59 protein-coding genes and 2 tRNA genes (2 of these 61 cut by a window edge) are annotated in these 54,555 nt (G+C 62.1%); 31 read left to right on the top strand and 30 right to left on the bottom strand.

Features of this window, described 5'->3' with window-relative positions; translation table 11 throughout:
- On the bottom strand, positions 1-225 hold the 5' portion of the coding sequence (gene fabA, locus ASD00_RS02205; RefSeq protein WP_025425501.1) for a 3-hydroxyacyl-[acyl-carrier-protein] dehydratase FabA. The gene continues 291 nt to the left of window position 1, outside the view; 225 of the gene's 516 nt are visible here — the first part of the coding sequence; its start codon is at positions 223-225; the stop codon falls past the left edge of the window.
- 321 nt (positions 226-546) lie between these two features.
- Between fabA and irrA the strand changes: the two genes are divergently transcribed.
- Entirely contained in the window at positions 547-972 is a 426-nt protein-coding gene (irrA, locus tag ASD00_RS02200) for an iron response transcriptional regulator IrrA (RefSeq protein WP_025425502.1), read from the top strand.
- Between the two features lie 10 nt (positions 973-982).
- Here the strand turns inward: irrA and ASD00_RS02195 are convergent, their stop codons facing one another.
- The 5 genes from ASD00_RS02195 to ASD00_RS02175 form a co-directional block, all read right to left on the bottom strand.
- Positions 983-1,618, bottom strand: coding sequence for a trimeric intracellular cation channel family protein (locus tag ASD00_RS02195; protein WP_057204361.1), 636 nt, complete (start codon positions 1,616-1,618; stop codon positions 983-985).
- A gap of 70 nt (positions 1,619-1,688) precedes the next feature.
- Positions 1,689-2,504 carry a YdcF family protein gene (locus ASD00_RS02190; protein WP_025425504.1) on the bottom strand — a complete coding sequence of 272 codons (816 nt, stop codon included), beginning with the start codon at positions 2,502-2,504 and terminating at the stop codon, positions 1,689-1,691.
- Between the two features lie 184 nt (positions 2,505-2,688).
- On the bottom strand, positions 2,689-3,864 hold the full coding sequence (locus ASD00_RS02185) for a TMEM43 family protein (protein ID WP_057204437.1): 1,176 nt from the start codon (positions 3,862-3,864) through the stop codon (positions 2,689-2,691).
- A 169-nt stretch (positions 3,865-4,033) separates the two neighbouring features.
- A tRNA-Ala gene (locus ASD00_RS02180) sits at positions 4,034-4,109 on the bottom strand.
- Positions 4,110-4,308: 199 nt separating this feature from the next.
- Positions 4,309-4,698, bottom strand: coding sequence for a TIGR02300 family protein (locus ASD00_RS02175; RefSeq protein WP_025425506.1), 390 nt, complete (start codon positions 4,696-4,698; stop codon positions 4,309-4,311).
- A gap of 284 nt (positions 4,699-4,982) precedes the next feature.
- Between ASD00_RS02175 and aroA the strand changes: the two genes are divergently transcribed.
- The 5 genes from aroA to rpsA all read left to right on the top strand — a co-directional run bounded on the left by aroA (position 4,983) and on the right by rpsA (position 10,646).
- Positions 4,983-6,326 carry a 3-phosphoshikimate 1-carboxyvinyltransferase gene (gene aroA, locus ASD00_RS02170; protein ID WP_057204358.1) on the top strand — a complete coding sequence of 448 codons (1,344 nt, stop codon included), beginning with the start codon at positions 4,983-4,985 and terminating at the stop codon, positions 6,324-6,326.
- A gap of 81 nt (positions 6,327-6,407) precedes the next feature.
- Entirely contained in the window at positions 6,408-6,992 is a 585-nt protein-coding gene (locus ASD00_RS02165; protein WP_057204356.1) for a hypothetical protein, read from the top strand.
- A 113-nt stretch (positions 6,993-7,105) separates the two neighbouring features.
- Positions 7,106-8,059: a hypothetical protein gene (locus ASD00_RS02160; protein ID WP_057204354.1), complete on the top strand. Its 954-nt coding sequence runs from the start codon at positions 7,106-7,108 to the stop codon at positions 8,057-8,059.
- 77 nt (positions 8,060-8,136) lie between these two features.
- On the top strand, positions 8,137-8,772 hold the full coding sequence (gene cmk, locus ASD00_RS02155; protein WP_025425510.1) for a (d)CMP kinase: 636 nt from the start codon (positions 8,137-8,139) through the stop codon (positions 8,770-8,772).
- Positions 8,773-8,939: 167 nt separating this feature from the next.
- The gene (gene rpsA, locus ASD00_RS02150) at positions 8,940-10,646 is read left to right on the top strand and encodes a 30S ribosomal protein S1 (protein ID WP_025425511.1); all 1,707 of its coding nucleotides are present in this window, start codon (positions 8,940-8,942) and stop codon (positions 10,644-10,646) included.
- Between the two features lie 253 nt (positions 10,647-10,899).
- On the opposite strand, the gene ASD00_RS02145 is transcribed toward rpsA, so the two are convergent.
- Positions 10,900-12,531, bottom strand: coding sequence for a hypothetical protein (locus ASD00_RS02145; RefSeq protein WP_057204352.1), 1,632 nt, complete (start codon positions 12,529-12,531; stop codon positions 10,900-10,902).
- A gap of 518 nt (positions 12,532-13,049) precedes the next feature.
- On the opposite strand from ASD00_RS02145, the gene ASD00_RS02140 reads away from it, so the two are divergent.
- Positions 13,050-13,382, top strand: coding sequence for a DUF6665 family protein (locus tag ASD00_RS02140; RefSeq protein WP_025425513.1), 333 nt, complete (start codon positions 13,050-13,052; stop codon positions 13,380-13,382).
- Here the strand turns inward: ASD00_RS02140 and ASD00_RS02135 are convergent, their stop codons facing one another.
- Positions 13,383-14,156 carry a hypothetical protein gene (locus tag ASD00_RS02135; RefSeq protein WP_025425514.1) on the bottom strand — a complete coding sequence of 258 codons (774 nt, stop codon included), beginning with the start codon at positions 14,154-14,156 and terminating at the stop codon, positions 13,383-13,385.
- Between the two features lie 136 nt (positions 14,157-14,292).
- Positions 14,293-14,778, bottom strand: a complete 486-nt coding sequence (locus ASD00_RS02130) for a BA14K family protein (RefSeq protein ID WP_025425515.1) — start codon at positions 14,776-14,778, stop codon at positions 14,293-14,295.
- A gap of 218 nt (positions 14,779-14,996) precedes the next feature.
- Here ASD00_RS02130 and ASD00_RS02125 point away from each other — a divergent pair, with 218 nt between their 5' ends.
- The 3 genes from ASD00_RS02125 to ASD00_RS02115 all read left to right on the top strand — a co-directional run bounded on the left by ASD00_RS02125 (position 14,997) and on the right by ASD00_RS02115 (position 17,889).
- Positions 14,997-16,424, top strand: a complete 1,428-nt coding sequence (locus ASD00_RS02125) for a phosphomannomutase (protein ID WP_057204347.1) — start codon at positions 14,997-14,999, stop codon at positions 16,422-16,424.
- A 78-nt stretch (positions 16,425-16,502) separates the two neighbouring features.
- A tRNA-Leu gene (locus ASD00_RS02120) sits at positions 16,503-16,589 on the top strand.
- Between the two features lie 349 nt (positions 16,590-16,938).
- On the top strand, positions 16,939-17,889 hold the full coding sequence (locus tag ASD00_RS02115) for an adenylate/guanylate cyclase domain-containing protein (protein WP_025425517.1): 951 nt from the start codon (positions 16,939-16,941) through the stop codon (positions 17,887-17,889).
- 20 nt (positions 17,890-17,909) lie between these two features.
- On the opposite strand, the gene ASD00_RS02110 is transcribed toward ASD00_RS02115, so the two are convergent.
- The 3 genes from ASD00_RS02110 to ASD00_RS02100 form a co-directional block, all read right to left on the bottom strand.
- The gene (locus ASD00_RS02110) at positions 17,910-19,886 is read right to left on the bottom strand and encodes an adenylate/guanylate cyclase domain-containing protein (protein WP_025425518.1); all 1,977 of its coding nucleotides are present in this window, start codon (positions 19,884-19,886) and stop codon (positions 17,910-17,912) included.
- A 144-nt stretch (positions 19,887-20,030) separates the two neighbouring features.
- The gene (locus ASD00_RS02105) at positions 20,031-21,062 is read right to left on the bottom strand and encodes a hydroxyacid dehydrogenase (RefSeq protein WP_025425519.1); all 1,032 of its coding nucleotides are present in this window, start codon (positions 21,060-21,062) and stop codon (positions 20,031-20,033) included.
- 99 nt (positions 21,063-21,161) lie between these two features.
- Positions 21,162-21,473: a hypothetical protein gene (locus ASD00_RS02100; protein ID WP_025425520.1), complete on the bottom strand. Its 312-nt coding sequence runs from the start codon at positions 21,471-21,473 to the stop codon at positions 21,162-21,164.
- A 111-nt stretch (positions 21,474-21,584) separates the two neighbouring features.
- Between ASD00_RS02100 and ASD00_RS02095 the strand changes: the two genes are divergently transcribed.
- Positions 21,585-22,211: a ribonuclease D gene (locus ASD00_RS02095; protein ID WP_025425521.1), complete on the top strand. Its 627-nt coding sequence runs from the start codon at positions 21,585-21,587 to the stop codon at positions 22,209-22,211.
- Between the two features lie 275 nt (positions 22,212-22,486).
- Here ASD00_RS02095 and ASD00_RS02090 read toward each other — a convergent pair whose 3' ends face one another.
- Together ASD00_RS02090 and ASD00_RS02085 are read right to left on the bottom strand one after the other, a co-directional pair.
- The gene (locus tag ASD00_RS02090; RefSeq protein ID WP_025425522.1) at positions 22,487-22,831 is read right to left on the bottom strand and encodes a VTT domain-containing protein; all 345 of its coding nucleotides are present in this window, start codon (positions 22,829-22,831) and stop codon (positions 22,487-22,489) included.
- 83 nt (positions 22,832-22,914) lie between these two features.
- On the bottom strand, positions 22,915-23,196 hold the full coding sequence (locus tag ASD00_RS02085; RefSeq protein WP_025425523.1) for a SelT/SelW/SelH family protein: 282 nt from the start codon (positions 23,194-23,196) through the stop codon (positions 22,915-22,917).
- 302 nt (positions 23,197-23,498) lie between these two features.
- Here ASD00_RS02085 and ASD00_RS02080 point away from each other — a divergent pair, with 302 nt between their 5' ends.
- A complete protein-coding gene (locus ASD00_RS02080) occupies positions 23,499-23,954 on the top strand; it encodes a DoxX family protein (RefSeq protein ID WP_025425524.1) in 456 nt (151 codons plus the stop codon).
- Between the two features lie 81 nt (positions 23,955-24,035).
- Here the strand turns inward: ASD00_RS02080 and rnk are convergent, their stop codons facing one another.
- Positions 24,036-24,443, bottom strand: a complete 408-nt coding sequence (rnk, locus tag ASD00_RS02075; RefSeq protein ID WP_038576621.1) for a nucleoside diphosphate kinase regulator — start codon at positions 24,441-24,443, stop codon at positions 24,036-24,038.
- Between the two features lie 362 nt (positions 24,444-24,805).
- Between rnk and ASD00_RS02070 the strand changes: the two genes are divergently transcribed.
- The 4 genes from ASD00_RS02070 to ASD00_RS02055 are packed head-to-tail and all read left to right on the top strand — an operon-like array spanning position 24,806 to position 27,135.
- A complete protein-coding gene (locus ASD00_RS02070; RefSeq protein ID WP_025425526.1) occupies positions 24,806-25,561 on the top strand; it encodes a type 1 glutamine amidotransferase in 756 nt (251 codons plus the stop codon).
- Entirely contained in the window at positions 25,561-26,040 is a 480-nt protein-coding gene (locus tag ASD00_RS02065) for a GFA family protein (RefSeq protein WP_025425527.1), read from the top strand. Before ASD00_RS02070 ends, ASD00_RS02065 begins: the two co-directional genes overlap by 1 nt.
- Positions 26,037-26,603: a sugar O-acetyltransferase gene (locus tag ASD00_RS02060; RefSeq protein ID WP_025425528.1), complete on the top strand. Its 567-nt coding sequence runs from the start codon at positions 26,037-26,039 to the stop codon at positions 26,601-26,603. Before ASD00_RS02065 ends, ASD00_RS02060 begins: the two co-directional genes overlap by 4 nt.
- 31 nt (positions 26,604-26,634) lie before the next feature.
- Positions 26,635-27,135 carry a GNAT family N-acetyltransferase gene (locus tag ASD00_RS02055; RefSeq protein ID WP_025425529.1) on the top strand — a complete coding sequence of 167 codons (501 nt, stop codon included), beginning with the start codon at positions 26,635-26,637 and terminating at the stop codon, positions 27,133-27,135.
- 370 nt (positions 27,136-27,505) lie between these two features.
- Here the strand turns inward: ASD00_RS02055 and lepA are convergent, their stop codons facing one another.
- Entirely contained in the window at positions 27,506-29,341 is a 1,836-nt protein-coding gene (gene lepA, locus ASD00_RS02050) for a translation elongation factor 4 (protein WP_025425530.1), read from the bottom strand.
- A 72-nt stretch (positions 29,342-29,413) separates the two neighbouring features.
- Positions 29,414-30,655 carry an MFS transporter gene (locus ASD00_RS02045; RefSeq protein WP_025425531.1) on the bottom strand — a complete coding sequence of 414 codons (1,242 nt, stop codon included), beginning with the start codon at positions 30,653-30,655 and terminating at the stop codon, positions 29,414-29,416.
- A gap of 208 nt (positions 30,656-30,863) precedes the next feature.
- Between ASD00_RS02045 and ASD00_RS02040 the strand changes: the two genes are divergently transcribed.
- The 4 genes from ASD00_RS02040 (at position 30,864) to ASD00_RS02025 (ending at position 33,731) form a co-directional block, all read left to right on the top strand.
- Positions 30,864-31,442, top strand: coding sequence for an XRE family transcriptional regulator (locus ASD00_RS02040; protein WP_025425532.1), 579 nt, complete (start codon positions 30,864-30,866; stop codon positions 31,440-31,442).
- 2 nt (positions 31,443-31,444) lie between these two features.
- Positions 31,445-31,972: a GNAT family N-acetyltransferase gene (locus ASD00_RS02035; RefSeq protein ID WP_025425533.1), complete on the top strand. Its 528-nt coding sequence runs from the start codon at positions 31,445-31,447 to the stop codon at positions 31,970-31,972.
- A 240-nt stretch (positions 31,973-32,212) separates the two neighbouring features.
- Positions 32,213-33,238 carry a histone deacetylase family protein gene (locus tag ASD00_RS02030; RefSeq protein WP_025425534.1) on the top strand — a complete coding sequence of 342 codons (1,026 nt, stop codon included), beginning with the start codon at positions 32,213-32,215 and terminating at the stop codon, positions 33,236-33,238.
- Between the two features lie 139 nt (positions 33,239-33,377).
- Positions 33,378-33,731: a hypothetical protein gene (locus ASD00_RS02025; RefSeq protein WP_025425535.1), complete on the top strand. Its 354-nt coding sequence runs from the start codon at positions 33,378-33,380 to the stop codon at positions 33,729-33,731.
- A gap of 186 nt (positions 33,732-33,917) precedes the next feature.
- Here the strand turns inward: ASD00_RS02025 and ASD00_RS02020 are convergent, their stop codons facing one another.
- Positions 33,918-34,556, bottom strand: coding sequence for an exopolysaccharide biosynthesis protein (locus tag ASD00_RS02020; RefSeq protein ID WP_025425536.1), 639 nt, complete (start codon positions 34,554-34,556; stop codon positions 33,918-33,920).
- 206 nt (positions 34,557-34,762) lie between these two features.
- Between ASD00_RS02020 and ASD00_RS02015 the strand changes: the two genes are divergently transcribed.
- Positions 34,763-35,428 carry an OmpA family protein gene (locus ASD00_RS02015; RefSeq protein WP_025425537.1) on the top strand — a complete coding sequence of 222 codons (666 nt, stop codon included), beginning with the start codon at positions 34,763-34,765 and terminating at the stop codon, positions 35,426-35,428.
- Positions 35,429-35,513: 85 nt separating this feature from the next.
- On the opposite strand, the gene ASD00_RS02010 is transcribed toward ASD00_RS02015, so the two are convergent.
- The 6 genes from ASD00_RS02010 to epmA form a co-directional block, all read right to left on the bottom strand.
- The gene (locus ASD00_RS02010) at positions 35,514-36,329 is read right to left on the bottom strand and encodes a class I SAM-dependent methyltransferase (protein WP_025425538.1); all 816 of its coding nucleotides are present in this window, start codon (positions 36,327-36,329) and stop codon (positions 35,514-35,516) included.
- 153 nt (positions 36,330-36,482) lie between these two features.
- A complete protein-coding gene (locus ASD00_RS02005) occupies positions 36,483-37,925 on the bottom strand; it encodes an MFS transporter (protein ID WP_081788828.1) in 1,443 nt (480 codons plus the stop codon).
- Between the two features lie 202 nt (positions 37,926-38,127).
- A complete protein-coding gene (gene sigJ, locus ASD00_RS02000; protein WP_025425540.1) occupies positions 38,128-39,021 on the bottom strand; it encodes an RNA polymerase sigma factor SigJ in 894 nt (297 codons plus the stop codon).
- Between the two features lies 1 nt (position 39,022).
- Complete coding sequence (locus ASD00_RS42225) at positions 39,023-39,148, bottom strand: hypothetical protein (RefSeq protein ID WP_255569777.1); 126 nt, start codon at positions 39,146-39,148, stop codon at positions 39,023-39,025.
- Positions 39,149-39,228: 80 nt separating this feature from the next.
- Positions 39,229-40,281, bottom strand: coding sequence for a lysine-2,3-aminomutase-like protein (locus tag ASD00_RS01995; protein ID WP_025425541.1), 1,053 nt, complete (start codon positions 40,279-40,281; stop codon positions 39,229-39,231).
- A complete protein-coding gene (gene epmA / locus ASD00_RS01990) occupies positions 40,278-41,330 on the bottom strand; it encodes an EF-P lysine aminoacylase EpmA (RefSeq protein ID WP_025425542.1) in 1,053 nt (350 codons plus the stop codon). Before epmA ends, ASD00_RS01995 begins: the two co-directional genes overlap by 4 nt.
- Before the next feature lie 177 nt (positions 41,331-41,507).
- Between epmA and efp the strand changes: the two genes are divergently transcribed.
- Together efp and ASD00_RS01980 are read left to right on the top strand one after the other, a co-directional pair.
- Positions 41,508-42,077, top strand: coding sequence for an elongation factor P (gene efp, locus ASD00_RS01985; RefSeq protein WP_025425543.1), 570 nt, complete (start codon positions 41,508-41,510; stop codon positions 42,075-42,077).
- A gap of 297 nt (positions 42,078-42,374) precedes the next feature.
- Complete coding sequence (locus ASD00_RS01980) at positions 42,375-43,616, top strand: cyclopropane-fatty-acyl-phospholipid synthase family protein (protein WP_025425544.1); 1,242 nt, start codon at positions 42,375-42,377, stop codon at positions 43,614-43,616.
- Between the two features lie 29 nt (positions 43,617-43,645).
- Here ASD00_RS01980 and ASD00_RS01975 read toward each other — a convergent pair whose 3' ends face one another.
- Positions 43,646-44,455, bottom strand: coding sequence for a YiiX/YebB-like N1pC/P60 family cysteine hydrolase (locus ASD00_RS01975; RefSeq protein ID WP_038575805.1), 810 nt, complete (start codon positions 44,453-44,455; stop codon positions 43,646-43,648).
- Between the two features lie 162 nt (positions 44,456-44,617).
- Between ASD00_RS01975 and mbfA the strand changes: the two genes are divergently transcribed.
- Positions 44,618-45,601 carry an iron exporter MbfA gene (gene mbfA, locus ASD00_RS01970; protein ID WP_057204345.1) on the top strand — a complete coding sequence of 328 codons (984 nt, stop codon included), beginning with the start codon at positions 44,618-44,620 and terminating at the stop codon, positions 45,599-45,601.
- A gap of 76 nt (positions 45,602-45,677) precedes the next feature.
- Here mbfA and ASD00_RS01965 read toward each other — a convergent pair whose 3' ends face one another.
- A complete protein-coding gene (locus tag ASD00_RS01965; RefSeq protein WP_025425546.1) occupies positions 45,678-46,298 on the bottom strand; it encodes a transglutaminase-like cysteine peptidase in 621 nt (206 codons plus the stop codon).
- 287 nt (positions 46,299-46,585) lie between these two features.
- A complete protein-coding gene (locus ASD00_RS01960) occupies positions 46,586-47,395 on the bottom strand; it encodes an alpha/beta hydrolase (RefSeq protein WP_057204343.1) in 810 nt (269 codons plus the stop codon).
- A gap of 219 nt (positions 47,396-47,614) precedes the next feature.
- Here ASD00_RS01960 and infC point away from each other — a divergent pair, with 219 nt between their 5' ends.
- The 7 genes from infC to pheT all read left to right on the top strand — a co-directional run bounded on the left by infC (position 47,615) and on the right by pheT (position 53,373).
- The gene (gene infC / locus ASD00_RS01955) at positions 47,615-48,151 is read left to right on the top strand and encodes a translation initiation factor IF-3 (RefSeq protein ID WP_038576631.1); all 537 of its coding nucleotides are present in this window, start codon (positions 47,615-47,617) and stop codon (positions 48,149-48,151) included.
- A gap of 65 nt (positions 48,152-48,216) precedes the next feature.
- A complete protein-coding gene (locus ASD00_RS01950) occupies positions 48,217-48,366 on the top strand; it encodes a hypothetical protein (protein ID WP_156407901.1) in 150 nt (49 codons plus the stop codon).
- Between the two features lie 172 nt (positions 48,367-48,538).
- On the top strand, positions 48,539-48,742 hold the full coding sequence (rpmI, locus tag ASD00_RS01945; protein ID WP_025425550.1) for a 50S ribosomal protein L35: 204 nt from the start codon (positions 48,539-48,541) through the stop codon (positions 48,740-48,742).
- A gap of 39 nt (positions 48,743-48,781) precedes the next feature.
- Complete coding sequence (gene rplT / locus ASD00_RS01940) at positions 48,782-49,186, top strand: 50S ribosomal protein L20 (RefSeq protein ID WP_025425551.1); 405 nt, start codon at positions 48,782-48,784, stop codon at positions 49,184-49,186.
- A gap of 91 nt (positions 49,187-49,277) precedes the next feature.
- The gene (locus ASD00_RS01935; RefSeq protein ID WP_025425552.1) at positions 49,278-49,679 is read left to right on the top strand and encodes a hypothetical protein; all 402 of its coding nucleotides are present in this window, start codon (positions 49,278-49,280) and stop codon (positions 49,677-49,679) included.
- A gap of 51 nt (positions 49,680-49,730) precedes the next feature.
- Positions 49,731-50,813 carry a phenylalanine--tRNA ligase subunit alpha gene (pheS, locus tag ASD00_RS01930; RefSeq protein ID WP_057204340.1) on the top strand — a complete coding sequence of 361 codons (1,083 nt, stop codon included), beginning with the start codon at positions 49,731-49,733 and terminating at the stop codon, positions 50,811-50,813.
- A 133-nt stretch (positions 50,814-50,946) separates the two neighbouring features.
- The gene (gene pheT, locus ASD00_RS01925; RefSeq protein ID WP_025425554.1) at positions 50,947-53,373 is read left to right on the top strand and encodes a phenylalanine--tRNA ligase subunit beta; all 2,427 of its coding nucleotides are present in this window, start codon (positions 50,947-50,949) and stop codon (positions 53,371-53,373) included.
- A gap of 60 nt (positions 53,374-53,433) precedes the next feature.
- Here pheT and ASD00_RS01920 read toward each other — a convergent pair whose 3' ends face one another.
- The 3 genes from ASD00_RS01920 to ASD00_RS01910 form a co-directional block, all read right to left on the bottom strand.
- Complete coding sequence (locus ASD00_RS01920) at positions 53,434-53,790, bottom strand: VOC family protein (protein ID WP_234907898.1); 357 nt, start codon at positions 53,788-53,790, stop codon at positions 53,434-53,436.
- 41 nt (positions 53,791-53,831) lie between these two features.
- A complete protein-coding gene (locus ASD00_RS01915) occupies positions 53,832-54,191 on the bottom strand; it encodes a nuclear transport factor 2 family protein (RefSeq protein ID WP_025425556.1) in 360 nt (119 codons plus the stop codon).
- A gap of 105 nt (positions 54,192-54,296) precedes the next feature.
- Positions 54,297-54,555, bottom strand: partial view of an aldo/keto reductase gene (locus tag ASD00_RS01910; RefSeq protein ID WP_025425557.1) — the 3' portion only. The gene runs 737 nt beyond the window's last position; the window shows 259 of its 996 coding nt (coding positions 738-996); its start codon lies off the right edge, out of view; it ends in the stop codon at positions 54,297-54,299.

The raw sequence follows: 54,555 nt of genomic DNA, 5'->3' as shown, positions 1-54,555 counted from the left end.
GTTGCCCTGGAAATGGCAGGGGAAGTACCAGTCATCAGGGCTCACGTCATACTCGGCGCGAATGAAGCCCTTGTCGAAGGCGCCGCCCGTCTCGGAGATTTCCGTGATGCGATGGACCATGAGCATGGGCGGCAGCGGCAGCTGCGCGTTGCCGGGGCCAAACAGTTCACCTCGGCCGCAGGTCAGGATTTCCTCATAGCTGAAGCTGGATTGCCTGGTCGTCATCAATGGTTGTTTCCCCGAGTAACATAAAGTGTTGTCAGACCTGCTTTAGAGCAAGTTCGCTGTGAAATGAAGCGCACCGATGGCCGTTTTCGAAGTTTCCGACGTCGGCGTCGCCCATTTCGATTGCGATATCGTTCCGCCGTCGCTTACAGGATCAATGTGGGTCCGACCAGAGTTAAATACCAGCCTTCCTTGAAATAGGCCGGTTTTTCAGGCATTCCAGCCGTTCTGCACCTTAGAATCTATTGAAAGAGCAGCGTGCAAAAGTTATATCGCAGCGGAAGTATTGTAAATTTTACGGGATCCATGGAACGCTCCTTGATGACGAAAGCAACCGAAGTGAGTTCGGAAGAGAGATTGCGCAGCTCGGGTCTGCGCCCGACGCGTCAGCGTGTCGCGCTTGCCGATCTGATCTTCGCCAAGGGCGACCGTCACCTGACCGTTGAAGAACTACATGAAGAGGCTGTTGTCGCCGGCGTGCCGGTTTCGCTGGCAACCGTCTACAACACGCTGCATCAGTTCACCGAGGCCGGCATGATCCGCGTGCTCGCGGTGGAAAGCGCCAAGACCTACTTCGACACCAACGTCTCCGACCATCACCACTTCTTCATCGAGGGCCAGAACGAAGTCCTCGATATTCCCGTCAGCAATATCGAGATCGGCAATCTGCCGGAACCGCCTGAAGGCATGGAAATTGCCCATGTTGACGTGGTCATTCGTCTCCGCCGCAAGCGCGAACGGTCGTAGCGACCTTTTCCTACATCACATCGTTGGGGTCGCGGCCGGGGCTTGCTTTGCCGATGGGCAGCGTCCAGCCGTGTTTGAGTGCGCCGGCGCGCACGGTGAAGGCCGAGACCACGCCGAGCGCCGATGTTGCGGCCAGCGGCAGTCCGATCATCGTCGCGACGACGAACACGGCGGAGCCGACCAGAGCTGCCGTCACATAGACTTCCGGACGCAGCAGCACTGACGGCTCTCCCGCCAGGAGGTCGCGCAATATGCCGCCGAAGGTCGCCGTCAACATGCCGGTGACAAGCGCGACCCCGGGCGAGCCTGTTGCCGCCAGCCCCTTGGCAGCACCCATGACGCAATAGGCCGACATGCCGATCGCATCGAGCCAGACCAGCACCCGGTAACGCGAGCCGAACAGGTGGGCGGTGAAGAACAGGATGACGCTCACCGAGACGCAAACCAGAAGGTAGGTCGGGTTGAGCACCCAGAACACCGGCGTTGCGCCAAGGATGACGTCGCGCATCGTTCCACCGCCGATACCGGTGACCGAGGCAAGGAACAGATAGCCGATGATATCGAGCTGCTTGCGCGAAGCTGAGAGCGCTCCTGTTGCGGCAAAGACGGCAACACCCGCATAGTCGAGGATTTCCAGGATCGTCATGGCCGCTCCGTTGATAGGCGCATCGCTGTTATCGGTCGCATCGCAAGCTGGAGCATCCAGGCCCGCCGCGTCAACGGGGTGAAGCGTTGGGGGGTGAAACGCCGGGAAGCAGGCTGTCCGTCCGGCCGCCGAAATAATAGGCCGCCAGCCCGATCCATTCGCGCACCGCCGTCGTCGCCAATTGGGCATTGAGCGAGGGTTGGGTGAAATCGAAGCCGGGCGTGACCGTGCCGCTGGTGCGGTAGTCCGTCGGCCAGGGAGTGACCTCCAGCCCGAGCTTGCGGAAAAGCCCGACCGAACGCGGCATATGGAAGGCCGACGTGACCAGGGCGCAGTTGGCAAGGCTGTTTGCCGTCAGCAACGCCTCAGTGTTGCGGGCATTCTCGAATGTCGTTCTCGATTGCTCCTCGCGGATCAGCCGTTCAGGGCCGATGCCGAAGGTGGCAAAGAAGGCTTCCGATGCCTTGGCGTCGCCGTCATAGGCGCCGCTGAACGAACCGTCGCCGCCGGAAATCAGGATGCGCGCTTGTGGGTAGCGCTTCGCCAGCATGGCCGTCTCGATGAAGCGGTCAGCCGCCTGGTTGAACTCGATGCCGCCACGGCTCGCCATCACCTCGTTCTCGAAGGCGCCGCCGAGCACGATGACGCAGGAGAGGGTTGCTGGCGGTACCGTCGGCCGCGGGAAGTGGTCCTCGAGCATCTGCAGGAAATAGGATCCTGAGGTCGTGAACAGGCTGACGAAGAGCACCAGCGCACCGAGCAGGCCGAAGGCGACGCCGCTGCGCCTGAGGCCGGCCGCCGTCATCAGCAGTCCGGCAAGGACGGCGAAGAACGCCAGGGAAAGGGGCTGCGCGACGAGCCAGAATATCTTGGAAAGCAGAAACATCAGGCCCGTGTTCTTCGCTACGATCCCTTAATATTTCGCAAAGCCGATCGGCCGGCCGGCTAAAGCGCTCCCGTACCCAGGCAATCGTGGAGCCGCTCGATCCCGTTATTCTTACGCAAATCCGGACGCAAAACCGCTCCGCATTTTTGCTGGAATTGCTCCAATCAACACCCTGCGCCGCTCATCAGGCCGGCACGCCGCCGGACATCGGCTTTGCCTTGCCGGCACGCAGATAGCCGATGCCAAAAGCAATGAGCGCGCCGACTGCGACGATCGCCAGCGACAACAGCGGGCGATAGGCAAACCAGGCGACGGCGATGACGACAGGGCCGAGGAGCAACGTTAGGATCGCGGCGATGATGCCGGTACCGAAAGCGACCGCAGAACCGAGCACCGGAATGACGTCGGCAATGATGGAGATAAGGGACAGCATCAGCGTGAAGCCGATGAACAGGCCGATCAGTCCGCCCACCCGAACCAGCCAGGAAATCAGCGTGTTCTCGCTCTGGGCGGCGTCAAACATTTCGGCGGCGCTGGTGATGCCGGCTGAGCTCAGGAACAGGTCGCGACCGTTCGTGGTGCGGTAGGGGGCAAGGCTGCCACCTTTCTGTGCGGCGACGAAGCTCGCGGTCTCCGTGTCTTCGCGGGTAAAGCCGATGCGCAGATCGCCGACGGCCGGGTTCTGGCGATCGGCGGAGACGAAGATCGTCTGGCCGTCGGTCTTGACGGGGCGATTGGTGTCGAGCGCGTCGGCGAGGTGCTGCAGGTCAGTGTCCGCCATTTGCACGGGGCTGTCGCGGCCGAGATCGGCAACGGCCCTGCCGTTGACGGAAAACGCACCGAGCATCGCGCGGTCGACGGTGAACCGCTCGCTTGAGATCGGCATTTCCGGGTTCTGATGCCCGTTGCCGTCGCGGAAGTCGGCTGAATCGGCGCGGTCGCTGCGCCACTCCTTGGTGTAGGAATAGGTGGTGACCGTTTCCTCGCCGCCGCCGAGCGTCTTGCGCGTCTCGCTCTTCTTTTCCTCGACCCATTGGTACATCTCGACCGAGCGGCGCAGGCCCGCAGCCCCCTTCGCGGAGATCCCGAGTTGGCTGTCGGCCGGCGTGCCGACGGGCTCGACCCGGCTGGCGATGTGAACCAGCTTGCCCTCGTTGCCAGCCTCGACAGCGCCGCTGTCGATGTCGACCACAGCGCCGGCGCCCTCGACGAGTGCCCGATAGGTCTTGACCGAACGGCCCTCGTTCCAGGCAAGCAGCCAGATCATGCCGAAGACCAGCAGCAGACCGATGAAGATGCCGATGACACCGTTCTTGAGGCGCGCGAACCACGACGTTCTGGTCGTTTCGGTAAAACTCATCTGATCCCCCGGCACTTGCATTCGACCCGGTTGCGCAAGCGAACCGTTCGATTTTCCCGTTGGTACCAGAAAAAAAGCGGAAAGGAATATACCGGCCGACATGCGCAGACGTTTGGCCCAAACATGGTGAAAGGCGGTCAGTTCAAAGGTTTGTATTTCAGGAGAAATTTGGTGGAGCTAAGCGGGATCGAACCGCTGACCTCTTGCATGCCATGCAAGCGCTCTCCCAGCTGAGCTATAGCCCCATATCGGGTCCGGCAAGGCCGGTTCCGGGAAACTTGTCGGGCTGTTGTGCCCGGCGAGTGGCGGCTTATTACTTCTGCTCTTCGCGGATAGCAAGCCGAAAATGTCAGGCCGGTGGAAATAATTTGGCTCCGGCCCGATTTGCTCCCGTCCACGCCATTTGGCAGGGGACGGGAGGCATTCGCGTAATATTTTAAGCGCTTAGACGTCGTCGTCGTCGTCGGACACGCCGATGAGGTCGCTCATGTCGTCGTCGTCGTCTTCGTCGTCGGTCTGCAGGAAGGTATCGTCGTCGTCGCCGTCGATCTCTACCTCGTCGTCGCCCAGATCCGGAATCTCGTCGCCGCCGGCTGCTTCGTCGTCAGCTTCCTCGAGCGATACGAGTTCGACTTCCGTGTTCTCGGTGTCGACTTCAGCGACGTCCTCTTCCTCTTCCTTCTCGAGCACCTTGGCAACCGAGGTTTCTTCGAAGAAGGACAGCGGGTAGGACTTGCCGCTGTAGGGGGAAACGATCGGATCACGGTTCAGATCGTAGAATTTGCGCCCCGTTTCCGGGTCAATGCGCTTTGTTCCGAGTTCCGCTTTTGCCACAGTCAAAGCCTCTTGAATGGCCGGCCGAACCGGCGCTTGCCGGAAAGCCGGCGGGTGGAAAGGATATCAAGCCTATGATGATTAGCCGGTCCCCATAATCATCTTGGCCGCATCTGTCAAAGATAAAACTCGAAAGCCCTGCGCCGCCTGCTTTTTCTTGCGCCCGGGAGGATGATCGCGCAATCGCATTGTGTTAGGCAACGCAACGGAAGGTGGTCGCGCCTCCGTAGCCGTTTCGCCTGTGGCGATGGATGGTTCCGGCCGCAGGTTTGAGGAAGGTTCATATGTCCGCTGGCTTGATCGCAAAGCCTGCCATTGCGCGCAGATCCAAGGCACTCGGCGGCACGGTGCGTATCCGCGGCGACAAGTCGATTTCCCATCGCGCCCTGATGCTCGGCGGGCTTGCGGCCGGCCGGACGCGCATTGCAGGCCTGCTCGAAGGCGAGGATGTCATCAACACCGCACGAGCGATGCGGGCGCTTGGCGCTACGGTGCGCGAGGAAGGCGGCACCTGGATCGTCGACGGTCTCGGCAACGGTGCGCTGCTTGAGCCCGAAGCCCCGCTCGATTTCGGCAATGCCGGTACCAGCTGCCGCCTGACCATGGGGCTCGTCGGCGCTTATGATTTCACCACAACCTTCGTCGGCGATGCCTCGCTTTCCAAACGTCCGATGGGCCGCGTACTCGATCCGCTGCGCCAGATGGGCGTTCAGGTGGCGTCGGCCGAAGGCGGCCGCCTGCCGGTGACGTTGCGCGGACCGAAGACGGCGAACCCGGTGAACTATCGCGTGCCGATGGCCTCGGCCCCGGTGAAATCCGCCGTGCTGCTCGCGGGTCTGAACGCACCCGGCATCACCACGGTGATCGAGCCGGTGATCACCCGCGATCATACCGAGAGAATGCTGCAGGCCTTCGGCGCGAACTTGGCGGTTGAGACTGGCAATGAGGGCGAACGCATCATTCGGCTCGAAGGGCAGGGCAGACTGACCGGCCAGGACATCGATGTTCCCGGCGATCCGTCCTCGGCGGCCTTTCCACTGGTGGCAGCGCTTCTCGTGCCGGGTTCCGACATCACCATTCTCAACGTGCTGATGAACCCCATCCGCACCGGACTGATCGTGACGCTGCTGGAAATGGGCGCTCAGATAGATGTCCTGAACGCGAGGACTGCGGGCGGCGAGGACGTGGCGGACCTGCGCGTCCGTTACTCGGAGTTGAAGGGCATCACGGTGCCGGAAGATCGCGCTCCCTCGATGATCGACGAATACCCGGTGCTGGCCGTTGCGGCGGCTTTCGCCGAGGGCCGCACTATCATGAGCGGTCTTGAGGAGCTGCGCGTCAAGGAATCCGATCGGCTTTCCGCCGTTGCTGCCGGGCTCAAGCTCACCGGCGTCGATTGCGAGGAGGCACCTGCCGCCCTCGTCGTGCACGGTCGCCCCGGCGGCAAGGGTCTCGGCAATGCCGCCGCCGCCGTCGCCACCCATCTCGACCACCGCATCGCCATGAGCTTCCTCGTCATGGGCCTTGCCTCGGAGCACCCCGTCACCGTCGACGACGCGACGATGATCGCCACCAGCTTTCCCGGGTTTCTGGAGCTAATGGCCGGGCTGGGCGCTGCGATCGAATGATGCATCGGTAAAATCCTAAAGGCCGGCGCGACCCGTCGGTAACGACCATCGGCTATGGTTTGACTGGTTGAGGATATGCCTATGTCGGTGGACGATCGATTCAAACTGGTACGCCGCCATGATGACGGCAGGATAAGCTATCGGCAAAATTTGCGAGCGCCCGCGGTTGTCGTTACGGAAGACGAGCTCGATGAGCTGAGCCGGTTGACTGGGAAGTGCTGGGTGGTGCCCATTGCTTTCTTCCTTTTCGCGGCGCCTCTCTTTGGCCTTTGGGCGAAGCAACCTGCAATACCCGTCGTTTTCGTTGTGTTTGCTGTCGTGGTGAGCGCAGGGGTTATTGTCACTGCCCGACAGCGGTTACGAGAAATTTTGGCGAATGCGCCGCGCCATATTGAGAGTGGTCCACTATCGGTGCAGCCATCGACCCTCGAGTACGTTCGGGAACTTTGGTTCGACGACAAAATGACGATGCTATGCGGCATCGTTTTGTCCGGAATGGTTTTTTTCACCTACGCTACTGTTGTCATCGCCAAGATCGTCGGCCATCCGGACTTAGTCGATAAAGGTGGCAGCTCGATAAAAGCCGCCGCACTGGCCATCGTCTCGGGATACGTGCTGCGCGTCCATCTCAAGGCGTGGCGCCGCGGAAAAAAGGAAAGAAATTAGTAATCCTCTAGGTGCATTGAATGGTGATTGCAGCCTGGACGTGCGGCCGAATGGCCTTCTGACGTGTGTCGAGGCGTGGCACCGGCCTATGCGCCGTTTGAGGAGAAGATTTCATGTTTGACCGCGGCTTGAATTGGGAGAAACGAGAGGACGGAACGATCCTCTATCGCCGGTCGCCTTCCGGGCCGACGTTTATCATCGATGAGCAGACACTCGGCCGCATCGTGCGGTTTAGGTTCATGATCCCGCTTGTGTCGTTCCTGACCTTGATTCCAACGGTTGTGCTCGGCGTTTTCGCGGGCCATGGAGAGGTCTCGCTTGCGATACCTGTCGCCGCGCTTCTTTTTGGGGTGGCGGCCTTCTACCTCTATTTCCGCCGCACAGAGCGTCGGATCGAATGGATGCTTGCGGGAGCCAGACGATCATCCCAGGCGCCCGAGCCGTTCAAACCGCCGCGCAATGCCCGGAACTGGAAGACGCTGGATGACGGCTCGGTTTTCTATTGGCCGCGGAACTGGCCGAACCCGGTAATGCTGACCGCGAAACAGTTTGCGTCGATTGGAGTCGACAACGGGTATGGCTTTTGTGCGCTGTTTGTTAGCGTCATTATTGCCGTGTTGGCGGATGGCTACCGTTGGGCCGGCGGACTAAACAATGGCGCCGCAAGCGTCATTGCCGTTGCCCTGATTTCGTTCAATGTGCTTTTCATTGCAAGGATACGCCGAACGCGGCAACGCATGCTGGATCGCGCGCCGCTCGCACCTGTTGTATCGGGATTGAATCCACCGCTGAAGTTACTCGATTTTGCGCGCCTGATCAGAATGAAACTGGTTCGGGGTTCAAGGGGTATGCTCTTGTTCTGGCTTTTGGTTGCCGTGTTCGGGCTTTTCCAAAGCGTGCAAACCTTGTCTGACCTCTTTGGCGGCGTTAGGGTCTATTGGGATAAGGGAAAGTCGTTTCCGGTAGGCCCGGTTCTGCCTTCGCTGGCTTTTGTCGGTAGCCTGTTGCTGGCCATGGTGAATGTATCTGCGATCGTCATGCGCGCGAGGTCTGCCGGCAAAGGGTGACGGAGCATCGGATGAGCATGGATTCGCCTGCGAATTTGATCTAAAGGCCAGCAACAACATCGATTGCAGGACCACCTATGATCATCATCGCCATCGACGGACCCGCAGCGGCAGGCAAGGGCACGCTCTCGCGCCAGATCGCCGAAGAGTACGGCTTTCACCACCTCGATACCGGGTTGACCTACCGCGCCACGGCGAAGGCGCTGCTTGATGCCGGCCTGCCGCTCGACGATGAGGCGGTGGCCGAACGCATGGCGCTGAATGTCGAACTGGCAGGCCTCGATCGCTCTGTGCTGTCGGCACACGCGATCGGCGAGGCGGCGTCGAAGATTGCCGTCATGCCGGCCGTGCGTCGCGCGCTGGTCGAGGCGCAGAGGGCGTTTTCGAGGAAAGAGCCGGGCACCGTGCTCGACGGTCGCGATATCGGCACCGTCGTCTGCCCGGATGCGGCGGTGAAGCTCTATGTCACCGCATCGCCGGAAGTGCGCGCGAAACGCCGCTATGACGAGATCGTCGGCAACGGCGCCGCCGCCGATTACGCGGCGATCTTCGACGATGTGAAGAAGCGCGACGAGCGCGATATGGGTCGGGCCGACAGTCCTTTGCGCCCCGCCGACGACGCGCACTTGCTTGATACGTCTGAAATGAGTATAGAGGCGGCGTTTCAGTCCGCGAAGTCTTTGATCGATGCGGCCCTGATCAAGAAGATCTGAAGAAGAGCCTTTTCGCGACACTGTCAGGATCGCTCTTCTTGCATAAGCCTGAAATTCCGTCCACGCGCCGGATTGTCCCTTTGATGGGGCGGACTGGGTTCAGGCCTGTTCAACACCAACCCCCGGCGCATGTGCGTCTCTCATTTAGAGATGCATCAGGAGATTCCATGTCTGCTACCAACCCAACCCGTGATGATTTCGCAGCGCTTCTCGAAGAATCCTTCGCGAAGACCGATCTTGCCGAAGGCTATGTTGCCAAGGGCATCGTCACGGCCATCGAAAAGGACGTCGCCGTTGTCGACGTCGGTCTGAAGGTCGAAGGCCGCATCGCTCTGAAGGAATTCGGCGCGAAGGCCAAGGACGGCTCGCTCAAGGTCGGCGACGAAGTCGAAGTCTACGTTGAGCGCATCGAAAACGCGCTTGGCGAAGCTGTTCTCTCGCGCGAAAAGGCTCGCCGCGAAGAAAGCTGGATGCGCCTGGAAGTGAAGTTCGAAGCCGGCGAACGCGTCGAAGGCATCATCTTCAACCAGGTCAAGGGTGGCTTCACCGTCGATCTCGACGGCGCCGTCGCCTTCCTGCCGCGTTCGCAGGTCGACATCCGTCCGATCCGCGACGTGACCCCGCTGATGCACAACCCGCAGCCCTTCGAAATCCTCAAGATGGACAAGCGTCGCGGCAACATCGTCGTTTCGCGTCGTACCGTTCTGGAAGAATCCCGTGCTGAACAGCGTTCTGAAATCGTTCAGAACCTTGAAGAAGGCCAGGTTGTCGAAGGCGTCGTCAAGAACATCACCGATTACGGTGCGTTCGTCGACCTCGGCGGCATCGACGGTCTGCTCCATGTCACCGACATGGCATGGCGCCGCGTGAACCATCCGTCGGAGATCCTGAACATCGGCCAGCAGGTCAAGGTTCAGATCATCCGTATCAACCAGGAAACCCACCGCATCTCGCTCGGCATGAAACAGCTCGAGTCGGATCCGTGGGATGGCATCGGTGCGAAGTATCCGGTTGGCAAGAAGATCTCGGGTACCGTCACGAACATCACCGACTACGGTGCGTTCGTCGAGCTGGAGCCGGGCATCGAAGGCCTGATCCACATCTCCGAAATGTCCTGGACCAAGAAGAACGTACACCCCGGCAAGATCCTGTCCACGAGCCAGGAAGTCGACGTTGTCGTTCTCGAAGTCGATCCGACCAAGCGTCGTATCTCGCTCGGCCTCAAGCAGACGCTCGAGAACCCGTGGCAGGCATTCGCGCATAGCCATCCGGCTGGCACCGAAGTTGAAGGCGAAGTCAAGAACAAGACCGAATTCGGCCTGTTCATCGGCCTCGACGGCGACGTTGACGGCATGGTGCACCTTTCCGACCTCGACTGGAACCGTCCGGGCGAGCAGGTCATCGAAGAGTTCAACAAGGGCGACGTCGTTCGCGCCGTTGTTCTCGACGTCGACGTCGACAAGGAGCGCATCTCGCTCGGTATCAAGCAGCTCGGCAAGGATGCAGTTGGCGACGCCGCTGCTTCGGGCGAACTGCGCAAGAACGCTGTTGTTTCGGCCGAGATCATCGCCGTCAACGACGGTGGTATCGAAGTGAAGCTCGTCAACCACGAGGACATCACTGCGTTCATCCGCCGCGCCGATCTGTCGCGTGACCGTGACGAACAGCGTCCGGAGCGTTTCTCGGTTGGCCAGGTTGTCGACGCACGCGTCACCAACTTCTCCAAGAAGGACCGCAAGATCCAGCTGTCGATCAAGGCTCTGGAAATCGCGGAAGAGAAGGAAGCCGTTGCTCAGTTCGGTTCGTCCGACTCGGGCGCTTCGCTTGGCGACATTCTCGGCGCCGCTCTGAAGAACCGCCAGACCAACGAGTAATCGTTCGCTGACGCCTGAAATGAAAAAGGCCCGCGGAGAGCGATCTCCGCGGGCTTTTTGCTTGTGAGCGTTTCGTTCGGCTGCAGTGTCCTTGGTTTTCTGGATCGCTCTTCTGAAGTCGACCCGATCTAACGCGTATCGCGATCTCTAGGATTCGCTTGCGGCACTTTCAGCTCTTGATTTGCGCACGTCGTTCTCGCAGGACCAACTGCACACTTTTGCGCGACATGCTTTCGGCGATCAGTCCGGAGGGTCAGCCAAGACCGCCGAGCTTGCGATAGAGTTCGTAGACATCGGGCTCGGCGTTCCATTCGCCGCCCGTTTCACCCCTGCCGCCTTCGGTCTGCTGCTCATCTTGCGTGGCTTCGTCCCGTGCGGCTCCGCCGTCGCCCTGCGCCGCTTCGTGGTCGCCGTTCGGCTCTTCGCCGCCTTCGCCTCTGCCATCGTCGCGCTCGCTCTTTTCCGCCTCGCTCTTCACGTCCTCAACTGCGATCGGATAGGGGATCATAGCAAAGGGTATCGCTTCGCGCGGCAGCCCGTTTTCGATCAACCGTGCGATCGCCTGTTGCATCGCCGGGTCGACCGTCGGCCTCTGGGCGCGCTGGACGGCGGTGGCGCCCGCCGGGCCTGGTGGCTCCGTCTGGTCTTCCGCAACGCTCAGGGCGGCAAGCTCAGCGCCTGCAGCCGTATCGCGGGGGCGGAGCGGGTTTGCGCGGCCCGGCTCCGTGCCATCCGTCTCTGTATGGCTCGCTGCTGCGTCGGCTTCGGCGCTTTCGAGTTCGGGTGCGATCCCTTCGGGTCGGTCGGCGCCTGCAGGTTCTCCCGGCAGGCCGAGCGTATCGCGCACGATCGTCTTCAGCGCGTCCGAAAGCGCGCGGTCCGTACGGCTCTCGTTGCCGCGCGTCGTTGCCCTGTCGTTCTGCAGCTGATCCTCGCCGTCGCGCAGCGGGCCATAGGTGCCGTCTGGCTCCTCGCCTTCGTCGGCGTGGCCAGCCTCGGTGCCCGCATCCGTCCGGGCGGTGCCGTTGCGCAGCTCTGCTTCCTTGGCCTTTGCGGGCAAATCGGTATCGTCAGCCGCGGCGGCAGGGTGCGGCGACGCATTTTCCTCATCATCGACCGCTGCCTTGCCGGTAACAACCTCCGGATCGACGAGTTCGGGGTCGGTGTCGCCATTGATGATGGCGGCCAGGGCTTCGATCTCGGGGCCATCAAGCGAAGGCAGCCTGCCGGGCATCGCTCTCGGTTCTCCCCGCTCTGGCGAAGTCTGAGGCCGAACCGTTGCTGCGTCTTCAGCAGGTGGTGTCGCGTCCATCTCCTCCGATGCGAGACTCGACGTGTCACTCTCGCTGCCGACGCCAAAAGTTTTTTTCAGCGCGGTCTGCAGCATGGCGACCTCGCTTGCAGCCGGTGCGCTGGCGGCGGCCAGATGCAGCGGGATGGCTGGCTGCAGGGATGGGTTGCTGAGGCCGGGCAATGCGGCGCCCATGGAGGGTGGCGCCGCACCATTTCGGATGGCCGGCAGGTCTGCAAGGATACCGACCCGTAGCGCCAGGCTGCGACCGCCCAGTTGCCGCTCAAGCGCCAGGCGTTCCGGCATCGGCATCGATTCAAGAAAGGTGACGAGCCGTCGCACGAAGTCGCGCCCGCCTTCCTGTGGCAGCGGCGGGAATTTCAGGATGCGGGCAAGGTCCTCCATCAGCCGCACAAGCGCGTCCTTGGATAGGATCTCGCGGCCTGCGAGATGCCGGGTCAGCGCGTCGAGGACCTTCTGGATCGCTTCGCCGCGCTGGGCGGCAGTAAGAGGCGCTGCCGGTTGTTGGGGCCGAGCGCTTGCCTCCTCGGCAAGTCCGGTCGCGGTTTTGACCGTGAGAATGGATGTCAGCATTCTGGTCTCCCTCTCGCTTGACCCTCGCGTTGGCGCGCGGCCGTTGACAGCCGGCATCCGCATTTCACGCCGTTCCACGGATCACCTCGACCGTCCGTCGGGCAGGTTGTCACTTCGGTTCGGGCTGGCGCCTCATGCGCGTCTCGGCCAACCGGCCAGACCTGCCGCAGCTAAGGTGCGGATACGGGAATCGGCATGATGCTTCGATGTTAGGCGAGACAGGTTTATGAAATCTTAACCATGCGATGGGGTGCGACGGAGGTCGCAGTGCCTTGTCGCCTGGGCGCGCAAAGACCCGTTGCCGCACGAACCCTTTGCATCGCGACCGATCCGGCGGCAAGATGCACGCTGCAACCGCAGTTGCGCGTGTTACTGCATGTTTCCTTAAATCCTATTCGATTTAAGGATAAAAACATGCAGCAATTCAAAGTGCTACAGCGACCTTTGCGCGTCCAATAAGACGCGCGGCGCTGTAGTCAACGCGTGGCGCTATCCGTGTTGGAGCCATGGAGTTTCGGATGACCGTTCGCCCTCCAAGATCCCTGAACCCCTCCTATTCGGCTGCGGGTGCCCTCAGCGCTCTCGAATACGAATTGCTTTCGGAGCGTGCCGACGCGCTCGGGCGGCATGGCCTCAAGGTCGAAAAGGCGATCGCGGCATTGCAGGCGCTCGAGCGGAATGAAACGACGCCGGAGCTGCGCGAGCGGTTGCTCGACGATGCGGCTGACGCGGTCTGGGCGTTTTTTATCCAGCGCGAGATCTGCGGCCTGCGCGATAGCCGCGACGCTATCCGGCGCTATGGCATACCCAACCAGGTCATGGCCCGGCTGGGTATCGTCCGTCGGAAATGATCAGGCGGCGATAAACGTCTGGCTGGCGAGGCTGTAGCGACCGATCTCGTCGATCCGAACCGGCAGCGGGCGCTCGGCTTCGGCCTCGCGCGCGTCTTGCACGTCTTCCAGATTGTCCTTGGCCTGAAGCGCTTGTAACTCTTTCTGCTGCTCGGCGAGTGTCTCGGTGTCGGTGACGCGAGTCAGGTCACCAGTCAGGCTGTCCAGTTGCAGTTCGTCCAGCGACTTCGCCTCTGCAGCATCTGCAAGACGCTGTATCGCCTTCGTAGCGCCGTTGCTTTGGCCGGTGTTCGCAGACCCCTTGCTGTCGAGAGCCTCGTCCAGCTTCTTGCCCCGGCTGCCCTCGGGGTCCTTGATCGCCTCGATCAGTTCGTTCAGCGAGACATCGATATCCGTCAGCCCCAGCTTCTTTTCGATGTCACGAACGGTTGCCGGTGGCAGGTCCTCGACGATCTTTGACAGTGCGCTGCCAAAGGCGAAATCGGATTTGAAATCCTCTCGCTTCAGGTCGAAGAACTCGCCGACTTCCCGGATGAGCACCATCCGGTTGTTATTGGCATCGTTTCCTGCCTGATTGAAGAAATGATCGTTGATCTTGGTATTGGCTGCCTTCTGGGCGTCGTCCGACTTCACCTGGGCCTTCAGGATCTTGTCGTCCTTGGTGCCTTTCGCCTTTTCGTCCTCTTCCGCCTGGCGCTTCTCGATATCCTTCAGGATCGAGCCGACCAGGTTGGTCGTCGCGGTGGCGTTGGATTGCTGGGTCGGGAGCAGCATCATTTCATTCCGGCAAAGAGTTGCGAGCGTGATGAAACGGTATGATGGCGAGGTTAATTGCTGCTTAACCAGCCTTTCCAAGAAATTGGAGTTGGTAAAGCGGCGCAACGCCGGCGCTGCGCCGCTTGGGCGTGACCTATCGATAGGGCGAGTAGCAGGCGCGATAGACACCCTGATAGGTGAGGAACCGGTTGGTTGCCGGATTGTAGGAGCGGTAGCGCGAAAGGCACCAGCTCACATGCGCGTTGGTGCCGCCGCGAACATAGTTGTCGCGGTAGTAGTAGCGCTCGCGGTAGTAGCGGCGGGGATAATTGTTGTAGTAGCCTCCATAGCCCGGTCCGAAATAGAGGCTGAAGCCCGAGCCACCATAATACGGGCCGCCCCAGCCTCCGCCGTAGTAGCCGGGGCCCCAGCCACCGCCCCATCCGCCACGCCAGCCGTTGGGATACATAACGCCTCCGTATCGCCTGTACGGGTAATATTGGGCCTTTTGGACATCGCCTTGCGCCCTGATTTGAACGTCGTGGCCTGACAGCGGCATGGCCAGGGCAGGCCCGACCGAGGTCATCAGGGAGGCGGCGGCTAAGGCGCAACCGACAACGAAATTCCGAAATCCCGTCATGCTTTCCTCACTTTCCGAAAGGGTTGCTTTCCGGTTGTGTCCCTGCTTCACATTAGGTGTTTTTTTCTTGGTTTATTCATGGCGAAATGGTGCGGATCCGTTCGGCCGATGGCCGGATTTCCACGCCGTCTGCCGTTCGGTATAGAATGCACCGGCGCGTTTGCCATGTCACTGTTATTCTTGCCTATTGCCGTTCGTTGGCATTCACGGAGTATAAGATGCAATTGAAGTTCGGTACCAGCGGTCTGCGCGGCCTGTCCGAGGAGCTGAAAGGCGAGCCGTCTGCACGCTATGCGAAGGCCTTCGCGCGGCACCTGATCGCCTCCGAGCAGGCGAAGGCCGGGGATCCGATCCTGATCGCTCGCGACTTTCGCGATTCCAGTCCTGAAATTGCGGGGGTTTGCGCCGATGCGCTGAAGAGCGAAGGCTTTCGCGTGTTCGATTGCGGCACTGTTCCGACCCCGGCACTGGCGCTTTATGGCCTCGTCCACAAAGCTGCGGGCCTGATGATCACCGGCTCGCATATTCCCGCTGATCGCAACGGCATCAAATTCTACCGGCCCGACGGTGAGATCGACAAGAACGACGAACTGGCGATCAGTTCCATTGCCGACGCCATTGCCGGCGAGGCCGTGCCTTCGGCCGGCTCCGGTGAAGACCATGCGGCGTCGGCCGCAGATCTGTTCCTCCAGCGCAACAGGGACCTGTTGCCACCCGGTTCGCTTGGCGGCTTGCGCATCGGCGTCTATCAGCACAGCACGGTAGCCCGCGATCTGCTCGTCGAGTTGCTGACGCATCTCGGCGCCGAGACGGTCGCTCTCGGCCGATCCGAGGACTTCGTGCCTGTCGATACCGAGGCGGTTTCGCCTAAAACGCTCGCCAAGCTTACCGCCTGGGCGCCTGAACATCGCCTGGATGCGATCGTCTCGGCCGATGGCGACGGTGACCGGCCGCTGGTTGCCGATGAAAAGGGCGCGCCGCTTCGTGGCGACCTGTTGGGCCTCGTCGCCTGCGAGTTCCTCGGTGCCCAGATCGCCGTGACGCCGGTCACCTCCAATTCGGGTCTCGAACGAGCCGAAGGTCTGTCGGTCATCCGCACCCGGGTCGGTTCGCCCTATGTCATCGCCGGAATGGCGCAGGCAGTTGCGGAAGGCCGCACGAAGGTGGCCGGCTTCGAGGCCAATGGCGGCACGTTGACCGCGAGCGACTTCTCCGTCGGCAATGGTGTTCTCAAGGCTTTGCCCACCCGTGACAGCTTCCTGCCGATCCTCGCCGTGCTTGGGCGCGCCGCCGAAGCCCGGATGACCCTCTCGGCGCTGGCCGCGTCCTATCGTCTTCCGGTCGCGCTTAGCGACCGCCTCGAACACTTCCCGGTCGAAACCAGCAGCCGGCTGATGGCGTTTCTGCGCGGTGGGGCGGAGAACCTCGGCGGCTTCCTTGCCGCCATTGGCCGTCCGGCTGCCGTCAGCGACATCGATGGTCTGCGCGTTACCCTTGCCGATGGTCGAACGATTCATTTCCGCCCGTCCGGCAACGCACCGGAAATGCGCTGCTATGTCGAGGCCGAGACGACAGCAGAGGCGGAATCGCTGCTAGCTCAAGGACTTTCCACAATTCGATCCTGGGCAAAAGTGACGTCAAACTGACCTTTTTCGTGTTCTGACACGAAAACTTCAAAATGCCTGTTGACACTTCGGCTCGGGCCTTTTACATGCCGGTCCGTCGCCCAGATGGCGGAATTGGTAGACGCGCCAGCTTCAGGTGCTGGTACTCGAAAGGGTGTGGAGGTTCGAGTCCTCTTCTGGGCACCATTCCTTTAGCCAAACATTTGTTTTGGTTCGAAAAACCCCGGCTTGCCGGGGTTTTTTCGTTTCTGGCTTTTGGCCTGAACGGCGAGCGACCACCGCAAGTTTGCCTGATGAAAAATGCCCGATTTCCCGAGTTCGAAACCGCGCGGCGGAGCCACGTTCCTGCATAGGGTTTGTGTGCCTGCTAGCGCGCCGCGTGAGCCATTTCTGCAGCGTCTGGTGCATCTGCGCGGTACAGGGTCATTCAGCCAGTAAGGAAGCCGTTGTGGCGGCGCGTCTTGCGATCTGTGGTAGGCTCGCTACTATTCAATCACCCGCTGCGGCGGCGGATTTCGAGCGAGGATCATCCGCGATGGCTGACACGCGTCGCAAGCTGACGACCATCTTCTCCGCTGACGTCCAGGACTATACCCGCCTGATGCGGGCGGACGAGGAGGGTACGCTTGCTACTCTCAAGCGGTACCGGGATGCCATGACGCGCCTGATCGAGGCGCATGACGGCCGGGTCATCAACACCTGGGGGGATGGGCTGATCGCCGATTTCCCCAGTGTCGTCGAGGCGCTGCGCGCGGCGATCGACGCCCAGAACGAGCTGGCCGGTTACAACGCGAGAAGCAAGGACGATGCGCAGATGCTGTTTCGCATCGGCATCAACCTCGGAGATGTGATCACCGAGGACGACGACATCTATGGCGACGGCGTCAACGTTGCCGCTCGCCTGCAGGCGTCCGCCCCTGCCGGCGGCATCGTGATCTCCAACACCGTCTATGACCAGGTGCGCAACAAGATCGCCGTCGGCTTCGAGTTTCTGGGCCAGCTTGAGGTCAAGAACATCGACGGCGGCGTGCCGAGCTATGCCGTGCGCATCGGTGCGTCCGATGACAGCGGGGCGGCTGCGGACCGCCAAGCCGAATGGGGCCGGTCGGCCGAGCAATCCGGCCGATCCGCGACCGTACCGATCGAAGCCGCGGCTGAACCGACGGGCCTGACCGGAAAGCTTATGGGAACGTTGGCGGTCATCGGCGCCGGCCTCGCGGCGCTCAATCTGCTGACCTGGCGCGGCGTGTTCTGGGCCGCATGGCCCCTGCTGGCATTCGCGGTTCTCGCGGCCTTGCGATGGGTGCGGGCAAACAGGAAGATCGACCGGGTCATCGGCACGCTTGCTGTCGCCGGTCTGGCTCTCGTCGCAATCAACCTCCTGTCCTGGCGGGGCGTGTTCTGGGCGGTGTGGCCGTTGCTTGCGATCGCTATTGCTGCTGGCATCCGTTGGGTCATGCGCCAGAGAGATGGCGTCCGGCGTTGACGGCGCGCGCTGCAGGCGCCTCAGGATGATGTCGTCGGTGATTTCAAGGCTGCATCCTCGACGATCGGCCGCGCGCTCAGCACCTCATAGACATCGAGTGCCGTGGCGCGCCCCTTGGCTTGCGCCGATCCGAGCGGCCGGAAGGTGATCGCGTCGGATGCCTGGGCGACGACGGCGCCGCTCGCCATGATCGTCGTGCCGTAGTTCTTGTTCATGCCTTCGAGTCGCGAGGCGACGTTCACCGTGTCGCCCATGGCGGTATATTGCAGCCGTTCCTTCGCGCCGACGCTGCCGACAACGGCGGTGCCAGTGTGGATGCCGAAGCGCGTACGGAACTCCGGCAGGCCCTTCTTGCGCTGCGCTTCGTTGAACGCTTGCAACCGTTCCTCGACTGCCAGCGCGCAACGACAGGCATTCTCCGCATGGCGCTCGTCTGGCGCCGGCGCGTTCCACATGGCAAAGACGGAATCGCCGAGGAACTGGATGATCGTGCCGTCATGGGCATCGACGACCTCGCTGAAGATGTCGAAATATTCCGAAAGCATCGCCACCACTTCTTCCGGCGCGTGGCGTTCGCTCAAGGTGGTGAAATCGTAGATATCGGTGAAAAGTGCCGTGACCTCCTGACGCCAGGCCGCGCGGCCGCTGAACTGGCCGGATTCGATGCCCTTGCGCACCAGTTCCCTCGGCACGTAGAGCGCGAAGGTGAAGATCGCGTCGCGTGCCCGGTTCATCGCCCCGCCGAGCGTGGAGATCTCGCTGACATGCGACGACACGTCGATCGGCGTGGTGAAATCCAGGTCCTGCAGCCGGTTGGCGCTGGCGGTCAACTGGTTGAGCGATTTAGTGATCAGGTGTGCGAGCACCAGCGACGACAGGACGGCGAGCGCCACTACGGCGCCGGATATTGCAAGCCCCTGGATCAGTGCCTTGTTGGCGTCGGCCATGAGTTCGTCGAGCGGGGCGGCGACGACCGCCCGGTGTCCGGTCAGCAGCAGCTCCGATTCGAGCGGTGTCACCATGACCAGATAGGTCCGGTCCCCCACCTCGGCGAAACCGGCCTTTCCAGGCGGTGGCGGGTTGAGGCGGATGCTTTGCACCAGCGGATCGTTCTGCGGCGGGACGATCGGATCGTCCTTGTCCTTGGCCGACATGATGCGTTTCATCATCGTCCGGTCGGAGTGGATGATCGGTCGGCCGACCGCATCGAGGATGAAGGAGACGGATCCCTTCGTCAGCCGTTCGCGCGACAGGAAATCGGTGATGGTGTCGAGAACCACGTCGGCGCCGATGACGATCTTGGGATTGCCGCGGTGCGCCTGCGAGATCGTCATGCCGAGCGCGCCGGTCGTTGCCATCTCGTAAGGGCCGTTCGACACGGCAGCCGTGCCGTCGACGGCCGACTGGTACCAGGGCCGGGTTCGCGGATCGTAGCCCGACGGCGGTAACCGTCGCTCCGACGTCGGTTCGCCCGCCTCGTCCAGGAAGATGACGCGGTTGATCGATTTGCCGCTGGCGTCGCGCTCCATCGAGCGGACAGCCATGGAGGCGCCGCGTGGGGCATCGAGCGCCATGCGCCAGGCGATGTGCTTGAGATCGACCACCTGGAAAAACGCGCCGCTCGGGTAGCCGACATAGACGCCGTCGATATGCGGCGAGCGGCTGATGCCTTCGCGCAGCACGGCCGCCTTGTCGTTCATGCGCTCCGGCGGAGGCACGAGGAAGGAGTTGGCGACCGACGAGACGAGGCTGACAAGCGCCGAGGTGTCGCCGGACAGCACGCCGAGACGATCGACCAGGCGGCCGGCAAAGCCGCGCATGTTGGATTCGGCATCCGCAATCGCGGCGTTGCGTGAGCGGTGATAGTCAAGCCCGACAAGGATGCCGGATACGGCGATCAGCATGGCGACCATCACCAGGCTGAACAGCGAACGCAGCGAACTGTTCCAGCTGTCGCGTATCCTGGTTCCGAGAAAGCCGGACGTCTTGTTGGCCATTGCGTGTCTCTGATCTCGCGCCTGTCCTGGCGATGCTACGTGCTTTTCCCATAAAACACGTTAATCGGGGGCAATGCATTCCCGGCCGTCAGCGAAACGATGAAATCTCCGATGGCGAAGAGCTTATACCAAGCTGGGTCGATATCAGTTGACCGTCACCGGCTTGGAGCGCATCCGTGCGACCGTCTCGCGCTCAGCGCGTTTGCAGCGCATCGGCGGCAGGTCCCGGTCCATCAGGTCCATGTCTTCCAGCACCATGTCGCCCATCTTCTTGAAGGCGCTGTCGAGCGCGCCCGCGCGGTGCGCCGAGCGCAGGAAGCCGGGCAGGCGGCGCACCCTGTGGTCGAGCGGAAGTGGCTCCTGCGGGAAGACGTCGCTGGCGGCAACGATATGCCCGCTTTCGACGGCGGCCATTAGCGCATCGAAATCGACGACGCCGGCGCGGCTGAGCAGGATGAAGGCTGCCCCCGGCCGCATGCTGGCAAAGGCCCTCGCGCCGAGAAAACCCTCATTCTCGCTGGTGACCGATGCGACGACGAAGACGAAATCGCTTTCGGTCAGCACGGTTTCCAGCGATGCCGGTTCGACGCCGTTGTCACGGAGGATAGAGGCCGGCATCCAGGGATCGAAGACGCGGATCCTGGCGCGGAAGCCTGACAGCACCCGGTTGAGCGCCTTGCCCAGGTCTCCGAAGCCGATGATGCCGATGTCCGAGCCGGAGAGCAGTCGCGCCGAGCGATTGCCGTCGCCACCCCAAAGCTCCCGGCCCTCGCGAAAGGCGAGATCGGCGTCGACGATGCCGCGCGCGATGTTGAGGGCCATCGCAAGCCCCATTTCGGCGACCGGCTCGGCAAATACTTGGCCGGTCGTGACGACGTGGACACCGCGTTCGAACAGCACCTCATAAGGCATGTTGTTGATCAGGTTGCTCTCGACATTGAGAATGGCCCGCAGCTTCGGCAGGCGCGCCAAGGTATCGTGGTCGAGCGGCGGTTGGCCGATGATGTAGCGCGCTTGCGACAGCACCTCGTCGCCAAGGCCGGCGATCTCATCCGGATCGGTCTCAACGATGCGGTAGCGCTCGTGCAGTTGCTTCAAGGCGTCGGCTGTGAAGATCAGGTCGAGCGTGCGCGGCGCCGGCACGCTGATGGCGAGCGGTCTCGTGTCGTTGGGCATTGTTCCTCCTCGGTGGAGGCAGAACACCTCCACAGTTCCTTGCCCAATTTTCTAGGAAGTATTCATCGGCTTGCCAAGCCGAACCGGTGCAGGTTGGTATTAGTAGCCGAGCCCGCGCTTCTGCCGGTAGAGTGACGGTGGCAAATCGCTACCCTGGAACACCGGGCCATCGCCGCGGCGGCAGTTGTAGATCGTGTCGTAGCGCGGCCCGCCGCGCGAGCTCGATTCGAACGGATAGTCGCGATCGACAAGTGTCTGCTGGCAGACGACCTTGTCGCCGTTGTCGTTCAGGGGATCCATCGGGCGCACACCGGGCAGGTCCCTATAGTTCTGCGCCAGCGCCGGCACGACCGTGAAGCCAAGCACGAGCGATATGATCGAAAGAGCCGAGGCGGTGCGAGAGGAGGTCATCAATGCGAGCTTTCGAAGGGTGCACCCGCGGCGAGGTGCCATGACACGGTTTCGCCAGGGCCAAACTTGCGCTATAGGCGACACCACTTCCGTTTCATCTGGGGATTTTCGATGGCGAATGCAATACGGTTCCATGAAGGCGATATTTCCGCAGCCGATGCCGCCCGCTACCGGGGCGCGATTGCCGTCGACACGGAAACTCTTGGCCTTGTCCCCCGCCGCGACCGGCTCTGCGTCGTCCAGCTTTCGCCGGGCGACGGCACCGCCGACGTGATCCGTATTGCCGCCGGCCAGAAGGATGCGCCGAACCTCGTCGCCATGCTCGCCGACCCGGCCCGGCAGAAGATTTTCCACTACGGCCGTTTCGATATCGCCGTACTCTTCCACACTTTCGGCGTGACGACGACGCCGGTGTTCTGCACCAAGATCGCCTCGCGTCTGACGCGCACCTACACGGATCGCCACGGGTTGAAGGACAATCTGAAGGAAATGCTCGACGTCGATATTTCCAAGCAGCAGCAGTCCTCCGACTGGGCGGCCGAGACCCTGTCTCCGGCGCAGCTCGAATATGCCGCATCCGACGTGCTGCACCTGCATGCGCTGCGCGAAAAACTGACGGGGCGGCTCTTGCGCGATGGCCGCATGGACCATGCGGATGCCTGCTTCGCCTTCCTGCCGACCCGCTCCAAGCTCGATCTGCTCGGCTGGGACGAGACCGACATTTTCGCCCATAGCTGAACGGGTCATACCAACCTGCGCTGATATTGACCTCTCGCGCCGGAGCGATTTTGGTTTCCGGCAAAGAGACAATCGCAACCGGACCCAAGCGGCGCGGTGAGGAGTGTCGACGCTATCAGGATGCCAAAAGCGCCCGGCCCTTCGGGTGGGCCGTGTATCGGCCACCGGCAGCGTCGCAATCCTCGACCGATGCCAAAGCATCGTCCTGCGGTATGCTCCTTGCCGGATGACCGCACGGTCCCACGCAAGACGTCAATATCAGCGCAAGGTTGGTATCACGGCGTCAGCCAGAGCACGATGGCGTAACGCGCCGCCTTGCCGATCGCCACGAACACCAGGAACAGTGCAAAAGGCATGCGCAACAGCCCGGCGACGAGCGTCAGCGGATCGCCGACCACCGGCAGCCAGGATAAGAGCAGCACCGGCTGGCCATAGCTCGCAAACAGCGTCTCCGCCTTCTGCCGCGCCGCAGGCGAGATCGGGAACCAGCGCCTTCCCTCAAAGCGGATCAGGAACCGCCCAAGCACGAAATTGACGACGGCGCCAAGGACGTTGCCAGCTGTGGCCGCGACGAAAAGGGCGACACGGCCGGTTTCGCCATGAAGTGCGGCGGCGACGATCGCCGCCTCCGACATGCCGAACAGCAGTGTCGCGGAGAGGAAGGCTGCCGAGAAAACGCCAGCGAGAATGCCGAAATCCAGGATCAGCTCCTGTCGGTGTGGCCGAGATCGCGCTCCGGCTCGATGATGTCGCGGATGCGCTGCTTCAATTCTTTCGGTCCGGGAAAACCGCCGTCACGCTTGCGCTCCCAGATCAGTTCGTCATTGACGCGGATCTCGAAATTGCCGCCGGTGCCGGGGATCAGCGCCACTTCACCCAACGATTGGCCGAAGGTCTGCAGCAGCTCCTGTGCCATCCAGCCGGCGCGCAAAAGCCAGTTGCACTGCGTGCAATAAAGGATGGTGATCCGCGGCTTCTCGTCCATCTGGTGGTTCCCGGCTGGTTTGTGCGCGGCAACATACTGCATAACCCCGTAAAACCGGAACCGGTTAAATGAGAAAATTACACAGCAGGTTTCAGGCGTTACACCGTCCCTGGTGCGTCACGCCGACCGCTTGGCGCGGTAGCGGTCGATCTGGAAACAACCGGCGGTCACGCGCCTCTCACGCAATTGTCAACTGATTTAGTCATGTTTTTATCGGTCGCTCCCTTGCAAACGAAAAGACGCCCGGCGAGACATTGCTGCATTGCACATATTGTCGCAGCCACCTCCAAGAGGACCTACCCATGACTGATGCTACCGTCTCGACCTCCCGTCCCCGTGCAATCCTCCCGGCACTGGAAAAGATCTATCTGCCGCTTGATACCTTTGCCGAAACGCTGCTGCGCGTTCTGTGCGGCGTCCTGCTCGTAACCCACGGTTACGGCAAGATCATCAATCCCTTCGGGGCTGTCGGCATGGTCGAAAGCCTCGGCTTCTACCCCGGCGTCTTCTGGTCGCCGCTGCTGGCCGCCACAGAATTCTTCGGCGGCATCCTGATCGCGATCGGCCTTCTCACCCGTCCGGCCTCGGTTGCCGCGATGATCGTGCTGCTCGTCACTGTCTACTTCCATGGCGTTGTGCAGGACCAGGGCCTCGGTGGCGCCGAAAAGTCCATTCTCTGGGCAGCGATCCTGTTCTTCTTCGCCGTTCGCGGCGCCAACAGCCAGTCCGTCGACGCCAAGCTCGGCAAGCAGTTCTGATCGACCTTCGGGCAAGAGTTGATTGAAAAGCGGGGAGGGCGGTCTGACGACCGGCCTCCTCGACGCGTTTCGGGGGTGCGCTCAGGCCCGCTCGGCCGGTGTAACGTTGCGGATGGTCATCCGGTGGACCTTGCCGGAGCGGTCGTGCCAATCGATCGACTGGCCGACGGACAGGCCGATGAGTGCTGCGCCGATCGGCGTCAGCACCGAAATACGCCCAGCCTCGATATCGGCCTCGCCGGGATAGACGAGCGTCACCTGCTTGGCAAAACCATTGTCGGCGTCGAAGGCGACGGTGGATCCCATCTGGACGCTGTCGGCCGGCAGCTTGCCAGGGGTGGTCACCCGCGCCCGTTCGAGTTCGGACAGAAGCGCCTCGGCGACCTCGGGGATGCGGTCGAGAGCGGAGGAGGCAAGCGCCGTCAGACGCTTGTGGTCCTCGGCATTGATGATGATCGCGGGAAGTTTGTTACGGGCGGTGGTCGCCATGATGATAACCTGACGTTCTTGTCGACGGGCCATGGGCGCCGTCATTGCTGATTCTTTCTGGAAAAACGCGGCGCTCGGATCGTGGCATGGGAACGGAGGTTCTCATTTGCCGACGCGAAAGGCTCCCCTGACCCGGAGAGCGCAAGCATCCGGGCTGGGGTCAGGTTCCTGCGATCGGGCACACCCGGAAGCAGCGAAGGGAAGAAATCGCGAGCATCATGATATCAGGAAAGTCGGAAAGTTTGGCACGGAAGTCAAGGCCCGGCTGCGTTGGTCAATGAGCACCATGCCGGTTCTCTCCTCTTGAACCGGGGCGCATGTCGTGATCAATCTTCCGCCCATACGGCAAAGGGAAGGTGATGATGCGGGTACTGGTGGTGGAAAACATGGCGAAGACGGAGCTCGGCCAGGTCGGCACGGCGCTTCGCGAGGTCAAGGCCGAAATCGAGGTTCGCCGTGCCTATGCCGGCGACCCGGTGCCGACTGAACCCGATGGCTTCGATGCGCTGGTCGTGCTCGGCGGCGAGCAGAGTGCGCTCGACGACGAGGCTTTCCCCTATCTCCCGCAACTGGCAGCTCTGATGCGCCGTTTCGGCGACAGCGAGCGTTCCGTGCTCGGCATCTGCCTCGGCAGCCAGCTTTTGGCGCGTGCCTATGGTGCGAAGAACCTGTTGGGCGAAGCCAAAGAATTCGGCTGGCACGATGTGCGGGTGCGTGCCGAGGGGCAGAGCGATCCGGTGCTGGCAAGCGTCGGCGAAAGCTTTCCGATCTTCCAATGGCATGGCGATACCTTCACGCTGCCGGAAGGGGCGGTGCACCTTGCCGAAAACGATGTCACCCGGCATCAGGCGTTTCGCATCGGCCGTGCCGCCTATGGCACGCAATTCCACTTCGAGGCCGACACCGATCTCGTCGAGGATTGGAACCGCTCGTTCCCGCAGACGATCAATCGGCTCGACCCCAACTGGTTGGCAGAGTACCCTGCCCATGCCCGGCATCATGGCGAAAAGGCCAATGCCGCCGGTCTCGCTTTGGCGCGCGCCTGGGTCGCCACCATCAGGCGTGGCGATGCTATTGCCGCAGCGTCGGGCGACGAGGTGCTGGAGGAGGCCTGCTGATGGATAAAACCATTGCTGGCGGCTGCTTCTGCGGACGCATCCGCTATCGGCTGAAACGGCGGCCGATGTTCGTCAACTGCTGCCATTGCACCGATTGCCAGCGACAGGTCGGAAGCGCCTTCGTTGTCAATGGCGTTATCGAGCGTGAGAACATCGAGCTGACGGCAGGCGAACCCATCGTCGTGACGCTGCCGACCGAGAGTGGCCGGCCGCACGATGTCTATCGCTGCGGTGAATGCCAGACGGCGCTCTGGAGCGATTACGGCCGTCGCGGCTGGCTCGCCTTCCTGCGCATTGCAAGCCTCGATCGGCCTTCGGATTTCCCGCCGGATGCCCATATCTTCACGCGCTCGAAGGTCTCCTGGCTATCGCTTCAAGGCGGCGCCCCGGTCTTCGACATCTATTACGACATGGCGGCACTGTGGCCGGCGGAAAGCCTGGCGCGGCGTCAAGCGGCCGAGGCAAGGGCAAAACCGTGAGCGCCAGCGAGCGCGGCAAGATGGCGGCGGGCGATTGGTACTGCTGCCTCGACCCGGAACTCGAGCGGCTGCGTCAGCGCGCGCGTGACGCGGTGCACCAGCACAACACCATGGCACCCGATGCGCGTGGGTCGATGGCGCCGGCGCTTCGGGCGCTGTTCGCGAGCGTTGCCGATGATGTTCTCATCGAAGCGCCGTTTCATTGCTCCTATGGCATCAACATTTCGCTTGGCCCCCGCGTCTATCTCAATGCCGGCTGCACCATGCTGGACAGCGGCCGCATTTTGATCGGCGAAGGTTCGATGCTAGGCCCGGGCGTGCAGATCTATTGCGCCGAGCATCACAAGGACGTGCCGCTCAGGAGCCGTGGCATCGAGATCGCAAGGACGGTCGAGATCGGCAAGGACGTGTGGATCGGCGGCGGCGCCATCATTCTCGGTGGCGTGACGATCGGCGATGGCGCCATCGTCGGGGCCGGCTCCGTCGTCACGAGAGACGTGGCGGCGGGCGCGACGGTTGTCGGCAACCCGGCGCGGCCTCTGCCGCAATCCGGCAAGTTGTAGTTCAAAAGAGAGGTTTTTGATGGTCGACCAGATGACAACAATCAAGGTGCGTCCGACAACGCCTGCCGACGTGCCGGCGCTCTGCGCCTTCCTCAACGAGATCATCCGGATCGGCGGCACGACTGCCAATGAGACGCCGTTCACACTCGAAAGTTTTACCGCGCACTACCTCGCCGGCCCGGGCTTCGTCAGCTGCTTCGTTGCCGAAGATGTCGACGGCCGCCCTTGCGCGTTCCAGGCACTGGAACGCTACGACGGATTGCCGGAAGGCTGGGCCGATATCGGCACGTTCTCCCGCCCTGATGCCAAGGTGCGCGGCGCCGGCTCGGCGCTCTTTGCGGCCACGAGGGACAATGCCCGTGCGCTGGGCCTCACCGCGATCAACGCCACCATCCGCGCCGACAACACGGGCGGCCTTGCTTATTACGGCAAGATGGGTTTCGTCGATTACAAGGTGGACAAGGCGGTGCCGCTCAAGAGCGGCCTTCCGGTGGATCGCATCTCGAAGCGGTATCTGCTCACTGAGAGCTGAAGACGGCTGGTGGTCGGTGGTGGCCTCGGGTCAAGCCCGAGGATGACGGCGGTCGGGTGTGAGGCTGAACAGAAATCAGCTCTGCTTTGCAGCCTCCCCGTGGGCGACTGCCCCGAGATCCGTTGCTGGCCAGGACCACCTCCCACTGTCATCCTCGGGCTTGACCCGAGGATCCATGGACGAGCTCTGCCCCGCTGCCGGGCCATGCTGACATCGTCACGAACTGCAAAGAGGCGATCGTTATTTCGAGATTTTGCAGGTGGATCCTCGGCTCAAGTCCGAGGACGGAGACGCCGTCAGCGAACGTCTGCAAGCAAGGGCGTGGCGTCAGGCTCTCCCCTTCGCCACGCACGTCATTGGTGTCTGACGCTTATTCGTCGCCCATCTTGAGCGCGGCGATGAAGGCTTCCTGCGGGATCTCCACCTTGCCGAACTGGCGCATGCGCTTCTTGCCGGCCTTCTGTTTTTCCAGAAGCTTGCGCTTGCGGGTGGCGTCGCCGCCGTAGCACTTCGCCGTCACGTCCTTGCGGAGCGCCGAGATGGTCTCGCGGGCAATGACGTTGCCGCCGATCGCCGCCTGGATCGGGATCTTGAACATGTGCTTCGGGATCAGCTCCTTGAGCTTCTCGCACATTTCGCGACCGCGCTTTTCGGCCGCCATCCGGTGCACCATCATCGACAGCGCGTCGACCGGCTCGCCGTTGACGAGGATCGACATCTTCACAAGGTTGCCTTCCTTGTGGTCGGTGATCTGGTAGTCGAACGAGGCATAGCCCTTGGAGATCGACTTCAGGCGGTCGTAGAAGTCGAACACGACTTCGTTGAGCGGCAGGTCGTAGGTCAGCATCGCGCGGGTGCCGACATAGGTCAGCTCGATCTGAATGCCGCGCCGGTCCTGGCAGAGCTTCAGAATGCCGCCGAGATAGTCGTCGGGCGTCAGGATCGTCGCGCGGATCCACGGCTCGTGGATCTCGGCGATCTTGACGACGTCGGGCATGTCGGCCGGGTTGTGCAGCTCGCGCTCCGAACCGTCGGTCATGAACAGCTTGTAGACGACCGAAGGCGCCGTCGCGATCAGGTCGAGGTCGAACTCGCGCTCCAGGCGCTCCTGGATGATTTCAAGGTGCAGGAGCCCGAGGAAGCCGCAGCGGAAACCGAAGCCGAGCGCGGCCGACGATTCCATTTCGAACGAGAACGACGCGTCGTTGAGGCGCAGCTTGCCCATCGCCGAACGCAGGTCCTCGAAATCGGCGGCATCGACCGGGAACAGGCCGCAGAACACCACCGGCTGCGCCGGCTTGAAGCCCGGCAGGGCCTTGGCGGTCGGGCGCTTGTCCTCGGTGATGGTGTCGCCGACGCGGGTATCGGCCACTTCCTTGATCGAAGCGGTGATGAAACCGATCTCGCCCGGGCCGAGCGCGTCCATGGCCACCATCTTCGGCGTCAGCACGCCGACGCGTTCGATCGTGTACTTGGCGTCGGTGCCCATCATGCGGATGGTCATGCCCTTCTTCAGGGTGCCGTCGATGATACGCACGAGAACCATGACGCCGAGATAGGCGTCGTACCAGCTGTCGACCAGCAGCGCCTTCAGCGGTGCGGTATCGCCGCCCTCGCTCTTCGGCGCCGGCAGCTTGGTGACGATCGCTTCGAGAACATCGGGAATGCCGAGGCCCGTCTTGGCCGAGATCAGAACGGCTTCGGAGGCGTCGATGCCGATCACTTCCTCGATCTGTTCCTTGATCCGCTCCGGCTCGGCGGCGGGAAGGTCGATCTTGTTGAGCACGGTGACGAGCTCGTGATTGTTGTCGATCGCCTGGTAGACGTTGGCGAGCGTCTGGGCTTCCACCCCTTGGCTCGCATCGACGACCAGCAGCGAACCTTCGCAGGCCGACAGCGAACGCGAGACTTCATAGGCGAAGTCGACGTGGCCGGGCGTGTCGATGAGGTTCAGCACGTAGGTTTCGCCGTCATTGGCCTTGTAGTGCAGACGCACGGTCTGGGCCTTGATGGTGATGCCGCGCTCGCGCTCGATATCCATGCTGTCGAGCACCTGCTCGGACATTTCCCGCTCGGCAAGGCCGCCCGTCGACTGGATCAGTCGGTCGGCCAGCGTCGATTTGCCGTGGTCGATATGGGCCACGATCGAGAAGTTACGGATATGCGACAGGGGCGTCTTGGAAGATGTTGTGCTCATGGGCCGCATATAGCAGTGCCTTCAAGCCGCGCAAAGCGGGAAATGAAGGCTTCGTTCACTATAAATGAGGGGCTGCGGCGGCTATTCGGTTCTGGCATCCGCGTCGATCAGCGCGCCGGCATTCGGCACCTGCGCGCTCTTCAGTTCGAAGGTCTCGCGCTCGCCGGCGGGTACCTCGTCGCGTTTCCTGAGGCGTATCAGCACGAACAGCGCATAGAGCGCCGCAACGACCATCGCCGCATAGATGAAAGTACGCGGCCCGAACACCGGCGTCAGCAGCGTGACGAGCATCGGCACCAGGGTTGCCGCCGCCGACCAGGCGACCAGCATGGTGCTGGCGAGCGGCACGAAATCCGCCGGATCAGTGCGGTCGTTGGCATGTGCGTTGGCGATGGAATAGACGGTCTCGACCGCACCGGCGAACAGCGCGAAGACCACCATCAGCATGAGAAGATTGCTGAAGGTCGCCGAGAGCGCGAAGAAGCCGGCGGTAACGATCAGCAGGCAGGTGGCGATCAGCACCAGCCGGCGGTCGATCCGGTCTGATAGCGTGCCCATCGGATACTGGATGGCGATCAGCCCGAGCTGCATCACGAACATCAGGTTGGCAACGTCGCCCTGGCTCACCTGATTGGCGGCCGCATAGATCGGCGTGAAGCCCTGTACCACCATCGAAAGACCGCCAGCGGCAAGCACGCCGATGAAGGCGACAGGTGAGCTGCGCCAGACCATCGGGATATCGATGCTGACCTTGGCCGGCGCCGGCGGTGTGGGCAGGCGCGTCAGGCCGATCGGCAGGATGGCAAGTGCCGTGAAGAAGATGGTGATGAGCGGCGGCAGGTTACCGTCGACGGGGATCTGTCCGAACAGCCAGGCGCCGGTGCCAAGCCCGATCACGTAGGCCATGTAGAACATCGCCATCGCCCTGCCGCGCCAGTGGTTGTCGCTCGCATGATTGAGCCAGCTCTGACTGATGATGAAATTGGTGTTTCCGGCAGCACCGTAAAGGCCGCGGGCGAGCACCCAGAGGATCGGGTGCATGCCGAGACTGATCGTCAGCGCCGAAAGGATGACCAGCGCCATCGAGCAGGAAAACGCCCGGGCATGGCCGACGCGGCGGATCATCGGTCCGGCGATCACGCAGCCGACAAGTCCGCCGAAGGCAATCATGGTGACGGCGGCGCCCGGCACCCAGTCCGGCGCATCGGACCGGGTCAGCACGAAAGGCACATAGGCGAGCATCATGCCGTTGCCGATCGCCACAGCCGTCATCGACATGACGATGCTGGCAATCGACGTCAGCGAGGAGGGTTGCTTGTCCATGTCGTGCCGGTCCGTTTCATCAGCCGTGACGGCCTGTTTCGTGAGGTCGTGCTAAATTATTGAGCGGGAACGTTTTTTCGCTCAGGATGCCCGTTGCGGACCTTAGCCGAAAGCGCGTTGTCGCAATGTCGCCAAAGCGGCATTGTCAGCCTTTATTTTCAGTTCCCGAGGTCTTGACTCTATTATATGAGAAATGTAATCTCAAATAATGGAAATCACCGGCGACCCACTCGAACAAGCCATCGGCGAACGCGTCCGTTCGCTGAGGGCCGAGCAGAACCTGACACTTGACGATCTGGCGACGCGGTCCGGCGTCAGCCGGGCCATGATCTCGCGCATCGAGCGCGGCGAGGTGAGCCCGACGGCGCAACTGCTCGCCAAGCTTTGCAGCGCCCTCTCGACTACGCTGTCGGCGCTCTTTGCCTTTGACGGCCAGCAGGCTTCGCCGGTTGCACGGCGCGCCGATCAAAGACTTTGGCGGGATCCGGAATCCGGCTATCTGCGCCGCTCGGTCTCGCCTGATGGTGTCGGCTCGCCGGTCGATATCGTCGAGGTCGAGTTCCCGCCGGGCGCGCGCGTCGTCTTCGAACGCCAACCGGCCGATCGGGGCATTACGCAGCACCTCTGGCTTTTCTCCGGCCGGCTCGAACTGACCATGGAATCCGGGTCGCATGTGCTTGAAGCCGGCGACTGCCTGTTCATGGGGCTCGAGCAGGGCCACGTCTTTCACAATCCCCATGATGAGCCGGCTCACTATGCCGTCGTCCTTTGCCGAACCAGGGTTTGACCATGCCTGACATCACGATCCGCCTGCTCAACGAAGCCGAAACCCGTTCCGCCATGCCGGCGCTTGCCGAGGTGCTCTCCGATTGCGTCGAGGGCGGCGCATCCGTCGGTTTCATGCAGCCCTATCCGCCGGAGGCGGCGTTGCCCTACTGGGATGGCGTCGCCAATGCGGTTGCCGCCGATGAAACGCTGCTGATAGTTGCCGAAGACGAGGGGCGGATCGTCGGCACGGTCCAGGTCGGCGTGGCGCAGATGCCCAACCAGCCGCATCGCGGCGATCTGAAGAAGCTGCTCGTCCATCGCGCCGCCCGCGGCAAGGGCGTCGCCCGGCTGCTGATGCAGGCCGTCGAACGGGAGGCGGCGGCACGCGGCAAGGTGCTGCTTGTGCTCGACACGGCAACCGGCAGCGAGGCGGAGGCGATCTATCCACGCCTTGGATGGGAACGCGTCGGCGTCATTCCCGATTACGCCATGTGGCCGGAGGGCGGCCTGTGCGCCACGACGCTTTTCTACAAGCGCATCGCGGCGTAGGGGGATCGCCGCTCCCTCGGATGCCCCTCCTTCAGTGTCGCTGCCCCTCACCCCAGCCCTCTCCCCGCTTGCGGGGAGAGGGGGGACTGGAGTTTGCCGCGCGTCTCCTTCGCCTCGCTTGCGGGGAGAAGGTGGCCGGCAGGCCGGATGAGGGGCGCCCGCTGAGGTAGCCAACGGCCCGAACCCTGCGCTAGCTTGCCGACGCTTCGCTCGCTTCACGAACTCAACCGGGACATTGCCATGCGCGTTTTCTATTCCGAAGATCACAAGCTCCGTGAGGCCAGGACAGAACTCTTCGGTGGCGAACTGGTGGCGCCGTTCGAGGCGCCGTTTCGTGCCGAATGGATTTTGGCGGCGGTGAAGGAGGCTGGCTTTGCCGATGTGGTTGCGCCCACGCATCACGGCCTGGAAACGGCCCTCAAGCTCCACGCGGCCGACTATCTCGACTTTCTCGAAACCGCCTGGGCGCGCTGGGTCGCTGACGGTTATCGCGGCGAAGCGATCCCGACGTGCTTCCCGGCGCGCCGGATGCGCCAGCACCCGCCCAAGGATATCGACGGCGCGCTCGGCTATTACGCCTTTGCCGCGGAAACATCGATCACTGAAGGCACCTACGTCGCCGCGCGCGCGGCGATGAATTGCGCGCTTTCGGCTGCCGAGCATGTGGACGCCGGCAACACGGCCGCCTTTGCGCTTTGCCGCCCGCCCGGCCATCACGCGGCGATCGATCTCTATGGCGGCTACTCCTTCATCAACAACGCCGCCTGCGCCGCCCAGCGGCTACGCGATCTCGGTGCTGCCAGGGTCGCAGTGCTCGATGTCGACTTCCATCATGGCAACGGCACGCAGGACATCTTCTATGGACGCGGCGACGTCTACTTCGCCTCGCTGCATGGCGATCCCGTCGACGCTTTCCCGTACTTTCTCGGCTTTGCCGATGAAGAGGGGGCTGGCGAAGGCCTCGGCACCACGAAGAACTATCCCCTGCCGCGCGGCACGGCCTATTCGGCCTGGTCGGCCGCGATGGACGATGCACTTCATCGCATCGAGACCTTCGGCGCCGAGGCGCTGGTGGTTTCGCTCGGCGTCGACACGTTCGAGCGCGATCCGATTTCGTCGTTCAAGCTGAAGTCGGAGGATTATCTGCGCATGGGCGAGAGGTTGAAGAGGACGGGCCTGCCGGTCGTCGTCTGCATGGAGGGCGGCTACGGTGTGCCCGAAATCGGCCTCAACGTCGCCAATGTGCTCAAGGGCATTGCTACCTGAGCCTACTCCGGCCGTCAGGCAGCCGCAGATTTCTCACGAACCCCTGTTGACCTCAACTTTACTTGAGGTCGTACGAGTGTTCCTGCCCGTCGCCGAATGGCCGCCGACGGGATTTGAAGGGATACTCAAGGAGAGTTCAATGAGCAGCAATACAAAGGCGGGTATCGTCGCACCGCTCTATCGTATCAACAAGTTTGCGGTGCCGACCGCCGCACGGACGCAGTTTCTGGAACTGGTGGAAAAGACCCTCGAAGTGATCCGCAGCCAGGACGGCTACGTCAAGGACCTGTTCCTCGAGCAGCATGCGGGCCCGGGAAAGTTCAACTTCTGCACCATGATCGAATTCGAAAGCGAAGAGGTCGCGCCGAAGGTTGCAGCAGCGATCGGCGCGTTCGATAGAAGCCTCAACATCGATCGTGCGGCGCTGATGGAAAAGCTCGGGGTTGAGACCGATTCCGCCAGCTACAAGAGCTTCCAGGCGACATCGGCATGAGATCGCGCCGTTCCGGCTACTGCTTAATTGCTTAAATCGAATCCGATTTAAGGATAAAATTATGCAGCAAGTTTAAAGCGATACAGCGTCCTTTGCGCGTCATATTTGACGCACGGCGCTGTAGCCGGCCGGACTCGCGACCGGCGCGTCGATGACGACGCGTCAGGTTCACGATGGCGATACGTTTTAAGAAACGAAGAAGTTGGATAGGCCCTGGCCGGCCGCAACTGCCATATAGGCGAGGACGGTGAAGTAGACCGTGGTTGCGATCAGGAAGAGATAGCCGCCAGCGACCATCAGTCCGTCGCGCTGGATGATGCCGAGCGACAGGAGCAGGATGGCGATGCCCGGCAGCGTGTTCGATAGCGGAATGAGGCCGAGCGGAAACATCAGCAGCACGCCTCCGGCCATGATCATCAGGCCGTTGAAGCGGTTCATCAGTGCGCCTTGCGTCAGGAAGCCGAAGCGCGGCCTGACGAAGCGATCGAGCTTGGAGACAAGCGCTGCCCCCTTCTGCAGCGTCGGCACCAGTTTTTCGGTTTCGATCTGCCGGTCGAGGATGCGCTGCGGCATCCAGGGCAGGCGGTTGAGGGTAATCGAAATCGAGATCAGGATGATGGCGGCGCCGAAAACGGTACTGACGCCGGGAATGGAGACCGGCAGCAGAAACGGCAGCGTCAGCAGCGCGCACAGCAAGAGAAAGCCCTGTTCGCCGATGCCCGTCATCAGGTCGCGAAGCGTGATGGTGTTGCCGCGAATCGACCCGATCATCCCGTTGAGCGTGTCGCTGAGACTGCGTTGCGTATCGCCAAACTCGATTGCCATCAGATAGTCCGCCTCGATTTTCCTCGAACGCGCTTGTTATCAAGAGCGTGTGAAGGATCGGTTAGTATCCGGCCCTGTCATGACGATGACTGTGGCCGTGGCGCCATTTGTCGCCAAACAATGGCATCAGTGGGACGTCTCTTCATCTTCCTGCCGCAATCGCTAGTATGAAGCACCTTTGAGCACGAATGGGGACCATTGATTCTATGATCAAGAAATGCGCCATACTGGCTGTAGCGGCCATCTATCTCTCGGGATGCACGACCACCGATCCCTATACGGGTGAGCAGAAGATGTCGAACACCGCCGGCGGCGCGCTGATCGGCGCGGGTCTCGGTGCAGCGACCGGCCTTCTTGTCGGCGGCAGTGCTGCGGGACGGCGTGATGCCGCTCTCGTCGGTGCCGGTATCGGCGCGCTCGGCGGTGGCTTGGTCGGCAACTACATGGACAGCCAGGAAGCGGAACTGCGCGCCCAGCTGCAGGGTACCGGTGTTTCCGTTACCCGCGCAGGCGACCGCATCATCCTGAACATGCCGTCGAACATCACCTTCGCCACCGACCGCGACCAGGTAATCCCAGCCTTCTACGACACGCTGAACTCCGTGGCGATCGTGCTGCGCAAGTTCAACAAGACGCTGATCGACGTCGACGGCCACACCGATTCGACCGGCAGCGCCTCCTACAACCAGGGCCTTTCCGAGCGTCGCGCAGCCTCAGTTGCCAATTATCTGGCAAGCCAGGGCGTCGACCAGCGCCGCATGGCCACCATGGGCTTCGGCCAGGAACGGCCGATCGCCTCCAACGGCAGCGAGGCCGGCCGGGCGCAGAACCGCCGCGTCGAAATCTCGATCGCGCCGATCAAGCAGGGCTGATAGGTCTCTGCGATACCTTGATATAGAAGGGCCGCACCGGGAACAGTGCGGCCCTTCGTCGATCGGACGTCCCGTCGCCGTACTGCTAAAAGCGGTAGCGCAAAAGCCGCCCCATCCGCTGCAGCATGGGCATGACGCTGAAGATCTGGATGGCGATGCGCGCGGCCGCTGACATTCTTTCTATCTGGCTCGGATCGTAGTCGCTGACCTCCTCCAGCAGACTGAGGCCCGGCACCTGCCGCTCCAGCATGCGTGGATCGTCGATGCCCCAGCGAAGCGCAGCACCGGTGGCGCGGATGGCGGGGTTGAAGCGCAGCAATTGAATGCCCAGGTGGCTATAGCCGTCGAAGACGACCTCGCCCGCCGGCAGGCGTTCCAGCAGACGCCGAAGCAGATCGTAGACGTCCTCTGCCGCAAGGTAGGGCAGGACGCCTTCGGCGACGACGATCGCCGGCGCGTCATCCGGTATCGCCGCAAGCCATCCCGCCTCCGTCACCGAAGATGCGATCTGTGTATAGTTGGCGCGATCCGGATAGAGCGTGCGGCGCAACGTCATCACATCGGGAAAATCGACGTCGAACCACCGCACCTCGTCGGGCGGATCGACGCGGAAAACGCGGGAATCGAGGCCGCAGCCGAGATGCAGCACAGTTGCATCCGGGTGCCTGGTGACGAAAGCCCGTGTCCACTGGTCGAGGAGATAGGCGCGCATGGCGATCCCGATCGTCATGTCGTGGCCGACGTCGAGATGCTGCGCAGCTTGCCCGAGACGACGCATGGCATCGGCGGCGAAATGGTCGCGCAGCAGGGAATCGGGAAGCGCGCTTTCGGCGGCCTTTGCCTGCAGCGTGATCAGCAGTGTTTCTTGCGCGCCACTCAGGCCGATCCCGTCGGCATCCATCGTTTCCTCCCCACAGCGCCGCGCGTCAAATATGACGCACAAAGGATGCTGTAGCGCTTTAAACGTGCTGCATAATTTCATCCTTAAATCGGATCCGATTTACGGAATTATGCAGGAGGCACGGCCTCGGAAACGGTGGCACGTATCCGCTGCCTAGTCGTCGGCTGCCTTCACCGCACGCGCCCGACGGACGCGCCTCGCCGTCAGCATCGCCAGTGCCGGTGCCAGCGCGAACAGCCAGAAAAGCCACTGCGTCGCGCGGGCAACGCCGTCGGTGGTGCTTGCTTCGATACCCGCCAGATTGGCGGTCAGGCCGGCAAGGGCAGCACCCAGTGCGGCGGCAAAAAGCTGCACGGTGGTGATCGAGCTCGATGCCTTCTCTTCCTCGCCCTGTGGTGCCAGTTCGTAGACGGCCGTCACGATATGCGGCCAGGCGAAACCCATGCCGAAACCGACCGCCATGATACCGGCGGAAAGCGGTGCGGAGATCGCGGCAAACCCGGTGCCGGCCATCGGCATGAACATGGCGATCAGCGCCAGGCCGGCAAGGCCGAAGGCCGGTCCGGCGAAGATCGTGCGCTGCGCCCTGTCGCCGTGCCAGTGCGCGCTGGTCATCGATCCGGCGGTCCAGCCGATCGACATCAGTGCGGCGATGTAGCCGGCAACCAGCGGCGACAGCCCATGCAATTCCTGCAGCAGATACGGTACGTAGATCTCCGGCTGCATGCCGATCATCAACAGCGTGATCGTAGCATAAAGCGCTGCCAGCGGGGAGGTTATGGTGAAGCTGCTGCTCGGCAGCAGCTTGCCGGCAGCCCGGCGTTCGACGACGAGAAGCACTGCGAACATGAGGATGGCCGCGCCGACCGAGGCGAGCTGTTCGCCCGATGTGGACAGGGTGCTTGCGATCGAAAGAGCCAGAACGATGCCGACCAGAAGCAGCAGTTGCACGACCGGCAGCGGCGTGCGATTTCCTTCGGACGAAGCGTTGCGCGGCAACGTCCAGAAGGCGAGTGCTGCCAGAAGTGCCGTCAGCGGCAGCAGCGACCAGAAGGCGGCGCGCCAGGTGGCGAATTCCGCAAACATGCCGCCAACAGCCGGGCCGATAAGCGTTGCCGTGCCCCAGGTCGCCGAGATCAGGCCGATGGCACGGGTCCAGAGCGCCGGCGCAAACACCAGGCGGATGACGCCATAGGCGAGCGCATAGAGCAGGCCGCCGCCAAAGCCCTGGATCGCCCGGCCGCCAAGCAGCACCAGCATATCGGGAGCGGAGGCGCACATGAGCGTGCCGAGGCCGAAGACGAGCGCGCCGATCGCATAGGCCGAGCCGGCGCCGACGACGGCAAGCAAGCGGGCCGAGAGTGCTGCGCCGAGGATGGATGCGGCCACGAAGACGGTGGTGCTCCAGGCGTAATATTCGAGCCCGCCGATCTCGCGCACGATCGACGGCATGATCGTCGTTACGACATAGATGTTGAGCGCATGGAGAGCTACGCCGCCGCTCAGCACGACGGAATGGATGGCGTTTTCGCCCGACAGCAGAGCGAGCCAGCCGCTGTCGGCTTTTTCAGCGGGTCTGGATGTCTTGTCGAGCATATGTGTGCACCTTTTCCTGTCGCCTCACGACTGCCGGGCAAGTAACGCGCCGTGCATCGTTGCGCGGCCGCGTCGGGCTTGCCCCGTCGGCGCCGATAGAGCACTCCCGTTTCAAATGGAGTTTTGGAGCGGCTCTATCCTATTGTTTTTACGCATTTCCTGACGGAAAAGCGCTTCGCATTTTTCGTGGAAATGTTCTGATTCAGTGGACGACGGCATCACCGAGATGGGTGAGCTTGTCCGGATTGCGAACGATGAAGATGTCGTTGACGTTTCCGTCGCCGTCATAGCCGAAGGAAACGCTGGCGGCGATATCATTTTCGGTCTCGCCCCGGAGCACAATGCCGCGGCCGCCGTTGATATCGGCAACGTCCCAGACATAGTGCGCCCAGTATTCGGTCAGCCGGTCGGCGATGAAGGCAAGCACGGTTTGCTTGCCCGAGAGCACGCCGAGCACCGTCGCCACCTTGCCGCCGCCATCGGCCGTCAGTCGTACGTCGGCGGAAAGCAGGCTCGAAAGGCTGGCAATATTGCCGCCGTGGATCGCCGTGTGGAAAGCCGACAGCAACTCGTCCTGGCGTTCGCGCGGCGTCTGGTGACGGCTCTTCTCCACGCCGATATTGGTCTTGGCGCGCGACACCAGCTTGCGTGCGGCCGCCTCCTGCATGTCGAGCGTTTCAGCCACCTCCTCATAGGGCTGGCCGAAGATTTCATGCAGCAGATAGGCAGCCCTTTCCTTCGGCGTCAGCCGCTCCAGCATCAAGAGGAAGGCGGTGGTCAGCGATGAGGTCAGTGCCAGCTTCTCCTCGGCATTGTCGTCGCTTGCCGTGTGGATCGGCTCCGGCAGCCAGGCACCGACATAGTCGACACGCTTGCGGTGTGCCGCCTTCAAGAGGTCGAGGCAGCGGCGGGTGCAGGCGGTCGTCAGCCAAGCGGCCGGGCTTTCGATCGCCAATTGATCGGCCTCCTGCCACTTCACGAACGTGTCCTGCACCGCGTCTTCCGCGTCCGCGCGCGAACCAAGGATCCGGTAAGCCAGACCGAGAAGGCGGGGACGCGCCTCCTCGAAAATTGCCGTGCTGTTTGCGCCGCCCATCTCAATGCCTCGATATCTGTTTGGTCCGGTCAATGCTGTCCTGGTCGATCGTCTTGCGTCCGCCGGCAAGCGCGCCGAGCCCGTCGGGGATTTTCTGCTCGTAACGGACGGTTTTCATATCGGTCATGATTACAACTCCGTCGATCGTTGCTCATGACCAACTGACGATTGGCTTCCGGCCGCTGTGACGCCGTCTTGAAATTTTTCTCAGATTTTTGGCGGGTAGGCGTGCTCTTTGCCGCGGAAGTCGGTCACGGTGTAGCAACCGCCGCCGTCCGCAGCGATCGATGCCGCGCTGATCACCGTCTTGCCGTGACCGCCGGGAATGTCGAGGATATAGGTCGGCTGGCAGAGGCCAGAGACCCGGCCGCGCAAGGACGCGACGAGTGCCTGGCCCTCCTCGATCGAGAGCCGGAAGTGGCTGGTGCCGGGTGCCAGATCCGGGTGGTGCAGATAGTAGGGCTTGATCCGGGTTTCGACGAAGGCGCGCATCAGTGCGGCAAGCACGTCCGCATCGTCATTGACGCCTTTCAGCAGCACCGACTGGCTGACCATGACGACGCCGGCATCGATCAGCCGGGCCGAGGCGTCGCGCGCTTCCTGTGTCAGTTCACGCGGATGGTTGGCGTGCAGCGCCACATAGGTCGCCTTGCCGCTGGCCTTGAGGGCTGAAACGAGATCGGCGTTGATGCGCTCGGGCTCGACCACCGGTACGCGGGTGTGGAAGCGCACGATCTTGACATGGGCGATCGGCTTCAGCCGCTCCATGATTTCGGTGAGGCGGCGCGGCGAAAGCACCAGCGGGTCGCCACCGGTGAGAATGACCTCCCAGATCTCGTCATGTTCGGCGATATAGGCGATCGCCGCATCGAGTTCGGCGGGTGTCAGCGTACCCAGTCCCTGCGGTCCGACCATTTCGCGGCGAAAGCAGAAGCGGCAATATACCGGGCAGACATGCACGGCCTTCAAAAGCACCCGGTCGGGATAGCGATGCACGATGCCGGCGACCGGGCTGTGCGCCTTGTCGCCGATCGGATCTTCGCGCTCTTCCGGCAGCAGCGTCAGCTCGGCGGCATCGGGTACGAACTGGCGGGCAATCGGATCGTTCGGGTCGTTGCGGTCGATCAGCTTGGCGATAGCAGGACTGATGGCGACCGCGTAGCGCTCGGCGACCTGCGAAACGACGGTTTGCTGTGACGGTTCGATAAGGCCGGCATCAACCAATTCGCCGGCTGTCTTGATCGGCCGGTGAACGTTCATGATGCCGTCTCCGCCACCGGTGCCCAGAGCACCTGGTCGATGCGCGACGCACCGGTCGCCAGCATGACCAGCCGGTCGAAGCCGAGCGCGATGCCGCTCGCCTCGGGCATGATGGCGAGCGCTGCCAGAAAATCCTCGTCGAGCGGATAGGTCTCGCCATAGACGCGGGCCTTCTCCGTCATTTCCATCTCGAAACGACGGCGCTGCTCGGCCGCATCGGTCAGTTCGCCAAAGGCATTGGCGAGTTCGACGCCGCAGGCATAGAGCTCGAAGCGCTCGGCAACGCGGCGGTCGCGCGCGGTCGGCCGGGCAAGGGCTGCTTCAGCGACCGGATATTCATCGAGGATCGTCGCGCGGCCAAAGCCGAGATGCGGTTCGACCTTTTCGACAAGCACGCGGCTGAACAGGTCGGCCCAGTTATCGTCGGCGGCGACCCGCAGCCCGGCCGATACCATCGCGCTAGCAAGCGCGTCCCGGTCCGTTTCTCCGTTGGAGGCGATCGAAGCGAGCAGGTCGATTTTCGCAAAACGCTTGAAGGCTTCGGCCACCGCCAGCCGTTCGGGCTCGGCGAAGGGGTCGCAGGTGCGGCCCTGGAAGGTGAACTGACTGACGCCGGTCGTCTGTGCCGCGAGCGTCAGGATCTCGGCGCAGTCGCGCATCAGCGTCTCGTAGGTCTCACCGGCGCGGTACCATTCGAGCATGGTGAATTCCGGATGGTGCAGCGGCCCACGCTCGCGGTTGCGATAGACATGGGCAAAGCAGGCGATGCGCTTTTCACCGGCAGCGATGAGCTTCTTGCAGGCAAACTCCGGCGAGGTGTGCAGATAGAACGGATCGGCGGAGCCGTCATGGTTGAGCGCCTGGGTGGCAAAGGCGTGCAGATGGGCTTCGTTGCCCGGTGAGACCTGCAGCGTCGCGGTATCGACCTCGATGAAGTCGCGCTCGTCGAAAAACCGGCGCAGCGCCGACTGGATCCGGTTGCGTCCGAGAAGAAACGGGCGCCGGTCGGCATGGACGTGCGGCGTCCACCAGGGTGAGGCATGCGACATGGTCGTTCGATCCAGGCTTTCTTCGCGCCCTAGGCTATCTTCGCGTCAATGCCGGCGCAGGCTGGCTATTTGCACGAAATTAGGGTAGTGGCGGCGCGATATCATAATTTTCGCGTCTTTCGGGGCCGGCTTTCCCGGCGCGCCGTGTCGCGCATACCTCTGTTACAAGGAAGACTAATGGTCAAGGTCATCGCTTCATCTGTCCGCAAGGGCAACGTTCTCGACGTTGACGGCAAGCTCTATGTCGTTCTTACCGCGCAGAACTTCCATCCGGGCAAGGGCACGCCGGTCACCCAGGTCGACATGCGCCGCATTTCCGACGGCGTGAAGGTCTCCGAACGCTACCGCACGACCGAACAGGTCGAGCGCGCCTTCGTCGAAGACCGCGAGCACACCTTCCTTTATGAAGATGGCGAAGGCTTCCACTTCATGAACCCGGAAAGCTACGACCAGCTGGTCATGACCACTGACGACATCGGCGACCTCAAGGCCTACCTGCAGGAAGGCATGGCCTGCATTCTTTCGATCCACGAAGGCCTGGCGATCGCCATCGACCTGCCGCGCCACGTGACGCTCGAAATCACCGAGACCGAGCCGGTCGTCAAGGGCCAGACGGCATCGTCGTCCTACAAGCCGGCTATTCTGTCGAACGGCGTTCGCACGCTCGTGCCGCCGCATATCCAGGCTGGCACCCGCGTCATCATCGCGACCGAAGACGGCTCCTATGTCGAGCGCGCCAAGGACTGACACGCTCAAGCACTGACGATCGAGCGATCGCATCGAACGGGGACGGCAGGTTCAACCTGCCGTCCCCGTTGTCGTTTCTACTGCTGGGCTCCTTCGACCGTTGGTGTTTCAGGGGCAAAACCAGGCAGCAAGTTCAAAGCGTTACAGCGTCCTCGGCGCGTCACCGGATGCGCGACGCCGCAGAGCCCGGAAGCTGTGGCAGAGATCGGATAAGCAACCGCAAATTTAGGGGGAGCATTTCGAAAAACGGGTGCTAGGATGCCGGCGCTACGACGTTTCCGCCATGAGAGGGCCCGCATGTTTCCATTGTCGCATATGATGAAGTCGTTCATTCGCAAGGGTCGCCTGACGGTGATCGACGCTGATGGCAGGAGGCATGTCTTCTCCGGCGAGCCGGGGCCTGAAGTCACCATGCGGCTCACCGACAAGAAGCTCTATCGCAGCCTTGTCTTCAATGCGGAGCTGGCGGCTGGCGAGGCCTACATGGACGGTACCATGCGCTTCGAGGAAGGCTCGACGCTCAAGGATTTCCTGACGCTGTTTTCGATCAACCGGCTCTCGCTCGGCTCCTACCCGATCCAGAAGGTGCTGCGCGCGATAAAGATGCGCTTCCGCAAGCGCCAGCAGGCAAATCCCAAGGGCAAGGCGCAGGAGAACGTCGCCCATCACTACGATCTCGGCAACGACTTCTACAAGTTGTTCCTCGACGAGAACATGCTCTATTCCTGCGCCTATTTCCGCGAGCCGAACGAGAGCCTGGAAAAAGCCCAGCGCAACAAGCTGCGGCTGCTCGCCTCCAAGCTCTGCCTGGAGCCGGGCATGAAGGTGCTCGATATCGGTTCCGGCTGGGGCGATCTGGCGATGTACCTGGCGAAACTCGAAAACGTCGAGGTTCTGGGTGTGACGCTTTCCAAGGAGCAGCAGGCGCTGTCTTCGCAACGCGCACAGGCGGCCGGGCTCGCCGATCGTGTTCGCTTCGAACTGAAAGACTATCGGGATGTGCAGGGACCGTTCGATCGCATCGTTTCGGTCGGCATGTTCGAGCATGTCGGTGTGAATCACTACGACGAGTTTTTCAAGAAACTCAATGCGCTGATGCCGGATGACGGCGTTGCGGTGCTGCATTCGATCGGCCACATGAGCCCGCCCGGCATGGCGAGCGCCTGGCTGCGCAAATACATCTTCCCCGGCGCCTATTCGCCGGCACTTTCGGAGGTCTTCGACGTCGTCGAGCGCAACAGCCTTTGGGTCACCGATCTAGAGTTCCTGCGCGTGCACTATGCCACGACGCTGGCGCATTGGGGGGAGCGGTTCGAGGCAAACCGCGACAAGGTGATCGCGATGTATGACGAGCGCTTTGCCCGCATGTGGGAGTTCTATCTGATCAGTGCCGAAATGATGTTCCGCACCGGCAGCCAGCTGGTCTTCCACATGCAGCTGTCGCGCTCGCGTGACGCAGCACCGATCGTGCGCGATTACATCACCGACCGCCAGCGCGACTTCATGGCCCGCGAGCACGCGCTCGACCTCAACATCTGACCGGCCCCATTTGACCGGCATCGTGCCGGTCAATCTCCGTTCCAGCGCAGCCGCTTGTAGTCGAAGCCGAATTCGAGTGTCGGCTTGACGATCGAGAAGAACGGCGAGAGATCGAAGTCGCGCGGGGTATAGAGCGAATAGTGGCGGATATGCAGGATCTCTTCGCGTGAATAGGTGGAGGCGGCCGACGCACGCCCAGGCGCGCGCGTGACCTCCGGCAGGATCGGATAGCGGATCTGCTCGAAGGCTTCGGCAATCAGCGTCGAGCAGATCGCCCGCGTCGGATCGCCTGAACCAAGCGCCAGCAGGCGACGACGCCAGCGCACGGGCACCGGCGGTGCCGGCATGAAATAGCGCAGCATATCCAGAATGTTCTTCAGGTCGTATTTCATGCCGAGCCGGGCGATCATGAAGCCGACCAGCGCGGTACGATCGTCGGGCGTCAGCGCCACCGGTCGGCAGATGCGCGTGTTGAACGATGCATATTTCTTCAGCGGCACCGCGACGCAACCTTCGCCGATATTCACCTCGATCAGTTGAGGCCTTTCGATCACCGGCAGGGTCGCCTGGTCGAGCGTCAGCGGCATCTCGTCGCCGACGAAAAATGCCGCGTGCGACCAGGTGGATTGCGTCAGGTATTTGATCGCGGCGGAAACCTTCTGGTTGCCTTCGATCAAGAGGACGTCGCCCGGACGCAGCGTGCGCGCCAGCGTTTCCGGGTCGGATGGCGTGTAGGGTTCGTAGCCAAGGGTCTGCGTCTGCAACCTTGCGGCCATACGGGCGCCGAGCCGGTCCAGAAACGTATCCTTGCTTTCCGAAAGCGGGTAGATGGTCCTCATGGAGGCGATTGCTCCAGCCGCGGGAAGGGGATTCGCATGCGCCTGCATGGTGGCCGAGCCGCGACACTCTGTCGAGTGATTGTCGCGTGATTGCATGGCTTTGACCTTGACGCACATTCCCGGGGTTTCTATTTAGAATTATTCTAAAGAAGGTTTTCAACGATGTTTTCCCGTCTCTTCTCCCGCTCCAAGCGTCCGTTTCTCTCCCTCAACGAACAGGAAATCCTGGCACTGGCGATCTCGTCGGAGGAGGACGATGGACGCATCTATCTCGCCTATGCGGAAGCGTTGAGAGAGAAATATCCGCACTCGGCAAAAGTGTTCGAAGAAATGGCGGAGGAGGAGAGCCATCATCGGCAATGGCTGATCGACATGCACGTACAGCGCTTCGGCAACCGGATCCCGCTGATCCGCCGCGAGCATGTCCGCGACTTCCCCGATCGCAAGCCTGAGTGGCTGATCGCCGAAATGCCGATCGAGAAGGCGCGGGCGGAAGCCGAGGCAATGGAGGAGACGGCGCACCGCTTCTATGTCGAGGCGGCGGCGCGCACCCAGGATGCGGCGACGCGCAAGCTGCTGGGCGACCTGGCAATCGCGGAAAAAACGCACGAATCGCTCGCCCGCAGGCTCGGTGAAAAGCACACACCGGACGATGTTCGCGAGGAGGAGGAGCAGACGGCGCGCCGACAGTTCATCCTGACCTACGTTCAGCCGGGGCTGGCTGGGCTGATGGATGGCTCGGTTTCGACGCTCGCACCGATCTTTGCTGCTGCCTTTGCGACACAGGATACCTGGCAGACCTTCCTCGTCGGCCTGTCGGCCTCGGTCGGCGCTGGTATTTCCATGGGCTTCACAGAGGCGGCCCATGATGACGGCAAGCTGTCGGGCCGCGGTTCGCCGATCAAGCGCGGCCTCGCATCGGGCATCATGACCGCGCTCGGCGGTCTAGGGCACGCACTGCCCTATCTCATTCCGCATTTCTGGACGGCGACGATCACGGCCGCAGTCGTCGTCTTCTTCGAGCTTTGGGCAATCGCGTTCATTCAGAACCGCTACATGGAAACGCCGTTCCTGCGCGCCGCATTCCAGGTTGTGCTGGGCGGCGGCCTAGTGCTGGCAGCGGGCATCCTGATCGGTAATGCCTGATCGGGCGTGCAGCGTTTGAAACGAAAAAAGGGCCGGTTTGACCGGCCCTTTTTCGTAAAGCGATGATGCTGCGGTATCAGTTGCCGACCGAGCCGACGACCACTTCCGCGCCGTTGTCGATGGTGACCCAGCGACCGCTGTTGAACGAAGCCTGGCGCTTGAGATAACGGTAGGGCGTCTGGGTCCAGAGCCGCACGCCGTTTTCGAGGTTGTCGAGGACGAAATCCCCCTGGGCGGTGCGCACCGTCAGCACGGCATGGCCCTCGCCATCGGGTTTGCGAACGACAGTGATCAGCAGTTCGCTGGGGGAAAAGCCCTTGCGCATCAGACGCTTGCGCTTTTCGAGAACGAAGTCCTCGCAATCGCCGGCGTCCTGCGGGTAGGACCAGACTTCATCCCTGCCGAAGAGTTCCTGATCGGTCACCGGCGTGATTTCGCGGTTCACGGCAGCGTTGACCTGACGGATCGTCGCCCAGCCGCGCTCGGTGACACGCGGCGCCACGCTCGTCTTCGATTTGACGCTGCATTCGCCCTTGTGCTTCTGACAGAACTCGTAATGTCCGATCGGCTGCGAGGTAACCGAGCCGGTCTGCATCCAAGGAGAGGATCCCGCCTGTGCGGGAATTGCCGTGTTCGCTGAAATGAAAAGTGCGCAAAACGCCGCGATACTTCCCTTAACCCCGGTCCAAGACGCCATACAAATCCCCTGCGTGACGCGGTATGCCGGGCTCTTCCTGTCCGGACGTATTCGCGCAATCCTGAGTTGAGGGCAGCTTGTTCAGGTCTTCCGCCTCACGCTGCTCTAATCGTTAATAAAGAGTTAATAGCGTTGGGGTCGGAGAGTCAATCTACTGATTCGGCCATTGGACTTTATGGTTAAAGCCGTTGCCGAAACGCAGCGCAAAGCCCTGCGCAGCAGGCGGTCTGCGGCGCATGGACGCGGAAATTGGGGGTAGAAAGGGCGTCGAGCGCCGGCCTATCGGCTTAAGCCGAAGGCAGCATGTTTCCGATCGCCTGTTTCATTTTAGCAATGTCTTCCTCGCGCGAAAGACGGTGGTCGCCGTCACGGATGAGCGTCATGACGACGTCGTCGGCCGGAAGGTGCCCCATCAGTTTCAGCGCGTGCGTGTAGGGCACATCCGGGTCGCGCATGCCCTGCAGGATGTGAACCGGGCAGCCGGTGGTGATGGTGCCGACGAGCACGCGGTTGTCGCGGCCGTCCTCGATCAGGGCGCGCGTATAGATGTTGGGCTCGGGGCTGTATTCGGACGGTTCCTCGAAATAGCCGCGCTCGGCAAGCGAGTGCCGCTCGATCTCCGTCAGGTTTGGTTCGATGAGTTCGGCGGTAAAGTCGGGAGCAGGCGCGATCAGTACCAACCCGGCGATGCGTTCGCTGAGGCCGCGCTGGCGTAGTTCCTGGATCAGCCTCATCGCGATCCAGCCGCCCATCGATGAGCCGATCAGGATCAGGCGCTGCCCGGGGGCGGCATGTTCGACGACGGCAAGGCTTTCTTCCAGCCAACGCGAGATCGTGCCGTCCTTGAAGGCGCCGCCGGAGGCGCCGTGGCCGGAATAGTCGAAGCGGATGCAGTCGGTTGCCCTGTCTCTCGCAAGCTGCTCGACCTCGACCGCCTTCGTCCCGGTCATGTCGGAGCGGTAGCCGCCAAGCCACACAAGCGTCGGCCGATCGGAGCGCTTTTGTGCCCGCAGGATCCGCATGGCGATGCGGCGACGGGCGGCATCCTTGCCAACCTCGATGAAGGTTGTTTCGGTTTCGGCTGGCGTCGTTTGCATCTCAATTCTCTCCAAATGCCCGGATTGGCGGCGAATTTCTTTCTAAAACAGATTCGTCTTGGCTTCGACAGGTGGTGATTTTCCCTGCGAGCCATGCTATTGACTCTCCCGTCGCAATTCACACATTGCCGTCGGCGGCAGATTGAAGCATTTCGGCCAAGGCCGCGCCGACTAATAATTGAACCGCATTTTCGGAAACAGCTCGAGGAGAGTACGACCATTCGCAGACCGTTCAAAACGGACGCCCCCGTCAAGGAGGGACCGCGCTCAAACAAGGAAATCCGGGTGCCCCGGGTTCAGCTTATCGATGCCGAAGGCCAGAATATCGGTGCCATCCCGATCGACCAGGCGCTCCGCATGGCGGAAGAGGCCGGTCTTGATCTGGTAGAGATCGCACCGAACTCCGAGCCGCCGGTGTGCAAGATCCTCGATCTCGGCAAGCTGAAATACGCCAACCAGAAGAAGGCGGCCGAAGCGCGCAAGAAGCAGAAGATCGTCGAGATCAAAGAGATCAAGATGCGTCCCAACATCGACACGCATGATTATGAAGTGAAGATGCGGGCGATGAATCGCTTCTTCGAAGAGGGCGACAAGGTCAAGGTGACCCTGAAGTTCCGCGGTCGCGAAATGGCGCACCAGGAACTCGGCATGAAGCTCCTGCTTCAGGTCAAGGATGACACCCAGACGATCGCCAAGGTGGAGGCCGAGCCGAAGCTCGAAGGCCGCCAGATGATGATGGTCCTCGCTCCGCGTTGACCGAGGTGTCCGGGCGCAATGTCCGGAAACTGGATCAGGTAGGAAGCCGCCCGAAGGGCGGCTTTTTGCGTTTGAGGGTCCTTGCCATCAGCGCCGATATCGCCGATGCCTATGGCGCGAAGTTGATCCTCGGGCAGTCGCCGCTCGGCGGACTGGAGGCGGTGCTCGCCTTCGAAACGGCCGGCCGGCGCAAGCGTCGGCGCGATCCGGTTTGACGTTGTATGTCGCTTCTATGACGCTTCGTCGATTCCGCAGTTGCGCTTTCGGGGAGGTCCGGGTATAAGCGCCCGTCCGAACGGTCCGGCAGGGCATGCCGTGGCCGTTCTTAACGCTGGAAATGGACCTCGTCTGTCCGTTTCGAATTCTTAAGAAAAATGGAGTAGCAAAATGCCCAAGATGAAGACGAAATCGTCTGCCAAGAAGCGGTTCAAGATCACCGCTACCGGCAAGGTTCGTGCAGCAGCTGCTGGCAAGCGCCACGGCATGATCAAGCGTTCCAACAAGTTCATCCGCGACGCACGTGGAACCATGGTTCTCGCGGAGCCCGATGGCAAGAAGGTCATCAAGAACTACCTGCCCAACGGTCTCTAAGACTTTCAGGCATTTTGGACACGTTAAGGAGATCATGACATGGCACGTGTAAAACGCGGCGTAACCGCTCACGCCAAGCACAAGAAGACACTCAAGGCAGCCAAGGGCTTCTACGGCCGCCGCAAGAACACCATCCGCGCTGCAAAGGCTGCGGTTGATCGTTCGAAGCAGTTCGCTTACCGCGACCGCAAGGTCAACAAGCGCAACTTCCGCGCTCTCTGGATCCAGCGCATCAACGCTGCCGTCCGCGAATTCGGCCTGACCTACGGCCGCTTCATCGACGGCCTGAACAAGGCTGGCATCGAAGTCGACCGCAAGGTTCTGTCCGACATGGCTATCCATGAGCCGGCAGCATTCGGCGCCCTCGTCGAAGCTTCCAAGAAGGCACTTGCCTACCTCAAGGAAGCCGGTACGACCAACGAGTTTGAAAGCGCTGTTCGTTAAGCCAGCGTTTTCCCAAAACCGTTCTTGATTTTTGTTGGGAAACCCGCGCTGGCAGGGCTAGCGCGGGTTTTTCTTATTTGGCGGGACGAAAGTGTACGACGATCGAAAGGGGCCGCTTGCGGTTCGCGAGCTTGACGACGAGGACATGGCGGCTCTGCTGGCAGCACTTGCCGGCGGATCATCCCGTGTCGAACGACGCCAGCCTAGGGATCGTATGGTCTGGATCAAGCGTGACCGGCGCGTTGGCCCGCGTCTCGGACTGCTCTTCCTGCAGATCGCAAGCCGCGCGCTGAAGCCAGAAACGCCGGACCGGGCTTTTGCCGCCTGGAAGCTTGCGGCGCCAGCGGAAGCCGCCGTCGCTCCCTCAGAGATCAAACCGCTCTTTACGCGATTGTTGCCGCTGGCGCGCTTCTTCCTGCGCATCCAGAACGGTCATGACCCCGTGCGCCTCGTGGCGGCGACGGACTCACTGGCGACGCAATCACAATCCTGAAGACAACAACCGATATAGACCGAACCCATTCCCGCATCGAGGCAGGACAGAATGAGCGAACTGGAAACACTGGAACGGACACTGCTGGCGGACATCGATGCCGCCGGCGACGAAGGATCGATCGAGGCGGTGCGCGTCGGCGCGCTCGGCAAGAAGGGCTCGATCTCCGAGCTACTGAAGACGCTCGGCACGATGACGCCGGAAGAGCGCCAGACCCGTGGCGCCCAGATCAACGCGCTGAAGACCACGGTTGCAGAAGCGATCACCGCCCGCAAGTCGGCGTTGAAGGACCAGGCGATCGCCGAGCGTCTGGCCCGCGAAACCGTCGATATCAGCCTGCCGGTGCGCTCGTCCCCGGCCGAACGTGGCCGTATCCATCCGATCAGCCAGATCGTCGACGAGATCACCGCGATCTTCGGCGACATGGGTTTCTCGATCGCCGAAGGTCCTGACATCGAGACCGACTACTACAACTTCACGGCGCTGAACTTCCCGGAAGGCCACCCGGCCCGCGAGATGCACGACACCTTCTTCTTCAATGAAGATGACAAGGGCGAGCGCAAGGTGCTGCGCACGCATACCTCGCCGGTGCAGATACGCACGATGGAGGCGCAGGACCCGCCGATCCGCATCATCATCCCCGGCAAGACCTATCGCCAGGATTCCGACGCCACCCACTCGCCGATGTTCCATCAGGTCGAGGGCCTGGTCGTCGACAAGTCCGCGAACGTCGCCAACATGCGCTGGGTGCTGGAAGAATTCTGCAAGGCCTTCTTCGAGGTCGATCAGGTCACGATGCGTTTCCGCCCGTCGTTCTTCCCGTTCACCGAACCGTCCTTCGAGGTCGACATCCAGTGCGACCGCTCCGGCCCGATCGTCAAGTTCGGCGAGGGCACCGACTGGATGGAGATCCTCGGCTGCGGCATGGTCCACCCGAACGTGCTCAGATCCGGCGGGCTCGATCCGGACGAGTATCAGGGCTTTGCCTGGGGCATGGGTCTCGACCGCATCGCCATGCTGAAATACGGCATGCCGGACCTGCGTGACTTCTTCAACGCCGATGTCCGCTGGATGAACCATTACGGCTTCCGCCCGCTCGACATGCCGACATTGTTCGGCGGCCTCTCGGCCTGATCGCGCTGAAAATTGGAGCATTTCCAGGAAAAGTGCGAAGCGGTTTTCCGCCAGGAAATGTGTAAAAACAAAGGGATAGAGTGTTTCTGCAACCCGGTTTAAGCCGGAAACGCTCGAGGACACAGGTGAAATCATGAAATTCACGCTTTCCTGGCTCAAGGACCACCTTGATACCGACGCTTCGCTGGACGAGATCTGTGCGCGCTTGACGATGATCGGGCTTGAAGTCGAGGATGTCGACGACAAGGCCGCCTTCAAGCCGTTCGTCATCGCCAAGGTCGTTTCCGCCGAGCAGCATCCGAATGCCGACAAGCTTCGGGTCCTGATGGTCGATACCGGCACAGGCGCACCGGTTCAGGTCGTCTGCGGCGCGCCGAACGCCCGCGCCGGCCTCGTCGGCGCCTTCGCCGCATCGGGCACCTACGTGCCGGGCATCGACGTCACGCTCTCCGTCGGCAACATTCGCGGCGTCGAAAGCCACGGCATGATGTGTTCGGAAAAGGAACTCGAGATCTCCGACGACCACAACGGCATCATCGACCTGCCGGATGATGCGCCTGTTGGCACGAGCTATGCGGCCTATGCCAGCCTCGACGATCCGATGATCGAGATCAACCTGACGCCGAACCGCCCGGATTGCACCAGCGTTTACGGCATCGCCCGCGACCTCGCAGCCTCTGGCCTCGGTACGCTGAAGGCCCGCGCGGCACCCGCCTTTGCGGTCGAAGGCGAGACCCCGGTCAAGCTGACGATCGACCTTGGCGAAGATCGTCACCTTTGCCCAGGCTTCGGCCTGCGGCTCGTGCGCGGCGTCAAGAACGGCCCGTCGCCGAAATGGATGCAGCAGCGGCTGCTGTCGATCGGTCTTCGTCCGATTAACGCGCTGGTCGACATCACCAACTACATGACCTTCGACCAGGGCCGGCCGATGCACGTCTTCGACGCGGCCAAGGTTACGGGCAACCTGACTGTGCGCCGCGCCAAGGAAGGCGAAACCGTGCTTGCGCTCGACCAGCGCGAATACAAGCTCGGCCCGAACAACGTCGTCATATCAGACGAAAAGGCCATCGAGTCGATCGGCGGTATCATGGGCGGCGAACACTCCGGCTGCGATGAGAACACCACAGACGTGCTGATCGAATCGGCGCTCTGGGACCCGATGAACATCGCCAAGTCCGGCCGCACGCTCGGTATCATCACCGACGCGCGCTACCGCTTCGAGCGTGGTGTCGATCCGGAATACATGGTGCCCGGTCTCGAGCGCACCACCGAACTGGTCCTCGAGCTTTGCGGCGGCAAGCCGGCCAAGGCAGAAGTCGTCGGCTATGCCGGCTATAGCCCGAAGATCGTCGATTTCCCGATGTCCGAGGTCAAGCGCCTGACGGGGCTCGAGGTTTCCTCGGAAGAGAGCGTCACGATCCTGAAGAAGCTTGGCTTCGGCGTCCAGGGCTCGGGCGAGCGCGTCAACGTTTCGGTGCCGTCCTGGCGCCCGGATGTCGACGGCAAGGCCGATCTCGTCGAAGAGGTCATGCGCATCCACGGCGTCGACAACATTGTTGCAGCACCCTTGCCGAGCCATGGCACCGTCAATGGCAAGATCCTGACGACGCTGCAGATCCGCACCCGCCTTGCCAAGCGCGCGTTGGCGAGCCGCGGCATGCTGGAGGCCGTCACCTGGTCGTTCATTTCCGAAGACCAGGCGAAGCTCTTCGGCGGCGGTCAGCCGGCGCTGAAGCTTGCCAACCCGATCGCGGCCGATATGTCGGACATGCGCCCGTCGCTGTTGCCGGGTCTCCTGTCGGCGGCACAGCGCAATGCCGACAAGGGCTTTGGCGACGTTGCGCTCTTCGAAGTCTCCGGCACCTATGAAGGCGATGGCCCGGATCAGCAGCGCCGCGTTGCCGGTGGCGTACGCCGTGGCACCGCATCGCTCAACGGCGCCGGTCGTCTCTGGTCGAATGCTGCCAAGGGCGGCGGCAAGCCGGTCGACGTCTTCGACGCCAAGGCCGATGCGATCGCGGTCTTGGAAGCCTGCGGCGTGCCGATGGGCAATGTCCAGTTCGAAGCCGGCGGTCCCGCCTGGTATCATCCCGGCCGTTCCGGCACGATCAAGCTCGGTCCGAAGATCGTGCTTGGCTCCTTCGGTGAATTCCACCCGAAGACGCTTGAGGCGCTCGATGTCTCCGGTGCACTCTGCGGCTTCGAAATCTATGTCGACGCCATGCCGGAACCGAAGAAGAAGGCGACCCGCACCAAGCCGGCACTTGATCTTTCGCCGTTCCAGGCGGTCAAGCGCGACTTCGCCTTCGTCGTCGACAAGGGCGTCGAGGCAGGTGCCATCCTGCGTGCAGCCTCCGGCGCCGACCGCAAGCTGGTGACCGGCGTCAGCGTCTTCGACGTGTTCGAGGGAGCGTCCCTTGGCGAAGGCAAGAAGTCGATCGCCATCGAAGTGACGATCCAGCCGGTCGAGCGCACGCTGACCGACGAGGACTTCGAGGCTTTGACGGCCAAGATCGTCGCCAACGTCACCAAGACGACAGGCGGCGTGTTGCGCGCCTGAAGGCCGTTCGGTTTATAACCATGGCAAAGGCCGCTGCTTGCAGCGGCCTTTGCCATGCGGCTAACCAATGCGTTGCATCAGCTCGATCCGGTTGCCGAAGGGATCGCTGACGTAACACCTGGCATATCCGGCAAGTGGCGCGTCACGCGTGATCGACACGCCGGAGGCTTCGAGTCGCAAAGGGAGCAGGGCAAGGTCGTCGACAAGGAAGGCGGGATGAGCCTTGCGCGCAGGCGAGAAAGCCGGGTCGATACCGAGGTGAATTCTTGCCTCTCCTCGCTCGAACCAACAGCCACCACGTCCGGCAAGGTTCAATGGTTTCTGCACCTCGGTTAGGCCGAGCAGCCCTTCATAGAAACCCCGTGCTACATCCTCCATCCCGGCAGGCATGGCCAGCTGGACATGGTCGAGCGCCATGATTTGACCTATGGCCTCGAGGCTCCCGCTTGATCCCGCCATCAGGCGTGAAGGTGGTAGATCTTGTTGACGATCACCCAGCGCCCGTCGATCTTGACCAGCGACAGATAATCGGAAAAGCGTTCGCCGGCGAAGCTGTCGATCACCTTCACCGTTGCCGCATCGCCGGTAATGTCGGTCATCTCCACATCCATCTCCGGCTGGCTCCCGGGCGGCGCGGCCCCCTGGTCCAGAACCGCCTTGATGAAGCCGTCGCGCGTCATCCATTCGAGCGCGCCTCTGTAGTTGCCGATGATCGCCGCGTCTGGGTGAAACGCCTTGCGCAACGCACCTTCGTTGGCAAAGGCCATGCCGTCCACATAGAGATGCACCACCGCGCTGATCGCCTGCTCGTCGGACATTCCCGATCCTCCGAAATTGTTGGTCACGACAGGAAAGGTAGTGCATCCGGCTGAAAATTCGATGGGTGAATGCCCCGCCTCGGCAAGGAGGCGGGGCATGCGCGTTCAACGATTGGTGAGCGCCAGCGATGCTTCCGTATAGCGCTTGCCAGCAACGAGCGCCGGCGACAGCGCATCGCCGAGCCGGGCAAGTTCGTCAGCGCTCAGCACGATATCGGCCGCGGCCGCATTCTGCTCCAGGTGGTGGAGCTTGCGCGCGCCGGGGATGGGCACGATGAAGTCGCCCTGATTGATCACCCAGGCGAGCGCCAGCTGGGCGGCGGTTACGCCTTTTTCGCGCGCGAGCGCTTCCAGCGTTTCGACA

Source organism: Ensifer sp. Root31 (assembly GCF_001424825.1).
GTDB classification, from domain to species: Bacteria; Pseudomonadota; Alphaproteobacteria; order Rhizobiales; family Rhizobiaceae; genus Ensifer; species Ensifer canadensis.
Note: the sequence above shows the minus strand (reverse complement) of the source record. Positions and strands in the feature narration are given on the sequence as shown.

Excerpts from the sequence above, each read along its gene's own strand:
- irrA (WP_025425502.1), top strand. The coding sequence starts at position 547 with ATGACGAAAGCAACCGAAGTGAGTTCGGAAGAGAGATTGCGCAGCTCG.
- ASD00_RS02195 (WP_057204361.1), bottom strand. The coding sequence starts at position 1,618 with ATGACGATCCTGGAAATCCTCGACTATGCGGGTGTTGCCGTCTTTGCC.
- ASD00_RS02190 (WP_025425504.1), bottom strand. The coding sequence starts at position 2,504 with ATGTTTCTGCTTTCCAAGATATTCTGGCTCGTCGCGCAGCCCCTTTCC.
- ASD00_RS02185 (WP_057204437.1), bottom strand. The coding sequence starts at position 3,864 with ATGAGTTTTACCGAAACGACCAGAACGTCGTGGTTCGCGCGCCTCAAG.
- aroA (WP_057204358.1), top strand. The coding sequence starts at position 4,983 with ATGTCCGCTGGCTTGATCGCAAAGCCTGCCATTGCGCGCAGATCCAAG.
- ASD00_RS02165 (WP_057204356.1), top strand. The coding sequence starts at position 6,408 with ATGTCGGTGGACGATCGATTCAAACTGGTACGCCGCCATGATGACGGC.
- ASD00_RS02160 (WP_057204354.1), top strand. The coding sequence starts at position 7,106 with ATGTTTGACCGCGGCTTGAATTGGGAGAAACGAGAGGACGGAACGATC.
- cmk (WP_025425510.1), top strand. The coding sequence starts at position 8,137 with ATGATCATCATCGCCATCGACGGACCCGCAGCGGCAGGCAAGGGCACG.
- rpsA (WP_025425511.1), top strand. The coding sequence starts at position 8,940 with ATGTCTGCTACCAACCCAACCCGTGATGATTTCGCAGCGCTTCTCGAA.
- ASD00_RS02145 (WP_057204352.1), bottom strand. The coding sequence starts at position 12,531 with ATGCTGACATCCATTCTCACGGTCAAAACCGCGACCGGACTTGCCGAG.
- ASD00_RS02140 (WP_025425513.1), top strand. The coding sequence starts at position 13,050 with ATGACCGTTCGCCCTCCAAGATCCCTGAACCCCTCCTATTCGGCTGCG.
- ASD00_RS02135 (WP_025425514.1), bottom strand. The coding sequence starts at position 14,156 with ATGCTGCTCCCGACCCAGCAATCCAACGCCACCGCGACGACCAACCTG.
- ASD00_RS02130 (WP_025425515.1), bottom strand. The coding sequence starts at position 14,778 with ATGACGGGATTTCGGAATTTCGTTGTCGGTTGCGCCTTAGCCGCCGCC.
- ASD00_RS02125 (WP_057204347.1), top strand. The coding sequence starts at position 14,997 with ATGCAATTGAAGTTCGGTACCAGCGGTCTGCGCGGCCTGTCCGAGGAG.
- ASD00_RS02115 (WP_025425517.1), top strand. The coding sequence starts at position 16,939 with ATGGCTGACACGCGTCGCAAGCTGACGACCATCTTCTCCGCTGACGTC.
- ASD00_RS02110 (WP_025425518.1), bottom strand. The coding sequence starts at position 19,886 with ATGGCCAACAAGACGTCCGGCTTTCTCGGAACCAGGATACGCGACAGC.
- ASD00_RS02105 (WP_025425519.1), bottom strand. The coding sequence starts at position 21,062 with ATGCCCAACGACACGAGACCGCTCGCCATCAGCGTGCCGGCGCCGCGC.
- ASD00_RS02100 (WP_025425520.1), bottom strand. The coding sequence starts at position 21,473 with ATGACCTCCTCTCGCACCGCCTCGGCTCTTTCGATCATATCGCTCGTG.
- ASD00_RS02095 (WP_025425521.1), top strand. The coding sequence starts at position 21,585 with ATGGCGAATGCAATACGGTTCCATGAAGGCGATATTTCCGCAGCCGAT.
- ASD00_RS02085 (WP_025425523.1), bottom strand. The coding sequence starts at position 23,196 with ATGGACGAGAAGCCGCGGATCACCATCCTTTATTGCACGCAGTGCAAC.
- ASD00_RS02080 (WP_025425524.1), top strand. The coding sequence starts at position 23,499 with ATGACTGATGCTACCGTCTCGACCTCCCGTCCCCGTGCAATCCTCCCG.
- rnk (WP_038576621.1), bottom strand. The coding sequence starts at position 24,443 with ATGGCGACCACCGCCCGTAACAAACTTCCCGCGATCATCATCAATGCC.
- ASD00_RS02070 (WP_025425526.1), top strand. The coding sequence starts at position 24,806 with ATGCGGGTACTGGTGGTGGAAAACATGGCGAAGACGGAGCTCGGCCAG.
- ASD00_RS02065 (WP_025425527.1), top strand. The coding sequence starts at position 25,561 with ATGGATAAAACCATTGCTGGCGGCTGCTTCTGCGGACGCATCCGCTAT.
- ASD00_RS02055 (WP_025425529.1), top strand. The coding sequence starts at position 26,635 with ATGACAACAATCAAGGTGCGTCCGACAACGCCTGCCGACGTGCCGGCG.
- lepA (WP_025425530.1), bottom strand. The coding sequence starts at position 29,341 with ATGCGGCCCATGAGCACAACATCTTCCAAGACGCCCCTGTCGCATATC.
- ASD00_RS02045 (WP_025425531.1), bottom strand. The coding sequence starts at position 30,655 with ATGGACAAGCAACCCTCCTCGCTGACGTCGATTGCCAGCATCGTCATG.
- ASD00_RS02040 (WP_025425532.1), top strand. The coding sequence starts at position 30,864 with ATGGAAATCACCGGCGACCCACTCGAACAAGCCATCGGCGAACGCGTC.
- ASD00_RS02035 (WP_025425533.1), top strand. The coding sequence starts at position 31,445 with ATGCCTGACATCACGATCCGCCTGCTCAACGAAGCCGAAACCCGTTCC.
- ASD00_RS02030 (WP_025425534.1), top strand. The coding sequence starts at position 32,213 with ATGCGCGTTTTCTATTCCGAAGATCACAAGCTCCGTGAGGCCAGGACA.
- ASD00_RS02025 (WP_025425535.1), top strand. The coding sequence starts at position 33,378 with ATGAGCAGCAATACAAAGGCGGGTATCGTCGCACCGCTCTATCGTATC.
- ASD00_RS02020 (WP_025425536.1), bottom strand. The coding sequence starts at position 34,556 with ATGGCAATCGAGTTTGGCGATACGCAACGCAGTCTCAGCGACACGCTC.
- ASD00_RS02015 (WP_025425537.1), top strand. The coding sequence starts at position 34,763 with ATGATCAAGAAATGCGCCATACTGGCTGTAGCGGCCATCTATCTCTCG.
- ASD00_RS02010 (WP_025425538.1), bottom strand. The coding sequence starts at position 36,329 with ATGGATGCCGACGGGATCGGCCTGAGTGGCGCGCAAGAAACACTGCTG.
- ASD00_RS02005 (WP_081788828.1), bottom strand. The coding sequence starts at position 37,925 with ATGCTCGACAAGACATCCAGACCCGCTGAAAAAGCCGACAGCGGCTGG.
- sigJ (WP_025425540.1), bottom strand. The coding sequence starts at position 39,021 with ATGGGCGGCGCAAACAGCACGGCAATTTTCGAGGAGGCGCGTCCCCGC.
- ASD00_RS42225 (WP_255569777.1), bottom strand. The coding sequence starts at position 39,148 with ATGACCGATATGAAAACCGTCCGTTACGAGCAGAAAATCCCCGACGGG.
- ASD00_RS01995 (WP_025425541.1), bottom strand. The coding sequence starts at position 40,281 with ATGAACGTTCACCGGCCGATCAAGACAGCCGGCGAATTGGTTGATGCC.
- epmA (WP_025425542.1), bottom strand. The coding sequence starts at position 41,330 with ATGTCGCATGCCTCACCCTGGTGGACGCCGCACGTCCATGCCGACCGG.
- efp (WP_025425543.1), top strand. The coding sequence starts at position 41,508 with ATGGTCAAGGTCATCGCTTCATCTGTCCGCAAGGGCAACGTTCTCGAC.
- ASD00_RS01980 (WP_025425544.1), top strand. The coding sequence starts at position 42,375 with ATGTTTCCATTGTCGCATATGATGAAGTCGTTCATTCGCAAGGGTCGC.
- ASD00_RS01975 (WP_038575805.1), bottom strand. The coding sequence starts at position 44,455 with ATGAGGACCATCTACCCGCTTTCGGAAAGCAAGGATACGTTTCTGGAC.
- mbfA (WP_057204345.1), top strand. The coding sequence starts at position 44,618 with ATGTTTTCCCGTCTCTTCTCCCGCTCCAAGCGTCCGTTTCTCTCCCTC.
- ASD00_RS01965 (WP_025425546.1), bottom strand. The coding sequence starts at position 46,298 with ATGGCGTCTTGGACCGGGGTTAAGGGAAGTATCGCGGCGTTTTGCGCA.
- ASD00_RS01960 (WP_057204343.1), bottom strand. The coding sequence starts at position 47,395 with ATGCAAACGACGCCAGCCGAAACCGAAACAACCTTCATCGAGGTTGGC.
- rpmI (WP_025425550.1), top strand. The coding sequence starts at position 48,539 with ATGCCCAAGATGAAGACGAAATCGTCTGCCAAGAAGCGGTTCAAGATC.
- rplT (WP_025425551.1), top strand. The coding sequence starts at position 48,782 with ATGGCACGTGTAAAACGCGGCGTAACCGCTCACGCCAAGCACAAGAAG.
- pheS (WP_057204340.1), top strand. The coding sequence starts at position 49,731 with ATGAGCGAACTGGAAACACTGGAACGGACACTGCTGGCGGACATCGAT.
- pheT (WP_025425554.1), top strand. The coding sequence starts at position 50,947 with ATGAAATTCACGCTTTCCTGGCTCAAGGACCACCTTGATACCGACGCT.
- ASD00_RS01920 (WP_234907898.1), bottom strand. The coding sequence starts at position 53,790 with ATGGCGCTCGACCATGTCCAGCTGGCCATGCCTGCCGGGATGGAGGAT.
- ASD00_RS01915 (WP_025425556.1), bottom strand. The coding sequence starts at position 54,191 with ATGTCCGACGAGCAGGCGATCAGCGCGGTGGTGCATCTCTATGTGGAC.